The following is a 56699-nucleotide window of genomic DNA, read 5'->3' on the forward strand; positions in this document are numbered from 1 at the left end:
CATTGCGTCGGCGATGGCCTTGAAAATCAGGTCAATCTCCAGCCGCGCGAGGTTGGCACCAATGCAGTAGTGCGTCCCCGTTCCCCCGAAACCCAGGTGCGGGTTGGGGTCCCGGAGAATATTGAACTTCTGCGGCTCCTCGAAGGCCTCTTCATCGAAGTTTGCTGACGCGTAGAACAGCCCGACGCGCTGGCCCTTTTTGATCGACTGCCCGCCGAGCTCGGTGTCCTCAGTAGCCGTGCGCTGAAATGCCGTGACCGGGGTTGCCCACCGAACGATCTCGTCGGGTGTGGTGCGCGGCTGCTGTTCCTTGAAGATCTCCCACTGGTCGGGGTGGTCGATAAACGCCTTCATGCCGTGTGTAATCGCATTGCGAGTCGTCTCATTGCCAGCCACTGCAAGAAGGATGACGAAGAAACCGAACTCTTCGGAGGCGAGCGACTCACCATCAATGTCGGCTGTGACGAGTTTGGTGACAATGTCATCGACCGGGCACTTTCGGCGGTCTTCGGCCATATTCCAGGCGTAGCCCATCAGTTCCGTGGACGCCGCGAGCGGATCGATATCGTATTCGGGGTCGTCGTATCCGATCATCTCGTTGGACCAGTCGAAGATTTTGCGCCGATCTTCTTGTGGAACGCCGAGCAATTCGGCAATTGCCTGTAACGGCAGCTCGCACGCGACCTGCTGAACGAAGTCGCCGCTGCCCTCTTTCTTTGCCTCATGCACGATGCGCGCGGCGCGCTCCGTTAGCGCGTCCTGCAGGCCACTAACTGCGCGCGGGGTGAAGCCCTTCGCAATGATGCGGCGCGCCTTCGTGTGCACCGGCGGGTCCATGTTGATGAGGATGACCCGCTGAGCATCGATCTGATCACGTTCAATATCGCCGTTGAAGCGCATGATTGCCGTGTTCTCAGTCGACGAAAAGATCTCAGGCTTCTTCGAGATGTCCTTGACGTCAGCGAGTTTCGACACTACCCAGTAGCCACCGTCGTCAAATCCGCTCACGCCCGCCGGTTGGGGATTCCACCACACCGGAGCGGACTTTCTCAGCTCAGCGAACTCCTCGATCGGCACACGCTTCGCCCACAGATCAGGGTCGGTGAAGTCGAATCCTTCGGGTATGCGCGGTTCTCCCACATCTGCCTCCTGGTCGTTCGCCCACAGGTATAACACGTTCTACTATTGATAGGCGATACCCTACTCCGCCCGCACTCTAAGATCCATAGCAATTTGCAAGAACCTGTTCTATATTTGGCGAAGCACCACCAAGGAGGCATTTTATGCGACACCCTGTCATCATTGACGCGGTTCGGACACCGATCGGTAAACGCAACGGCTGGCTCTCCGGTCTGCACCCCGCCGAAATCCTCGGCGCCACCCACACCGCACTAATCGAACGAAACCAGCTCGATCCGAGCTCGATCGAGCAGGTCATCGGCGGAACCGTCACCCAGGCAGGCGAACAAGCAGGCAACATCGCGCGCACCGCATGGCTCCATGCGGGGCTTCCCCAAACAACGGGTGCGACGACGATCGACGCCCAATGCGGGTCAGCTCAGCAAGCGGCCCATCTAATCGCAGGCCTGATCGCAACGGGTGCCATCGACACTGGCATCGCGTGCGGCGTCGAATCGATGAGCCGCATCCCCCTCGGCGCTAACCGCGGCGAGGGCATCGGTACCCCGCGTCCCGAGTCCTGGGCGATTGACATGCCAAATCAGTTCGCCGCCGCGGAGCGCATCGCCAAGCGGCGCGGACTCAGTCGCAGCGAGGTCGACGAGTTCGCCGTTGCGTCCCAGAAGAAGGCACTCGCGGCATGGGCGGAAGGCCGATTCGAACGCGAAGTCGTGCCCATCAAAGCTCCGGTCTTGCAAGACGGTGTGGGCACCGGAGAATCCCAGCTCGTGTCCCGAGATCAGGGGCCCCGCGACAGCACGGCGGAAGGGCTTGCCAAGCTCAAGGCAGTACTCGAAGACGGTGTTCACACCGCAGGCAGTTCGTCGCAAATCTCTGACGGCGCCGCCGCGGTTCTCATCATGGAGGAATCACGCGCCCGCGAACTCGGCCTCCAGCCCCGCGCCCGCATTATCGCTCAGGCACTCATCGGCGACGACCCCTACTATCATCTCGACGGCCCCATCGCGGCGACATCGAGGGTGCTGGCCAAGAGCGGAATGTCGATCAAGGACCTCGACCTATTCGAAGTGAATGAAGCCTTCGCGTCAGTAGTCATGTCCTGGCAGCAAGTGCATCAGCCGGATCCCGCGAAGGTGAACGTCAACGGCGGCGCGATCGCTCTCGGCCATCCAGTCGGCAGCACCGGCGCTCGCCTAATCACTACGGCACTGCACGAGCTCGAACGCCGCGACGCCAGCACTGCCCTCATCGCGATGTGCTGCGGCGGAGCGATGGCGACAGGTTCGATCATCGAGAGGATCTGAATTAGTTCGCTGCCACACGTGCCGGGAAACGCACACGTCTTGCCGATGAACGACGGTCGTTTCTCGGCACATGTCACGGCAAGAAGCGGTCAATTCGTCGCAGCACGGACCCGGCGGCCGGGTGTTCGTGCCACCCGCGGGAAAGCACTGCGTCGCGAGCGGACCGCGTGGCCGCACGGACGAGAGAACCTGGGGTCGGGAACACACGCTGACGGTCTGCTAGTTCCTTCGCACGCCGATACAAGTGCCGAGCACAGTCCGGGCACACTCCGGCCTCCGAGTGTGTGCCGAGGCGAAGGAAGTGATCTTCGTCTACGTCTCGTCCACAGCACCAGCACTGTGCGGCACTTTCTGGTTCCGGCGTCATGGGGACAATCATCCTCGCGTGCTTCGTGCGTGGGGCTGAAATCCTCCCGCTGAGCGGGCTATGACCTGGATCACCAACCCATTGCTCGATAGCTTCAGAACACTTACCAACCCCGCAGTCAGGAGCAGATCGATGGGCAGGCTCGCAGGCAAGAATGCAGTAGTCACAGGCGGTGCACGCGGTATTGGCGCTGCTATCGCACGCATGTTGATCGATGAGGGGGCATCAGTCGCAATCGCGGACCTCCTTAGTGACGAAGGCGAGCACCTCGCAAGCACGCTCGGACCGCGAGCGCGCTATGTCAAATGCGATGTCACCTCGTCAGAGTCGTGGGACGAAGCACTGGCCTCGGCCGAGGATGCGTTCGGACCGGTCAATGTACTGGTCAATAACGCTGGCGTGGTTCAGCGCGAGCGGATCGAGAACCTTAGTGAATCCGATTACCGGCGCGTGATCGACGTAAACCAGGTGGCGGTGTTTCTCGGCATGCGTGCGGTTTTGCCCTCGATGCGCCGGGCAAAGGGTGGATCGATTGTGAACATCTCATCGATTGAGGGCATTGTCGCGGCGCCCGAGATCATCGCGTATGTCGCGTCAAAGTGGGCAGTACGCGGCATGACGAAAGCGGCGGCGCAAGAGTTTGGAGCGGACGGCATCCGCGTGAACTCGGTGCATCCCGGAGTTGTGGAAACACCTATGACGATCGGAAAGCCCGGCATCGACATGATGGTGCAGGGACTCCCCGTGCCGCGCATGGGCCGCCCCGAGGAGATTTCAAGCCTGGTGACGTTCCTCGCGAGCGATGAGTCAGGCTACTGCACGGGAACCGAGTTCGTCGCCGACGGCGGCTACACATCTCGCTGACTCCCTCCCGCGCGACCGGGGTCTGAGGACAACCCCAATATCCCTGCGCCGGGTATCCCTGCGCCGGGTATCGGGCGGGACACCAGACTGCTTCTGGGTCCGCGCCCGCCTCCGGTCCCCTGGGCTACACGTGGGAGCCACCGTCCACCCTCAACTCGACGCCTGTGAGGAAAGCGCCATCATCGGATGCGGCGTACGCGATGCTGCCTGCGATCGCGGCCGGATCACCGAATCCGAGCTGTGGCTGGATCCGTCCATAGAACGACGAATCGACGTCCTCCGGGAACGTCACGCCCGTCATCAGCGGGGTGACCACTCCGCCAGGTGAGATCGCAACGACGCGCACACCGTCTTGCGCCACTTCGGCTGCGAGGCTCAGCGAGAACGCCAGCACGGCTCCTTTGGTGGCAGCGTAGGCGGTCATGTAGGGGTGCGCGTGCGTCGCTGATGTCGACGCGATGTTGACGACGACACCGCGCGATTTCCGCAGGTGTGGCATAGTTTCGCGACAGAAGAGGAACGTGCCCATCACGTTCACGCTAATGAGTTGCTGGAAATCACTCACCGAAAGGCCGTCGAGCGGAGTGGTCTTGTGAATGCCCGCGATGTTGGCCAGGATATCGATGCCGCCTAGCGTCTCGGCTGCATCGCTGACGATCGACCGGACTGTGGCCTCGTCTGACACGTCGCCAGCGCGAGTGATGATCTGACCGGCGCCTGCCTCGATGACCGCTGTTTCGACCTCGCGAAGCCCCTCCGCATTCCGGTCAACCGCGTAGACGGCAGCCCCTTCCGCCGCCAGCCGTAGCACGGCCGCCCGCCCGATTCCGGTGGCTGCTCCTGTTACAAGAGCTGTTTTCCCCTTGAAACGCATCATAATTCATACCTTTCTCGATTTGATACAGAAGTGTCTACACTGATGACAATGACGAGAATCGACCCCTCGACGCGCACTCGGCACGCGATCCTTCAGGCCGCGGCATCAGCGCTGCGCAAACACGAGCGTGCCGGTATGGCTGATATCGCTGACGAGGGCGGGTTCGGACGGGCGACGCTGTACCGGTATTTCGCCAGTCGCGAAGAGCTTCTCGTCGAGCTGAGCCGGTTCGCCGCGCAGACGTCACTCGAAGCGCTTGACGAAGCCCGAATCGACTCAATTCCAGTTCCTGACGCATTGAGTCGCGCGACCCGCGCATTGCTCACCGTGGGCCGTGAACTCTGGACCGTCAGCACCCACCGCAAGGAACTCTGGCCGGAAGAGGAGAAGATCGGCGACCTCATGCGTGATCTCGTCGCCCGTGGCCAGCACGAGGGCATACTGCGTGGAGATCTGCCAGCCCACCAGTTATCCGTTCTGTTCGGGTCACTGATTATCGGCGCGCTCACCCTGGACCCGCTGCGCCAGCTAGGGGTCGAGGATGCTGCCGATGCCATCATGACTGTCTTCATGGATGGCGCCCGTGTTCGGTAGGAGCGGCTAACGCAGCGTGCGTGTCGCTATTCCTCATAACTGACCTTGACGCTGTCACTCAAGCGCGTTGCCTGGCAGGCCAGCACCCAGCCTTGCGCGATATCCGCGGGGTCCAGAACATCGGTATCAGGCTGCGCCACTTCCCCTTCGATCACACGGCAGGCGCACGCCCCGCACGACCCTTCCCGGCAGGAAAACGGTGCGTCAGCTCCCGCGGAAATCAGTGCATCAAGCATGCGGGCATCACGTGGCCACGGCGCCTCGAGAACATCGCCGTCGATCTCTGCGAGCAGACTCCCCGCATCATCGCCGCCAGTCGCGGTGACGACCGGACCTGGTTGCGCGAATGGATCGCCTGCGAGCGACACGAACTTCTCGAAATGCACCAGAGAGCCCGGCATGCCGAGCCGCTCACACACTTCGCGAGCCGTAGCCATGAAACCTGCCGGTCCGCACACGAACGCTTCATGATTCTTGTAGGGCGCGAGCACGCTGCTCACTACGGATTTGGTGGGTAGATCCTGGACCGTTTCGAGCCAGTGCAACACGGTGAACCGGTCTGGATGGAGCTTTGCGAGTTCCGCGAGTTCGCGGTGGAAGATGACGGACCGTTCGTCACGGTTGGCGTAGAACAGTAATACTGAACGCTCATGGGCGAGAGCAGATTTCGCAATGGAGATGACCGGAGTGATGCCACTGCCCGCGGCCATCAGCAGGAGGTCGTTGTGGAAGCCTCGCGGGGTGAACACCCCCGAAGGCGCGAGGACCCGGATGGTGTCTCCCGGCTGGATTTTGTCACACAGCCAGTTCGAACCGTAACCGTCCACTACGCGTTTGATTGTTACCTTCAATTGCGGATCCGTGTGCGGGGAACTCGCCAGCGAGTACGAACGTGCGGCACCGCCGGGCAGTTCGATCGTCAAGAACTGTCCCGGCCGGTACGGCACTTGTTCCGGCGACGCGTCAAACACGAGTGAACACGCATCGGCTGTTTCGGCGATGACGTCCCGCACTCGCAGCTCGAGGACATTAGGAGTATTAGGCACATTAGGCACTGTCACTGACCTCCATCGCATCCACCTCCAGGTCGCCTCGCGCCACCGCGGCCTCGATGGAGTCACGCAATGCGCCGCAATGCCGGATGAGCGCGCACTGAGTGCCGCTGGCGAGATGGGGCGCGAACTCGTAGCAGGACGCGACAGCCTGGGCCGTCCACTGGACCGTGGTGTGCGGAAGACTGTTCTTCCGCACGCGCACGGTGCTTCCGCACCGCGCACACTGGACTGGGCACATGGGCGCGCTCAGCGGCGTAGTCATTCGCGAACCCTTATCCGCGCAACGATGCCGGAACAACGGAGAAAGACACGCCATTGGCGACGTTCGCAGCGACTTCCTGCTTCCACACCTCGACTGCTCGGGAGGTGTCGATCTCGAACTCGAAACGATCGGTCATATCAGGAGTGACGTCTTCAGCGTCGACATAGAACTGTTCGTACCAGCGGCGCAGCTGATAGACGGGTCCGTCCTGATCGCAGAGGAGTGGGTTGTCGATCGGGGCTTTGTTCTTCCAGATCTCGACGTCCTGCTGGAAACCCAGACCCACCGCGTCGGCTACTTGTGCGGCCATCGCATCGGATTCCTCGTCGCTCATGCCCGGGAATTTCTTGACGATCGCGCCCCACTGCAGCATGAAGCTGTTGCTGCTGATCGGGTAATGACAGTTGATGAGGACGGTCTCGCTGGTCACGCCAGCGGCCGTGTTCGACAGGTAATCGATCATGTAGGAGGGTCCGTAATACGCCGCGTCGGAACGCTGCTGGATCTGCTCGGTGGATCCGGGAACGAATCCGAGTTCGGCGTCTGCCCGCGTCGTACCGTTCAGGTACTGGGTGGCGACATGACCTTCGAACACGTTCTTGAAATACTCAGGCAGCGCGTAATGCACGTAGAAGAAGTGCGCCATATCCACGACGTTGTCGACGATTTCGCGGCAGTGTGAACCTTCAACGCGCAAGCTGTTCCACGTCCAGTTGCTCCACTCGCTGCTGAACGCACCCTCAATGCGCGGAATGGTCACCTCGGGTGGCGGTGGCTGGCCTTGCGGATCATTCCATACGAAAAGCTGCTTGTTCTCTTCGAGCGTGATCCACGCTCGCGTGCGTGCACCGCGGGGCACTCGTTTGGCGTAAGGAATACCCGCGCACTTGCCGTCGCCACCCCATCGCCAATCGTGGAAGGGGCATGCGACGGCATTTCCTTTCACCGCGCCTCGCGTGAGGTCACCCCCCATATGGGGGCAGTAAGCGTTGAGAACGTTGAGCTTCCCGTCTTCCCCCTGGAAGACGACGAGCTTGGTGCCGAAAGCCTCAATGGCATGTGGCTGACCGTCTTTGAAGGTCTCGGCGAGGCCGACGCAATGCCACCCGCGGGCGAATCTGGTGGGCGGCGCGGCAGCTTCGATGGTACGGAAAGGGCTAATCACTGCGTTCCTCCTTGGGCAGCGGCGGGGCCAGTATGAACTGATGCGGAGCAGAAGTGACCACCGAAGAAAAGCAGCGGTGCACCGTCTCGGTAGTCGTGCAGGCCCTGAGCTTCGCCGACAACGATGTGGTGATCTCCGCCTGGATACACGCCGCTGATGCGGCAATCGATCGTGACGAGGGAACCTGCGAGATGGGCTGTCCCGAAGCTGGATTCGTTCCACGCGACACGGCGGAATTTGTCTCGTGAGCCAGGGGCAGCGAGCGCCCGGCACACGTCTTGCTGATCCGCAGCGAGGATGTTGACCGCGAAGCGGCCTGTGGGTGCGATCCGTGCCCAGCTTGTGGACGTATCGGCCACGCAGAACAACACCAGCGGCGGGTCAAGTGACAGCGACGAAAACGACTGGCAGGTGAAGCCGACTGGCCCCGCGTCATCGATCGAGGTGATGACGGTGAGGCCTGAAGCGAACCGGCCGAGCACTCTGCGGAATTCCGTGGCCGAGGTGGGGCTCAGCGTGCTCATCGATGGCCCCAGTAGGCGTCTTCGGTAATCTCCTTGGCTGTCCACGTCGCGTCATCGACGAGGATCGAATCGGTGCCGTACTCGACCTGGAAGCCTCCCGGTGTTGCGGCGTAGAAGGACACCATTTTGTCGTTGGTGTGGCGGCCGAGTGACTGCATGATCGTGATGTCGCGCTCATGGAAGCGATCGAGTGCACGCCCCACGTCGTCGAGGGTTTCGAGTTCCACCATGAAGTGGAAGATCGCGGCCGGGCACGGCGCTTCACAGAGTCCGAGGCTGTGGTGCCGTGGGTTGCATCCGAGGAACCGTACCCAGTTCATCGCACCTTCTTCGCCCCCGATCGCCGCAGCGGGGAATCGCAGCGAATCGCGGTGCCGGAAGCCGAGTACCTCGGTGTAGAACTCGAAGGAAGCGTCGATGTCTGACGCGGAGAGCACAATGTGGCCTAGCCCCAGATTTCCGGTGACGAAACGCTCCGCATGGGGTGTGACGACGGGGCTGTGGTTCAGTGCTGGCCCGTAATAGATCTCGAGGTGGTTGCCATTGGGGTCGTCGACGTGCACGAGCCGCTCAACGCGACGGCTGGCGGCTTCGTCTGCAGAGCCTGGCTTGACGGCGTGCCCCGCTGCTTCTAGCCGCGCAACTGTCTCCTCTAGGGCCCGCTGGTTCGGCACTTCCCAGCCTGCGGCCAGGAGCTTATCGGCGTCACCCGGGATGAACTCGAATCGCGCTGCCTGCTCATCCATCCTGAAGTACAGGTGGTCGCGCGCGGGGCCGGATGTCTCTTCAAGACCGAGGATGCCGGTACCGAAGCTGCGCCATTCGCCGAGCTTGGCAGTTTCGAACCTCAGGTAGCCGAGTGAATGGATCATTCTTCCTCCAGGTGTTCAGTGGTGTGGTTGTCGAAGCTGAGTCCGCCGTTGCTGAGAACAGCGCGCGCGTAGCGGGCAAGCGTCTCCGTGCCTCCCGCCGGGAAGAGTGCGCGTGCTGCCTGAACGTCGCGCCACTGGCGCGCCAGGGGGCCGGTGGTATCTGGCGGATCCGTAGCAGCTGCTCCAGCACTCTCGACGAGCGCAGATGTGGCAGCCGCGGCTCGCTCGACGGCGAGGTGGTGGTCGCGGTGGGTTCGGAGCAGGAGTTCTGCCGGGATCTCTTCCCGCGCGATCGTGTGGGCGACCATGTCGCAGATGTTTCGTGTCAACAGCAGCCAGGCTGCGTCGACATCGCTGGCGGCGGCAGCGACACGAGCTAGCTGGTACGCGCCCGGGGCCGTCGTGGTGAGGTTTATGTACTCGGCTAACGCACCTTCTGCCATTCCGATAACAGCGGCCGTGAACGCCGCTTCGATGACAGCGTCCGCTGGCAACCTGTACAGCGCCACTGGTGACGGTGGGAACGTGTCTGGTTCGCTGTCCGGCGCGGTGCCGAGTGGACGTACCCGGTGAGCAGCGACGGCGACCTCGTGCGCGACCACATCGCGGGTCATTGCTCCTCGCAGACCCAGGAGCGGCTCGGCTGTTTCCACCGTGTATTCACCTGCAGCGATGAGGACGTCTGCATCCTCGCCGCTGGCGAGTGTCCCCCGCACGACAAGCCAGTTCGCATGCTCGCAGCCTGGAACGCGCTTCCAGCGCCCGTTAACGGTGTACTTACCCGACGAGGCCGTGATCGCGCCGGAGGGACTAACGCTCGACGACATCGTCGTGTCGAACGCTTCTCCCCACACTTCCGTTTGTGCTTTGTGCGGAAATATCGCCACACGCCACGGCGTGACCGCGAGGGCCGCTGTGATGAGTCCGGTGGAGCCGCATGCTCGCGCGACTTCTTTGATCGCGGTGCAAAACGTCACCAGTTCGCCTTCGGTGCCGCCGAACTCATGGGGCCGCAACAGTGCGAGCAGACCTGTCTGACTGAGTTCTTTGACCGTGACGCCCGACACCGCCAAGTCCTTCTCAGCGTGCTCCGCACGTTCCCTGAGATCGGGAATGAGGTCACGCACCGCGTCGAGCACGTGTTCAGACATACGCAGCCTCTCTAGCGAGCACGAATCAGTTCCGTCGAGATGTGAGACAACGTTGTCTCATGTGGGCTACACTACGTACGTAACCCAGATCACACACGCCGATATCCCGCTGTCCGGGACAAAGGAGCGGCCACATGCCTGTCCCTGCTGTCGCAACTGAGCCCGAACTCGAGCCATCCATGCTTGCTCGTGCCGCGCGCATCCTCTACGCGTTCGGCAGCGGTGCACCCGAACTCTCCCTCGCGGACCTCGTACGCAAGACCGGGCTGCCAAGGTCGTCGGTTCACCGGATTCTCAACCAGCTCGTCGCGCTCCGCGCGCTCGAGCGTTCAGGAAACGACTACCGCCTCGGTATCGGCATTCTGGAGCTTGGCGGTCTTGCCGCCCACCACAATCGGCTCCACGAGTGTGCGCTCCCGCAGTTGCACGCTGTGCACGCGCGAACCGGACTCGCTGCGCACCTTTCGATTCTCGACGGTCACGAAATCTTCTACATCGACAAGGTCGGTGTTCTGCCACCGGGAATAGATCCGTCGCACGCCGGGGGCAGGCAACCCGCATATTGCACCGCCTCCGGCAAAGCGATCGTGGCGTTCTCTGCGCCACATCTCGCCGAGCAGGTGATCGCCACTGGCACTCCCCCAAGGACCAGCGCCACCCTCGACGCAGAACAGCTCCGCCGTGAACTCGGCCAGGTACGCGAACAGGGAGTCGCTCATGACCGCGGGGAGAATTACCGGAACATTCACTGCATCGCCGCTCCCGTTCGGGACAACTCGGGATTTGCCGTCGCCGCCGTGTCGATCACTGGGCCGCGCGACCGGATCAATCAACGGCCACTCGTGACGCTGCTGCTTACTGCAGCGCAGCGTATCGGGCGGGCGTTTGCGTCGGGGCGGCGCCACCATGCATCCTGTGTAACCTAGCAAGCGTTAGGTTGACAGGAGGATCATGACAGAAGCAGTGATTGTTGCAGCGGCACGCTCACCCATCGGCAGGGCGCATAAAGGGTCACTACGCGCATGTCGCGCAGACGATCTCGCGGCTACCGTCGTCCGCGCCGCACTCGGTCAGGTTCCCGAACTCGACCCCGTGGAAATTGACGACCTCCTCGCAGGGTGCGCACAGCCAGCTGGTGAACAGGGCTACGGGCTTGGGCGGCTGATCGCGCTCGGCCTGGATCTCGATGGGCTCCCAGGTACGACAGTCCAGCGCTACTGCGCCTCGAGTCTTCAGAGCACCCGCATGGCGGCACACGCAATCCGGGCCGGCGAAGGTGACGTGTTCATCTCAGCGGGAGTGGAAGTAGTGTCGGGATACGCCCGGGGAAAAGCTGACGGGATGCCAGACACCCGCAACCCCAGGTACGCTGCTGCGATTCAGCGCACGCAGGCCGTCACCGAGCGCGCGCTCGAATGGAAAGACCCGCGCATCGACGGCGACCTGCCCGACCCTTACGTCGCGATGGGCCTGACGGCCGAATTCGTCGCCGCCCAGCGCGGCGTGTCCCGGCGTGCGCAGGACGAGTTCGCAGCGCTCAGCCAGAACCGCGCCGAAGCAGCGGCTGCCGCAGGGGTTTTCGCAACCGAAATAGTCCCCATCACCACACCTGAGGGATCGGTCGTGGAGACAGACGATTCGCCTCGCTCCGGTGTGACCGCCGAAGGCCTGGCGGCACTTAAGCCGGTTTTCCATCCAGACGGAACCGTCACCGCCGGGAACTGCTGTCCCCTCAATGACGGCGCGGCGGCACTTGTCGTGATGTCGGACCGCAGAGCATCAGAACTCGGGATCGCGCCACTTGCCCGCATCGTCTCCACCGGTGTCTCTGCTCTCTCCCCCGAGATCATGGGTTTAGGCCCCGTCGAGGCATCACGGCAGGCGCTGCGCCGCACGGGAATGAGCATCGACGACATCGACCTGATCGAGATGAACGAAGCATTCGCCGCACAGGTTCTGCCGAGTTGCGACGACCTCGGCGCTGACCTCGAAAAGGTGAATGTCTACGGCGGCGCGATTGCTCTCGGCCACCCATTCGGCATGACTGGTGCCCGCATGACGGTGACGCTGCTCAACGCCCTCCGTCGCCGAGACGAGACGCTTGGCCTCGTCACGATGTGCGCAGCCGGTGGGCAGGGCATGGCGATGATCGTCGAGCGCGTGAACTGATTTTCTCACTCTTCCGATGAGCGGGATAAGCCATAGCTAGCGTGACCTGCCGCACCGTAGCGTCCGAGATGTGACGGAGCTAATAGACCGCGTAACCTATGACGCGACCCTGCGTGAACTCCCCACGGAGCAAGGGGTTCTCCGCTATCACGAGGCGGGCGACCCCCACCTGCCCCCGCTCTTGCTCCTGCATGGGTCCGGGCCAGGTGTGAGCGGGTGGCGAAACTTCGGCAGCAACCTCGCGAGCTTCGCGCCCCACTTTCGTTGCCTGGTATTGGAACTCCCTGGCTTCGGGGTGAGCGATACCACCGATGAGCACCCCATGGTGGGCGCCCTCGGTGCCGTCATCCGCTTCCTGGACGGTGTGGGTCTCGAACAGGTCGACGTCATCGGTAACTCGATGGGCGGCATCATCGCTAGCCAGCTTGCCGTGGTACAGCCGCAACGGGTACGAAAGCTAGTAACGATCGGCGGCATCGGGCGCAACCTGTTCAGCCCCGGGCCAAGTGAGGGCATCAATCTGCTGGTCGAGTTCACCGAAAAGCCCACTCGCGAAAGGCTTGTCGAGTGGCTGACCTCGATGGTGTACAACCGGAGCCTCATCACCGATGACCTAATCGAGCAGCGGTGGCACCAGGCGACCGAACCCGCGACGCTCACCAGCGCGCGACAGATGTACGGACGTGCGGCACTCAACGCGATGGTCGAGACCATGAACGCGTCGGACGCTCCGCCACCATGGGCGATGCTCCACAAAATTACGGCCGAAACGCTCATCACGTGGGGGCGCGACGACCGTGTCAGCCCCCTCGACATGGCGATAGTGCCGATGCGCACAATTCCGAACGCCGAACTTCACGTGTTCCCGGACTGCGGACACTGGGTGATGATCGAACAGAAAACCGCCTGGGAATCCGTCGTTCTGGCTTTTCTCACCCGCAATGAGGAGCGACCATGACCCATGACAGCACACCCGCTTTCGATCACGAATATGACTTCGTCGTGATCGGTTCCGGCGGCGGCGGGATGGCGGCGGCGCTTGCCGCCACCCACGAAGGAGCGTCGACCGTCGTCCTCGAGAAGGCCTCCTCGTTCGGTGGCTCGACGGGTCTGTCCGGCGGCGCCGTGTGGATCCCGAACAATCCGGAGCTCCGACGCCGGGGCCACAACGACTCACGCGACTCGATTCTGCGCTACCTGGAACTCCTGACCGAGGGCGAGGTACCGCGGGAGCGGCTCGAAGCGTACGTCGATCACGGCCCCGACGCGATGGAATTGCTCGAAGGCAGCCCGTGGCTCGAGTTCCTCTGGGTGAAGGGGTATTCCGACTATCACCCCGAGTTCGAGGGCGGGCGCCCGCTTGGCCGTTCCGTCGAGGTACCGCCGTTTGATACACGCAAACTTGGCGCGCTCGAGAAGGATCTCGGACCGAACTTGCTGGTCGGACCGATGGGGCTGTGGATCACGTCGAAGGACTACCACCATATGGCGATGGTCACCCGAACATGGAAGGGCCGCAGCATGATCGCGGTATCGATGTGGCGAGTATTCAGCAACCTCTTCCGTCGGCGGCACATGGCAACAGGCGGCCGGGCTCTAGTCGCTCGGATGCGCCTGGCGCTCCAGGACGCGGGCATCCCCCTCTGGCTCGACACCCCCATGACTGGGCTCATCCAGGGCGATGCTGGACGCGTGATCGGTGTAACCATCGAACGGCACGGGAAACCGCTGCGCATCGGCGCGCGGCGCGGCGTGCTCCTTGCGACGGGAGGGTTCGAGCACAACACCGAAATGCGCGAGACCTACCTGCCCGAGGGCGGCCAAGTGAACCATAGCCTCGGCGCCCCCTCGAATACCGGTGACGGAATCAACGCAGGCATCGAACTAGGTGCTGCGATCGACTTCATGGATGACGCATGGTGGATGCCTTCCGTCGAACGCCCCGGCGGCAGCACGATTCCGCTTGTTTCCGAACGAGCCATACCCCGCCAGCTAATCGTGTCTAGCGACGGCAACCGATTCACCAACGAAGCCGCGCCCTACGTGAACTTCGTGCACGACCAACTCGAAGGCAAGCACCTTCCCGCGTGGTGCATCATGGATGCTCGCACACGCGCGAGGTACCCCTTCGCGCAGATCATGCCCGGGGGCAAGATACCTCAGGCGTTCTATGACGCGGGCATCGTGCACCGCGCCGCCACGATCAGCGAACTCGCTGACAAGATCGGGGTAAACGCCGACGGCCTCAACACCTCCGTCACCCGCTTCAATACCTTCGCCGCCCAAGGTAAAGACGCAGACTTCTCCCGTGGTGAAAGTGCATACGAGCACTATTACGGTGATCCCACGCTGAAGAACCCTAACCTCGATCCAGTCACTAAGGCGCCGTTCTACGCGTTCCGGATCGAGGCCGGTGACCTCGGCACCAAGGGCGGACTCGTGTGCGACGAGCACGCACGTGTGCTGCGCGAGGACGGAACCCTCATCAATGGGCTATACGCGACCGGCAACACGTCAGCCGCTGTGATGGGCCGCGAATACGCCGGCCCCGGCGCCACCATCGGGCCCTCGATCGTCTTCGGCTACCTCGCCGCGCGGCACGCATGCGGCCAGCACGGAATCCGCCCCACTACTGAATACGCCCACTCACCCGGGCATAAAAACGAGGTGTGACATGTCTACTAATCCCGTCCTCGAGTTCGTCGACCAGCATGCTGACGAATTCGCGGCAACCGCAGCCCACAGCGAAAAGCTCGGAAAACTCGATGACAGCGCCACCCGGCTGCTGCGTGAATCCGGCGTCATGCGAATGCTCGCCCCTAAGCAGTACAGCGGAGCAGAAGCCCACCCTGTCGAGTTCGCCGAGACGGTCATGCGGCTCGCAAGTCTCGACGGCTCACTTGGCTGGGTTGCTGGCATCGTGGGTGTTCATCCCTGGGAACTCGCGATGGCCGACAAGCGCGTCCAGAACGAGGTGTGGGGTGAGGACCACAACGTGTGGCTCGCTTCCCCGTACGCACCGATGGGCATTCTGCGTCCCGTCGACGGCGGCTACATTTTCAACGGTCACTGGCAATTCTCCTCCGGTACCGACCACTGCGACTGGATCTTCCTCGGTGCGTGGCTGGGGGATGAATCCGGCGAGAAGCTGCCCAGCATGGAGATGATCCATGTGCTGCTCCCCCGCAGCGATTACGAGATCGTCGAGAATTCGTGGGATGTCGTCGGTCTCCGCGGGACTGGCAGCAAAGACATCATCGTCAAAGACGCGTTCATCCCCGACTATCGCGTCATCGAGTTCAACCGGCTCATGGACGGCAGTCAGGTGCGTGACGCAGGGCTCGAAAACCCAACGTTCCACGTGCCGTACACCACGATCTTCCCGCTGGGTATCAGTGCCGCGGTGATCGGCATCTGTGAGGGCGCACTTGCGCATCACCTTGACTATCAGCGTGATCGCGTCCAGATCGTCGGCACTGCCGTTCGTGACGACCCGTATGTGCTGTCGACGATCGGCGGAGCGGCAGCGGAGATCCATGCTTCGCGGGTGACACTGCTGGACAACGTATCCCGGATCTACGACAAGGTCGATGCGGGTGAGGAAATCACTTTCGCCGACCGCGCGCAAAGCCGCCGCACACAAGTGTCAGCCGCATGGCGGGCGGTGCGGGCGATGGATGAGATCGTCGCACGTTCCGGTGGAAACGGGTTGCGGATGGCGCATCCGCTGCAGCGGTTCTGGCGGGACGGCCACATGGGCCTCGCCCACGCGATCCACGTGCCCGGCTCAGTCCTCCACGCTTCCGCCCTTGCCTCGCTGGACATCGTGCCGCCGCCCGGCCCACTCACCTCGATGATCTGACCGCCATGCTTCTTCTCTCCCAGCGCGGCGAGGCAGCCGCACAATTAGAAGCCGCGGAATCACAGAGCCGCCCAATCGCACCTCTCACCGATTCGTTCCCCGGTATCGGGGTTGACGACGCATACGAGATCCAACTGGTGAATATCCGTCGTAAGCTCGCCGCGGGTGATCAGATTCGTGGGCATAAGGTGGGTCTGTCATCGGTGGTCATGCAGCAGATGATGGGCGTCGATGAACCCGACTACGGTCATCTACTCAGCTCGATGGAACTCGACGAGAACGTGCCCGTAGACCTCAGCCAGTACTGCTATCCCCGGGTGGAAGTCGAAATCGGGTTCGTGCTCGGCGCGGACCTTCCAGGGGAAGAGTGCACCGAGTACGACGTCCTCGCCGCCACCGAACGGGTGGTACCGGCGCTCGAGCTCATCGACAGCCGCATCCGTGACTGGCGGATCACCATCGCGGACACGATCGCCGACAACGCTTCCTCAGCCGGCTACGCCATCGGGGAAGGCGCCCCGGTGGACGGGATCGACCTCACCATGATCGACGCCAGCCTTTTCCGGGGTGACGAAGTGGTCGCCGCGGGCAGGTCGGACGCGGTCCTCGGGAACCCCGCCACATCGGTCGCGTGGCTCGCCCGCAAGGTAGCTCCGTACGGAGTCCGGCTGCGTGCGGGACACCTCGTACTGCCGGGGTCATGCACACGTGCAATCGACGTCCACCCAGGTGCTCGCTTTACGGCGAAGTTCTCCGAACTCGGCGCCGTATCACTCTCTTTCGTCTAAGGAAATCCGATGGTTACAGCGGCAATCGTCGGCCCCGGAAATATCGGGACCGACCTGCTTTACAAACTTCTGCGCAATGATGTCATAACCCCGCGATACATGGTGGGCGTCGACTCGGAAAGCCCCGGCCTCAAGCGGGCCGCGAAGGCCGGACTGGACGTGAGTCATGAAGGGATCGACTGGCTGCTGAACCAGCCGGAACAACCTGATCTCGTCTTCGAGGCGACAACCGCGTACGTGCACCGTGCAGCGGCCCCGAAGTACGCCGAACTGGGCATCCGCGCGATCGATCTCACGCCCGCAGCGGTCGGTCCGGCCGTCATCCCCTCGGTGAATCTGGAAGAGCATCTGGACGCTCCGAACGTCAACCTCATCACCTGTGGCGGGCAGGCCACCATTCCGATCGTGGCCGCGGTGTCGCGCGTCGTGCCCGTTGACTACGCAGAGATCGTCGCCTCAGTGGCATCGCTTTCAGCTGGTCCTGGCACGCGCGCCAACATTGACGAGTTCACGAAAACGACAGCTCGCGGGCTGGAAACGATCGGCGGGGCGAAGCGCGGCAAGGCAATCATCATCCTCAACCCCGCTGAGCCTCCAGTGCTCATGCGAGACACCGTCTTCTGCTCGATTCCTCCCGACGCAGACCAGCAGCAGATCGGCGAGTCGATTGTGAACATGGTCGCCGAGGTCGCGCAGTACGTGCCCGGCTACCGGCTCCGCACCGAGCCCCAGTTCGATGCCCCTACAGCGATCAGCGGCGGAATGGCCCGCGTCGCAGTCTTTCTCGAAGTCGAAGGGGCAGGAGACTTTCTGCCGTCCTACGCGGGAAACCTCGACATCATGACCGCAGCGGCAGCTCAGCTCGGGGAAGTCTTCGCGCGCCGGAAGGAGGCGAACCGACATGTCTAGTCGGTCAATCCGGATCACTGACTCGTCACTGCGCGACGGCTCCCACGCCAAGCGACATCAATTCTCGGTCAATGACGTCCGGAAAATTGTCCACGCCCTTGACCAATCGGGCGTACCAGTCATCGAGGTCGCGCACGGTGATGGCCTCGGCGGATCGTCGTTCAACTACGGCTTCTCAGCCACGCCGGAACTCGACCTCATTCGCACCGCGGTTGAGACTGCGGAGCGCGCGAAGATCGCGTTCCTGATGCTGCCGGGCGTCGGCACGAAGGATGACATCAAAGCTGCGTACGACAACGGCGCGGCCATTTGCCGGATTGCGACGCACTGCACCGAGGCTGACACGTCGGTGCAGCATTTCGGCGCGGCCCGTGAACTGGGGCTCGAAACTGTTGGCTTCTTGATGATGTCGCACACTCAGCCACCGGAGAAGCTCGCGGGCCAGGCTCGCACCATGGCTGACGCGGGGTGCCAGTGCGTGTACGTCGTCGACTCAGCGGGCGCGCTCATCCTCGAGCAGACCAGCGACCGTGTCGCGGCCCTTGTTGCCGAACTGGGTGCCGATGCGCAGGTGGGATTTCACGGTCACGAGAACCTCGGTCTCGGCGTTGCGAACAGCATCGCTGCGGTCCGGGCTGGCGCGGCGCAGATCGACGGGTCGGTTCGCCGGTTCGGCGCGGGCGCTGGGAACACGCCACTCGAGGCATTCGCCGCAGTCTGCGAAAAACTCGGAATACTCACCGGCATTGATGTTTTCGCGATCGCTGATGCCGCGGAAGACATCGTCCTCCCCATCATGGACGAGGAATGCCGACTCGGCCGGATGGAACTGATGATGGGGTACGCCGGTGTGTACTCGAGCTTCCTGAAGCACGCGGATTCGCTTGCCGATCGTTATGGGGTTTCCGGGTCGGAGATTCTCGTCGAGGCGGGCAGAAGGGCGCTTATCGGCGGCGCGGAGGACCAGCTCATCGAGATCGCCGTGGGGCTGAGTGAGCAGCGCAGTTCCGCAGGCCCAGCAGCGATGAAGGGCTAGCCATGAACACCCCCGACATTCAGAATGCGGTCAACAGCATCGCGGCCGGCCATGCAGTAGTAGTGCTCGACAGTGAAAGCGTCAGCGACACGGGCTTTCTCGTGTTCGCTGCGGAACTCGCGACCACTTCTGCGGTTGCGTTCGCAGTACGCCACTCCCCCGGGTACCTGCGGGTCGCGCTGAACGGGGACACGTGCGATCGTCTCGGGCTGCCCCCAGTCTGCCAGTCGGCTTCAAAAACGCAGGCACCTCAGTACGCTGTCAGCGTCGACGCGGCCCACGGGGTCGGCACGGGTATTTCCGCGGCCGATCGAGCCACCACAATCCGGATGCTGGCCTCTCCGGCGACACAACCAGACGATCTCACTCGGCCTGGGCACGTGGTAGTCGAACGCGCACATGGCGGCGGCGTGCTCGCTCGGTGTGGACCTGCGGAAGCAGCCGCTGACCTCGCCCGGCTGGCCGGTCTACAGCCCTGTGGCGTCATCACAGAGCTTGTCAGCACAGCAGATCCCCACCAGCTTGCGAATTCAGTGGAGGCGCGCAGCTTTGCGGCTGAGCACGGCCTCCGCACGGTGTCGATTGCGGACGTCGCAGCGTGGCGGCGGGACCGTGAAACATGGTTGGAACGAGTCACTTCCGCACGGCTTCCGACGGAGTGCGGTGAGTTCCGGGCCATTGGATACCGCAGCATCACGGACGGCTCAGAGCACATCGCACTTGTATGCGGGGACACCCCGTTCGGTGCTGGCGAAGTACTCGTCTACGTTCACCGCGAATGCGCCGCAGGCGACATCTTCGGTTCACTCGAATGCGACTGCAGGTCTCGATTGCACGACGCGATGAGCATTATTGCGGGCCACGGCCGCGGCGTTGTGCTCTACCTGCGCTCGGGTGGCGAAGCATCCGACGCCGTGACAGCGCAGATTCTCACCGACCTCGGTGTGCAGACGCTCGAAACAGTCGACACGTTTCCGCAACGCGTGCGCGAAACAGCTTGACCCCCACGGAGGTAACAGTGCTTGATCACGAAATACAGACCGTCCTCGACTCCCTGAACACTCATTTCCCCCGGGTCGAGGAGATGACGGCACAGCAAGCCCGCGCGGCCGTCGCGGCTCGGCGGGTGCCAGTCACCAACTTTGACGCGGTAGAGCGGTCTGAGGACTTCCAGATTCCTGGCGACGGCGGGCCCATTCCGGTGCGGCTCTATGTGCCTCATAGTGCCGAAGGGCACCAGCTGCCTGTCGTGGTCTTTCTGCACGGCGGCGGGTTCGTGTTCTGTGATATCGACAGCCACGACGGTTTCTGCCGCGAGCTGTCCCGTGGCACGAACGCGATCGTCCTGTCAGTCGGATACCGGCGCGCGCCGGAACACAAGGCCCCCACAGCTGCCGAAGATGCGTGGACCGCTCTGATGTGGGCGTCCGAGAACGCGGACCGGATCGGTGGCGACCGGGAGCGCATCCTCGTGGCTGGTGATAGCGCGGGCGGGAACCTTGCTGCTGTCGCGTGCATGATCGCCACCGAGCGTGGCGGCCCACATGTTGCGGGGCAAATTCTGCTGTATCCGGTGATCGATCCGTCGTGCAGCACGTCGAGCTTTGAACGTTTCGGGACGGGGTTCTTCAACACCGCCGAAGCGATGCGGTGGTACTGGCAGCAGTATCTGCCTGACTGGTCGCTTCCCATTCCGGAACACCACGTCGCACCGCTGCGCGCGCCAGACCACTCGGAGTTGCCGCCCGCCATCGTCGTCACCGCCGGTCTGGATCCGCTTAGCGATGAGGGCATCTACTACGCCGAAATGCTTTCCACAGCAGGAGTTCTCGTCATTCACCGGCGTTATCCAGACCTGTTCCACGGTTTCGCCACGATTCTCTCGCTGCGCGCCGCGGATTCGGCTCGGGAGCTGCTGTGGCGTGACATCGCAGCGCTAATCAGCCAAGCCCACCTTGTTAGGAAGTGATGACCATGCGTAAGCACCGAGACGGTGTATACGACGTTCTCGTCGTGGGAGCCGGTGTTGCGGGCCTTTACGCCATTCACACTGCCCGCCAGACACAACTCAACGTCGTGTGCCTCGAGGCCGGTGATGGTGTTGGCGGGACGTGGTACTACAACCGGTATCCAGGCTGCCGCTGCGATGTCGAAAGCATCGACTACTCGTACTCGTTCGATGAGGAGCTGCAGCGCGAGTGGCGGTGGAGCGAGCGTTACGCGACCCAGCCCGAGATCCTGTCCTACCTCAACCATGTCGCACAGCGGTTTGATCTCCTCCCCCACATTCGTTTTGGTGAGCGAGTCGAGCAGGCACGGTTCGATGAACATCGCTCAGCCTGGATCGTTCAGGCTTCGTCGGGGAGGGAGTATCGGGCCCGAAACATCATCTTCGCAACCGGGTCCCTGTCCACGCCGAATATCCCGGCGATTCCTGGCGCGGAACATTTCACGGGCGACGTGTACCGCACCGCACAGTGGCCCGACAGCACTCCTTCGTTCGCGGGTAAACGTGTCGCTGTGATCGGTACAGGATCCTCAGGGATTCAGGCCATTCCAGTTGTCGCTCGTGAAGCCAAATCACTCACCGTTTTTCAGCGCACCGCCAATTACAGCGTGCCCGCGTTCAACCGTACGCTCACCAACGACGACTACGAACGCATCGTCCGCGAGTATCCGGAGCGGCGCCGCACCTCCCGCATGAGCGGCGGCGGATCGCCACACCAGGCGCACCCGCACAACGCCACCGACGTCACCGCTGAGGAACGTCGTGCCGCGTTCGAGGCGACGTGGCGTACTGGTGGTGTCCTTTTCAGCAAAACGTTTCCGGACCAGAACATCGATCACACCGCGAACAAGTACGCGCGCGAATTCTTTGAGGAGAAGATCCGCGATATCGTCCGCGACCCACGAACTCGCGATGATCTTATTCCTTCCGACCATCCGATCGGTGCGAAACGCATTTGCACAGATTCGGGGTATTACGAGACGTTCAATCGCGACAACGTCACACTCGTCAACCTGCGGCATGAGCCGATCGAGGCCATCACTGCTCGTGGAATCCTCACCAGTGCGGCGCAATACGAGTTCGACGTCATCATCTACGCGACGGGTTTCGACGCGCTGACCGGAACGCTGCAGCGCATCGATATCCAGGGTGCCGCCGGAATGCGCCTGGGCGACGTGTGGCGGAACGGGCCGCTGACGTACCTCGGGATGCAGATCCCAGGCTTTCCCAACATGTTCATCGTCAACGGGCCAGGCTCGCCAGCGGTGCTCGCCAACATGATTCTGACCTCCGAGCAGCAGGTCAGCTGGATCATCGACCTCATTGCCCATTGCTCAGTTATCGGTGTGCAGCAGGCGGAACCGCGGCGGGATGCGGCAGAGAAATGGACCGAACACGTCACCGAACTCGCCAACGGCACGCTTTTGCCGCTCGCGAACTCGTGGTACGTCGGCGCGAACATCCCAGGTAAGCCGCGCACCTTCATGCTGTACTGCGGCGGTCTCGGCACCTACACAACCATCTGCGACGACGTAAAAGCCGCGGGCTATGAAGGCCTCGTTATGACCTCAAGGAGCCAGCAGTGGGCAAGCTAGCAGGCAGGGTCGCGGTCATCAGTGGTGCCGCCCGCGGCCAGGGCGCTGCCGAGGCCCGGCTCTTCACCGCCGAAGGCGCCCGCGTGGTTGTTGCCGACGTCCGCCGAGATGAGGGATGCGAACTCGCGCAGGAACTCGGCCCCAGCAGCCGCTTCACCTATCTTGACGTTGCGCAGGAGGACTCGTGGGAGTCAGCGGTCAAGTACGCGCTCCAGGAGTTCGGCAACCTCGACATACTCGTCAACAACGCGGCGGTGTACTACCCCACACCCCTGCTGAATTCGGGCAGCCAGACAGACGCTTTCATGCGGGCAGCCGAGATCAACCAGTTAGGGGTTTTCCTCGGGATCCGCGCAGCCGCACCCCACATGAAGACCGGCGGATCGATCGTCAACATCGCATCAACCGCCGGCATCAAGGCACTGCCCGGCTACTCCGCGTACGTTGCCTCAAAATACGCGGTTCGCGGCCTTTCTAGAACCGCGAGTCTTGAACTCGCGCCAGCCCGCATCCGGGTGAACTGCGTGCTCCCCGGGATGGTCGACACTCCCATGATCACTGATCGGCTCGCCGACCCAGGCGTCCAGAAGGTGATGAACGACCTGCCCGCTGGCCGTCCCGCGAGCGCTGACGAGATCGCCCGCGCTGTCCTCTTCTTCGCGTCTGATGACTCCTCGTACTGCACCGGCTCGGAGCTGGTCTGTGACGGCGGCCTGACAACCGGAACCATCCCCCGATAAACCAAATCTTCACCAATGGAAGGAATGTCGATGAACACCAACTCACCACAGCGCGCAGTTATTGCTGCCGCGCTCGCTAGCTCACTCGCGATTGTCACTGGGATAGGGACAGCTCAGGCGGCTAACCCGCACGAGGATGTCAGGATCACGTTTGTCCGTCATGGCGAGTCGTATGGAAACACATCGCAGGTGATCAATACCTCCATACCCGGCCCGGTGCTGACAGAAGTGGGACACCAGCAGGCAAAGGAGATCGCCGCCGAGGTCGCCGGCCGGGATGTTGACGCGGTTTATGCCTCAGTGATGCCTCGCGCTCAGCAGACGGCCCAGTACCTTGCCGATGAACTCTCCCAAACCGTCCAGGTCATCCCTGGCGTCGAAGAGATTCAATTCGGTCTTGACGGCATGACGCATGACCAGGCTGGTCAAACGTTGTTCACCGTGATGGGCAGCTGGCTCGACGGGAACCTGAACGAATGCTTTGACGCGCCTGGCGAATGCGGCACGGAGTTCCAGTCCCGATTCAATGATGCGCTGGCAGCAATCCACAAGAGCCGCAACAAGAACAGCGTCGTCTACGCACACTCCGCTTCAGTGATGATCGGCACCTTACTGAACGACCCCAGCCACGATCTTGACATCTGGGGTGAGGACACCCTCCGTAATACCGGGATTGTGACGCTCGAAGGCTCCCCACGGAATGGCTGGTCAATCGTTGAATGGAACGGTGAGCCGCTGCCGGCCGAGTAACCATCCTCATCCGGTCTCCCTGCGCCGTTTGGTGACGATTACACCCGGAATGCGGGTGTAATCGTCACGAACCTTTGGAGCCCGATCCGGGGTAGAGACGCGTGGGGTGATCGAAGCTCCTCCTGCAAGTTCTTTGAGGACGACACCGTCTGGCCCACCTCGCAGCGACAACCGCGCTTCGAAGTTCGGGTTGTCGCGCATAGGCGAGCGGATAGAAATCGGCCAACGACGCCAGCGCGACGAGCAGTCCCTATGTTGTCGAGCCCTCCAGCACACACCTAGTTCGCGTGAAAATCGTCGGCATGCACTTGTTGCAGTGGATGCACAATGATGGCGTCGTTGGTTCGTCCTTCAGCCTGTTGATCAGATCCGGTTCCCGCAGCAGTGCCCGCGCCATCGCGACGAATTCGAAGCCCTCCGCCATCGCAGTGTCCATTGACGCCCGGTCGGTGATCCCACCGAGCAGGACAAGTGGCATCGTCACTGCGGACCGGATCTGTCTGGCCTGCTCGAGTAGGTATAGGTCGTGGTAGGGGTAAGTCTTGAGGAACGCGCGACCGCCGAGCCGGATTCCGAACCGGACCGGCTGCGGCATCGCGGCCGCGAACTCCGCTATCGGCGCGTCACCCTTGAACAGGTACATGGGATTGAGCAGCGAACTGCCTGCCGTCAGCTCAAGCGCGTCAAGGTGACCGTCGACATCGAGCCACTTCGCGACCTGGATCGCCTCATCCAGCCAAAATCCTCCGGGGACACCGTCATTCATGCTCAGCTTGGCGAGTACCGCGATGGAGTCGCCCACCGCGACCCGCACCGCTTCAGCTATTTCCCGCGACAGTCGCGCGCGATTCGCCAGGCTGCCGCCGTATTCGTCACGCCGCCGATTCAGTCGGCGGCTCAGGAAGGAACTGACGAAATAGTTGTGACCGAAATGGAGCTCTACCGCATCGAATCCCGCTTCCACCGCGATACGCGCTGCCTGGGCGTGCGCTGCGATGATTCCGCGAATATCCCCGATCCCGGCAGATCGCACTGGTCGCATGCTGAGCGGGCTGAACATCTGCGACGGAGCCAGCGCACGCAGACGCGTTGACTTCTCGTTCGCCACGGGGCCCGCGTGCCCGATCTGCGCCGAGATCGCCGCACCTTCGGCGTGCACCGCTTCGGTAAGCAGGCGCAGCCCCGGGAGGGCTTCGGGCCGCATCCACAACTGTTCGCGCTGAGTGCGGCCCTCCGGTGCTACCGCGCAGTACGCGAGCGTTGTCATACCGACGCCACCGGCGGCGACGGCGCGATGGAAGTCAATGAGATCGTCTGTCACCAGAGCATCAGGAGTTCGGCCCTCGAACGTCGCAGCTTTGATCACGCGGTTGCGGAGCCTGACAGGCCCGAGCTGTGCTGGCGCGAACACGTCGTTCATGGACCTACGCCCCGTACACGGGCTCAGGTTCGATCGCGTTCGAGAGCAGTTCTTTGACGACGGGACCGAGTTCGGCGGGCGCCCACCGCTCCCCTTTGTCCCGCGCGGGGCCGTGTCGCCAGCCCTGTGCTATCGACACTTTCCCGCCTTCGACTTCGAAGACCCGCCCTGTGACGTCTGACGATTCGCTACTGCCGAGCCACACCACCAGTGGAGAGATGTTCTCGGGCGCCATGGCGTCGAATCCATCGCCTGGTCTCGCCATCATGTCGGCGAACGCCTGCTCCGTCATGCGGGTCCTTGCTGCGGGCGCGATCGCGTTGACGGTCACGCCGTAGCGCGCGAACTCCGCTGCGGCAACGAGCGTGAGACTCGCGATACCGGCCTTGGCCGCGGAGTAGTTCCCCTGCCCGATGCTGCCAAGCAGCCCCGCGCCGGAACTGGTGTTGATGATTCGCGCGTCGCGCTCGCGGCCCGCTTTGGATTCGCTGCGCCAATATGACGCGGCGTGCCGCATTGGCGCGAAATGACCTTTCAGATGGACGCGCATCACGGCGTCCCATTCGTCTTCGGCGAGGTTGACGAGCATCCGGTCGCGGAGGAAGCCCGCATTGTTCACGAGGACGTCGAGACTTCCGAACGTATCGATGGCGGTGTCTATAAGCCGCTGTGCACCTTCCCAATCCGCAATGTCATCGGTGTTGGCGACGGCTTTTCCACCAGCAGCAGTGATCTCATCAACGACCTGTTGCGCAGGTGCCGAGGACGGGTCTGACCCATCGGCGGCGACGCCGATGTCATTGACGACGACGCTCGCGCCCTCCGCTGCAAAGGACAGGGCGTGAGCCCGCCCGATACCGCGTCCCGCGCCTGTCACGATGACGATGCGCCCGTCGGCGATGCCGCTCATTGATCTCCTCCGTGGTGTGTGTTGTTTGCGGTGGCTGCGGCCAGAAACGCAGGGCGTTCCCCTCCTCCGTGGACTTCGAGTGCCGCGCCGGTGACGTAGGACGCAAGCGGAGAGGCGAGGAACGCGGCGGACATGCCGATCTCCTCAGGTGCGGCGAGACGTCCAAGGGGGACGGTGGCTCCAACCGCGGCGATCCCGTTCTCGTTGCCGTAGTGCAGGGCAGAGAGTTCTGTGTGCACCATCCCCACCCTCACCGCGTTGACCCGTACTTTCGGCGCCCACTCGACCGCAAGACTGCGGGTGAGGTTCTCGAGGCCCGCTTTCGCGGCACCGTATGCGGCGGTGCCTGGTGATGGCCGTGTGCCGCTGACGCTGCAGATGTTGACGATCGAACCGCCATTCTCTTGCTTCTGCATGTAGGCATTCGCGTGTTGTGAAACAGAGAGTGGGGCAAGCAGATTGAGACTCACCACCTTCTCGTGGAACCGCGGTGACGCATCGGCCGCCAGAGCGAAGGGCGCGCCACCGGCGTTGTTGACCACCACATCGATCGTCCCGTGGCGATCCACGAGGCCGCGCATTAATACCTCGACGGAAGCATCGTCGCGCACATCGCATGGAAAGAACTCGGCGTTTCGCCCAGCAGCATGGACGGGAACTTCTGGTTCGTTGCGTGCGCAGCACACGACGGTCGCACCAAGCCGCAGAAACGCCCTGGTGATGCCAGCCCCAACGCCGCGCACTCCTCCCGTTACGAGGACGACGGCGCCCTCAAGCCCGAAGGACGGTGCGGTCATAGCAACCTCCAACTCTCATCTACCGGTCTCACCGGCACCCTGCTAACCTACCAAGCAAGTGTTAGGTTTGCTAGCGGAGGTATTTATGACATCAGCCGTCGGTTCAATCAATTCCGGGAAGCACATCCGGGCGGTGACGATGAACGCACCACCCGTCAACGCCCTGACAGTGCAGGGATGGTTCGACGTCGCGAACGCGATCACCGCCGCAGGCAACGACCCTGACTGCCACGTCGTGATCCTTCGTGCAGAAGGGCGCGGATTCAACGCTGGAGTCGACATCAAAGAGATCGAGCGGAGCGAAGGATACGCAGCACTGATCGGTGCCAACCAAGGCTGCGCCGCCGCATTTTCCGCTGTCTACGACTGCAGGGTTCCAGTGATCGCGGCCGTGAATGGCTACTGCCTTGGCGGTGGAATCGGGCTCGTCGGCAATGCCGATATCGTCATCGCTTCTGACGACGCCACATTCGGCCTGCCAGAGGTCGATCGGGGCGCACTCGGGGCTGCCACGCATCTAGCCCGGCTCGTGCCCCAGCATCTGATGCGCGCCCTCTACTACACCGCTAGCACCATCACCGCGCAGCAACTCCTGCACCACGGGTCCGTGTACCGCGTCGTCCCGCGTGAGAATCTCGACGAAGCAGCACTCGAAGTCGCCCGTGCGATTGCCGAGAAAGATACGCGCGTCATCCGCAAAGCCAAGGAGGCGATCAACGGGATCGATCCGCAGCCCGTCCATCGCAGTTACCGCTACGAACAAGGCTTCACATTTGAACTGAATCTCGCGGGTGTGTCCGACGGCGCACGTCAAGATTTCCTCGCGCGAACGAAGGGTGCTAATGGCTGACAAACGCATGACTCCGGACGAAATCGCCGGTGTACTCGAAGACGGCATGACCATCGGAATCGGAGGCTGGGGTTCTCGGCGCAAGCCCATGGCCCTTGTGCGCGCAATTCTGCGATCTGACGTAAAGGACCTCACGGTGGTTTCCTACGGCGGTCCTGACGTGGGTTTACTTGCTGCGGCCGGGAAGATCAGAAAGCTCGTGTTCGGGTTTGTCACTCTCGACTCGGTCCCGCTAGACCCCCATTTCTGCCAGGCACGGCAGGACGGACTCTTGAGCGTGACCGAGTACGACGAAGGAATGTTCGCTGCCGGCTTGTCGGCAGCGGCGAAGCGACTGCCGTTCCTGCCGATTCGCGCCGGTTTGGGATCGAGCGTCGTCACCACCAATCCGGACCTCAGAACCGTCCGCTCCCCGTACAGCGACGAAGAACTTATCGCCATGCCGGCGCTGCGACTCGACGCCGCGCTCATCCATATGAACCGCGCCGACATGCGCGGAAACGCGCAATACCTCGGCCCAGACCCGTACTTCGACGATGACTTCGCGCTTGCCGCGGACAGATGCTTCGTGTCAGCCGAAAAGGTCATCCCGACAGAGGAACTCACGCGGGGAAAACCGGTCCAGACCCTCTTGCTGAACCGCGGTGCAGTGACCGGTGTCGTCGAGGCGCCGAACGGTGCGCATTTCACGTCGTGCTACCCGGACTACGGGCGTGACGAGGCATTCCAGCGCCTCTACGCCGAGAGCGCGAAGACAGCCGATGCATGGCGTAGCTTCCACGACCGATTCCTCGCCGGTGACGAAGCGAACTACCAGGCTGAGGTTGCGAAACTGAGGGAGGAAGCCGCATGAGTGACGCCACCCGCGCAGAGATCGCTGTCGTCGCGTGCGCGGAACTTTTCCGCGGCGACGGCGAAATCGTAGCCAGCCCAATGGGAGTGGTACCGCAACTTGGGGCGAAGCTCGCCCGCCAGACCTTCGAACCCGATCTGCTGCTGTCCGACGGTGAGGCATTTTTACTCACGCCGCAATCGGACATCGCGGCTGACGAGAACGTTATCGAAGGCTGGCAGCCGTTCAAGAAAATGCTCGACGTCATCGTCCCGCACGGCACACGCCATGTAGTGATGGGTGCGAGTCAGATTGATCGCTTCGGGAACCAGAACATCTCCGCGATTGGCGACCACTCACGACCCACGCGGCAACTGCTCGGTGTGCGCGGCGCGCCCGGTAACACGGTGAATCACCGGACGAGCTACTGGGTTCCCCGGCATTCACCACGAGTATTCGTAGACACGGTGGATGTCGTGTCCGGCGTCGGCTATGACAACGCGCAAAAAGCTGGGCCCGCCGCGTCGAAGTTCCATGACGTCCACCGCGTCGTCACCAACCTCGGGGTCTTCGACTTCGCTACACCCGACCGTTCCATGCGCATCGTGTCACTCCACCCAGGCGTCACCCTGCAAGAAGTCACCGAAAACACGGCATTCGCGCTGGATACTTCAGACTTCACCGAAACCCGTGAACCGACGATCGAAGAATTGCGCCTCATCCGTGACGTCCTCGATCCGAAATGCCTGCGTGACAAAGAGGTTCGGCCATGACCCTGAATACGGCCCTCACCGACCTGGTGGGTGTCCGCCATCCGATAGTGCAGACCGGCATGGGCTGGGTGGCGGGACCCCGGCTCGTCACCGCCACCGCACAGGCCGGGGCGCTCGGCATCCTCGCGTCAGCAACGATGACGTACGACGAACTCGCACAAGCAATTCGTGAAACCAAAAGTCGCACCGACGCACCGTTCGGGGTGAACCTGCGTGCCGACGCGGAGGACGCGCAACAGCGGGTCGATCTGCTCATCCGCGAGGGGGTGCGCGTCGCATCGTTCGCGCTCGCCCCCAATAAGGACATGATCGGGAAACTCCAAGACGCAGGCATCGTCGTCATTCCGTCCGTCGGAGCTGCGCGCCACGCGGACAAGGTCGCAAGCTGGGGCGCGGACGCGGTGCTCGTTCAGGGCGGAGAAGGCGGCGGTCACACGGGCGGCGTCGCCACCACGCTCCTGCTGCCTTCCGTACTCGACGCTGTCGACATCCCCGTCATCGCAGCTGGCGGGTTCTTCGACGGCCGCGGACTCGCCGCCGCACTTGCATACGGTGCGGCGGGAATCGGAATGGGCACGCGTTTTCTGCTGACGCAGGAGAGCACCGTGCCTGAGGAGGTTAAGCGCGAGTATCTCGCCCGCGGCCTCAACGACACAGTCGTGACCCGGAGAGTCGATGGCATGCCGCACCGCGTGCTCCGCACGACCCTCGTCAATCATCTCGAACAATCCGGTCCTGTCCGCGGCCTCGCGCACGCCGCACGCAACACGAAGCGGTTCCAGAAACTCACCGGCGTCTCCTGGCGTGGACTTGTCCGCGAAGGACTAGCCACAAAACGCGGCAACGACATGACCTGGTCGCAGCTCATGATGGCAGCGAATACGCCGATGCTGCTGCGCGCGGGCCTCGTCGAGGGCAATACCGAGGCAGGTGTCCTCGCCTCAGGCCAGGTCGTCGGCATGCTCGAAGACTTGCCCACGGTCGCCGACCTCGTCGACCGCATCATTACCGACGCTGAAATCCGGCTCGCGGAACTCAGCAAACTCACGGAAGGATGAATAATGGCTACACCTGATCAGATCCGCGAGGTCGTCGCACGATATGCGAAGCGACTCACCGCGGGTTCCGCGTCCGACATCGCCGATCTCTACACTGCCGACGCAGTCGTCGAAGACCCGGTGGGCACGCCACCGCATGAAGGCCGCGACGCGATCGAGAAGTTCTACGCCACGGTGTGCCAAGCAGACCTCACCGCCGAACATCAGGGTGTGCGCGTCGCCGGAGACAGCGCAGCGTTCGGGCTGACGGTGGTCGCAAAGGCCGGTGATCAGACCATCACTGTCAATCCCATCGATGTCATGACGTTCGACAGCGATGGCAAAATCACCAGCATGCGGGCCTACTGGTCGCAGGACGACATGACGGTGGAGTGACGTCAGATTCCCCGTCTCGGTGTTGTAGCATTCCTGCGTCAATTTCGGGCATTCACCGCACCTCGTTGCAGCAGTTCGCTAGCGTATCCACATTCGCCCAACTCGCCGGGTCCGGAACAGATGTGGAGAACGACATGGGGAAGCCGCGAATGATCCGTACCGATCGACGGCGAAGGGCCTCGCTGCGCCGCAGTGCCGCAGGCCTCGGCGGCGCATGCATTCTCACTGCCGCAGTACTGGTATTTCCCGCCACCGCCACCGCGCAGTTGCCCACCGAGTGCACGCAGATAGACGATGAGGTGACGTGCGTATACGACGCTGCTGGGCCGCACGTCTTTCTGATTCCCGCTGGGGTAGACACACTGGAACTCACAGCCATCGGCGGGCACGGAGGCAGCGGTGCTGACGCGGGAGGAGTCGCTGGAGGAGCCGGCGGCTTGGCCGGGACCGCCACGAACACGCTGAGCGGCCTATCGGGAACACTTTTCCTGTTCGTCGGCAGTAACGGCGTGGACGGCGCGACCGTTTCGCCAGGTGCAGGTGGACAGAACGGCGGCGGCAACGGAGGGTCCGGCGGTGGTGGCGGGGGCGGAGCATCCGATGTACGCACCAACGCTGCCGATCTGAACTCTCGGCTCATCGTCGCGGCCGGTGGCGGCGGTGGGGGCGCAAGCGGCGGCGCAGGCTCCTCACCGGGCGGCGACGCTGGCAACGGCGGTGGCAGTGCATCCGGTGAGGGCGGCGGAGCCGGAACCGGCTCTGCAGGCGGCGATGGTGGCTTGGGAGTTCCTTCCCCTGCTCGCGATGGTGAAGGTGGCGCTCTAGGTATCGGCGGCACGGGTGGGCCAGGATCCGGCCCCGCGGGCGGCGGTGGCGGCGGCGGTTTGCACGGCGGCGGGGGTGGTGGCGGCTCAAACGTTCCTGGCGGAGGCGGCGGAGGCGGCGGAGGCTCTTCCCTCGGTGATTCCACCGGGATCGCTCAAAGTACCGACACGCCCAGCGTGACCATCGTCTACACCGCACCAGAAGACCCCGGCTGCCAGGGATCCCTCTGCATCGACTTCAGCAGCCTGATCGGACTCAGCTAGCGCCGCGGAGCACCCGTTGATTCACCGATCACGAGATCAGTATCGACCAGCACCGATGGCCTGACCGATTTCCGGGCCATCAGGTCCAGCGTCATCCTGGCCGCTACCCGCGCCTGCTCAGTGACACGCTGATCGATCGTGGTGATTCCGAATAGCTTCGCGACCGGGTGCCCGTCAAAGCTTGCCAGGGACATTTCGTGCGGCACCTGGATACCGCTCCGCTGAAGCTCACGGAGCGCCCCCAGCGCCATTTCATCGGAATAGGCGACGACAGCGGTGGGCGGCTCGGCGAACTTAAGGAGTCGGCTCATGCCTTCGCAGCCGGCCTCTATTCCATAGGGAAGCCGAACCACGTAATCCCGCCGAGCCTCCAGGCCCGCGGCGGCGAGGCTCTCCGTGTAGCCCTGTAGGCGTTCCGCTACCGAAGACCAGTACAACGAGGCCGGGTCGTCGACCGTGATCATGGCGATCCGCTCATGTCCAAGTTCGAGTAAGTGGTCGACGGCCTTCCGCGCGGCGGCGCGGTCGTCGATCTTCACGTAGGGGTAGGGCTGAATCTGACCGCCAGCTACGACGACGTGCACGTTGAGATCCGCGAGCCTCTCTGCTTCGCGTTCATCCAGCGGCAGCGCGATCAGCAGGACCGCGTCGACCTTTCGACGGGCGGGCAGTTCGGTGAAGAACTGGGCCCGCAACTCCGGGTGCTCAACCTGGTAAATGAGGACATCGATGGCCTCCGCCCGCAATTCGCTCTCGATCGTTTCGAGCATTGATGCGTGGAACCAGCGGGTAAGCCGCGAGACTAAGACCGCCACCCGCTGTGTGGTTCCGCGGGCGAGGCCGGATGCCTCGGGTGAGACGACATAGGAGAGGCGCTCCGCTTCGCGGCGTACTCGCGCCCGAGTAGCAGCGCCGACCCCCGGCGCGTTGCTGAGCACCCGCGACACCGTCGCAAGTGAGACGCCGGCTGCCCGGGCCACATCGGCCATCGTCACCTCATGAGACTTTGGCATCAGTTTCTCTCCATCCACCCTTGACAGCGACTGCGGTGTCCCGGATATAGTAACGCAAACGTTTTCCGCAAACGCTTACGTGGTTTAGGACACATACAAATATCAGATCTGGCGAGAGCCGTCCGGCCTGAAGCCGGAGTACCTAGTTGCCCCCGAGTAGCCCAGTGCCCCGTTCACCAGTCCCCCTCGGTGCTCGCGCCTTCTCTCACCGGACTCGCATGTGAAAGTGCGTTCAACGTTTAGGAGCAAGTTATGGAACCTCGGTTCCACAGAGTGCGCTCGCATAGGTGGAAGCAAGTCACGGCGGCGGCAGCGGCCGGGGCGCTAGCTGTAGGTTTAGCGTCGTGCGCATCGGATGACACAGTGGTTGTCAACGTGTACGGCGGTACTGCTGCGGTGGGGTTTGACCGGATCATTGCTGCGTGTAATGAGGCTGCTGAGGGCCGGTACCGGATTCAGGGGAATCTCCTGCCCGCGGATGCGGATAGTCAGCGTGAGCAGTTCGTGCGCCGGCTGGCGTCGCGGGATTCGGGTATGGATCTGCTGGGGATGGATGTGACGTGGACGGCGGAGTTCGCGGAAGCGGGGTGGATCCGTGAGCTGACACCGGAGCAGGCGGAACTCGCTACTGCCGACATTCTGCAGCCGCCGATCGACACCGCGACCTGGCAGGACGTGCTGTACGGCATCCCGAAACACACGAACGTGCAGCTTCTCTGGTACCGGCCGTCGCTGACCCCGGAACCGCCGCAGACGTGGGATGAGATGCTGGAGATGGCGTCTGACCTGCGGGACCGCGGCGAGATTTACGAGATCGGGTTCACCGGTGCACGGTATGAGGGTCTGGTCGTGGGGTTCAACACGCTGCTGAACTCGTTCGGCGGCGATCTGGTCAACGAGGACAGCACCGAAGCCACCATCGACGAGAACACTGTGCAAGCGCTTGAGCTTCTCCAGCGATATGCCCGCTCTGGGCTCGCGAGTGCGTCACTGTCCAACGCGCAGGAGCCCGAGGTGTTCGCTGAGTTCCAGCAGGGCCGGTCAGCGTTCAGTCTGAACTGGCCGTACGTGCTCAGTGCGATGCGCTCGGCAGCGGAAACGGATGCGCAGAGCCGCGCTGTCTATGAGGACATGGCGTTCGCGACATACCCCGAAGTGGTGCCCGGCGAAACCCCCAGCGTCACGCTCGGCGGGATGAATTACGCGATCAGTACGTATAGCGAGCATCCGGATGAAGCCTTCGACGCCGCGATGTGCCTGCGTAATCCGGAGCATCAGTTGTGGGCCGCGCTAGATGCGGGTGATGTTCCCTCGAACATCACCGTGTATGACGATCCTGAGTTCCAGGAAGCGTATCCGATGTATGAGATTTTGCTTGAGCAGCTTGAGGTTGCGGTCCCGCGGCCGAAAACACCGTTCTATCAGAACATTTCCACGATCGTGTCGTCCGCGTTGTCACCACCGGCGGCGATTGACCCTGAGGCGACAGCTGACGAGCTGCGCGATCGCATTCAGGACACCCTGGAAGGAAGGGGCATCCTGCCATGACCACGAGTTCAGCTGGCCCGGCCGCGCTCGGCGCGGACACCGGCACCGATATGGGCACCGCGATCGCGAAACAGCGCCACAGCGAAGGCAAACGCGCCGAACGGCGCCTCGGCCTGCTGCTGTGCGCCCCCGCGATCATCGTGATGCTCGCCGTGGCGGCGTACCCGCTGATCTACGCGGTGTGGCTGTCGTTTTTCCGGTCGGACCTGCGCACCCCGGATGATCAGGAATTCATCGGGCTCGGTAACTACATCACCGTGCTGTCGAGCCCGATCTGGTGGAACGCGTTCGGTGTCACGATGTTCATCACCGTGATCGGCACGTTCTTCCAGCTCGTTTTGGGCATGCTCCTCGCGATCGTGATGCACCGCACCATCGTCGGCCGCGGCCTGGTCCGCACCTCCGCGCTGGTGCCCTACGCGATCGTGACCGTGGTGGCCGCGTTCTCCTGGCGCTTCGCCTGGACCCAGAACCTGGGCTGGCTGGCCGGGGACTCCGCACCCTTAACCGAACGGTGGTCCTCCCTGTGGATCATCGTCCTGTCCGAGGTGTGGAAAACCGTCCCGTTCATGGCGCTGCTGTTAATGGCCGGGCTCGCGCTAGTCCCCGAAGACCTGCTTAAAGCCGCGTCCATGGACGGCGCGAACGCCTGGCAGCGGTTCTGGCGGGTCACCGTCCCGATCATCAAACCCGCCATCCTGGTCGCGCTGCTGTTCCGCACCCTGGACTCGTTCCGCATCTTCGACAACATCTTCGTGCTCACCGCCGGCGCGAACGACACCGCCTCGGTGTCGATCCTCGCGTACAACAACCTCATACGCGGGCTCAACCTCGGCATCGGGTCCACCATGTCCGTGCTGATCTTTATCAGCATCGCGATAATCGCGTTCATATACATCAAGCTCTTCGGGGCCGCGGCACCAGGGGCAGGAGACGATCGCAGATGAGCTACCAGAAAGAAACCACCCAGCGCAAAGCCATGTGGACAGGCGTGAACATCCTCGTCCTGCTGTATGCGTTCATCCCCGTCATCTGGATCGTATCGCTGTCACTCAAAGACGCCGGCACCCTCAACGACGGCAACTTCCTGCCCCGCTCCCCGTCGGCGGAGTCCTACCAGCAGATCTTCACCGACTACGAATTCATCCGCGCCCTGATCAACTCCATCGGCATCTGCCTGATCTCCACCTTCATCGCGCTGGTGTTCGGCACCATGGCCGCCTACGCCATCGCCCGGCTCGACTTCCCCGGCAAAAAAACCATCATCGCCGTGTCCCTGCTCATCGCCATGTTCCCCCAGATCGCGCTCGTCACCCCCCTGTTCCAGATCCAGACCGCGATCGGCACCTTCGACACCTGGCTCGGCCTGATCATCCCGTATGTCACCTTCGCGCTCCCACTCGCGATCTACACCCTGTCCGCGTTCTTCCGCGAAATCCCCTGGGAACTCGAAAAAGCCGCCAAAATGGACGGCGCCACCCCCTACCAGGCATTCCGGAAAGTCATCACCCCCCTCGCCATGCCCGGCGTCTTCACCACCGCGATCCTCGTGTTCATCGCCTGCTGGAACGACTTCCTCTTCGCGATCTCCTTCACCACCACCAGCGCCTCACGCACCGTGCCCGCCGCACTGTCCTACTTCACCGGCGCCACCACCTTCGAACGCCCCACCGCCGCCATCGCCGCCGCCGCGGTCATCATCACCATCCCCATCGTCATCTTCGTCCTCTTCTTCCAGCGCCGCATCGTCGCTGGCCTGACCTCCGGCGCCGTCAAAGGCTAACCCCGCCCCCAAAGCCAAACCCCGGCACCCACAACGCGAAGGAGCCCCCAGTGGCCGAGATCGTCCTGGACCACGTCATCAAGCGCTACCCCGACGGGGCACTCGCCGTCGACGACTTCAACCTCCACATCGCCGACGGCGAATTCATCATCCTCGTCGGCCCCTCCGGCTGCGGAAAATCCACCACCCTCAACATGGTCGCCGGACTCGAAGACATCACCGAAGGCGAACTCCGCATCGACGGCACCGTCGTCAACGACAAAGCACCCAAAGACCGCGACATCGCCATGGTCTTCCAGTCCTACGCCCTCTACCCCCACATGACCGTCGCCGAAAACATCGCCTTCCCCCTCGTCCTCGCCGGCACCGACAAAACCACCATCAAACAAAAAGTCGACGACGTCGCCACCATGCTCGAACTCACCCAGCACCTCGACCGCAAACCCTCAAACCTCTCCGGCGGCCAGCGCCAGCGCGTCGCCATGGGCCGCGCCATCGTCCGCAAACCCAAAGCCTTCCTCATGGACGAACCACTCTCCAACCTCGACGCGAAACTCCGCGTCCAAATGCGCACCCAAGTCGCCCAAATCCAGAAAACCCTCGGCACCACCACCCTCTACGTCACCCACGACCAAACCGAAGCCATGACCCTCGGCGACCGCGTCGTCGTCATGCGCGGCGGCATCGTCCAGCAAGTCGGCTCCCCCACCCAGCTCTACCACCACCCCGCCAACCTCTTCGTCGCCGGATTCATCGGCAGCCCCTCCATGAACTTCCTCCCCGCCACCATCGAAAACAACACCCTCACAAGCAACCTCGGCACCATCGAAATGCCCGACCGCATCCGCCGCACCCTCGAAACCACCGGCACCGACCGCAACGTCATCATCGGCGCCCGCCCCGAACACTTCGAAGACGCCACCCTCACCGGCAACACCCCCGGCCACACATTCCCCGTCACCATCGACCTCGTCGAATCCATGGGCTCCGACATCTACGCCTACTTCCGAGTCCACGGCCAAAGCGCCCACTCCCGCGACCTCGACGACCTCGCCCGCGACATGGGCCAAGACATGGAACTCGGCACCCAAATCACCGCCCGCCTCGACGCCGCATCACAAGTCCAAACCGGCCACCCCGCACAACTCTGGCTCAACCCCGAAAAAATCCACATCTTCGACACAGACACAGGCAAAAACCTCACCGAACAATAACCCCAGCCCCCGCACCAACACCCCCCAACTGTCCGCCCACCTCTCAGCGACACCACTCACTGCTGTCGCTCAAAGACGGGCAAACAACAAACTGCATTGGCCGGAGCCCCCTCAGGTGAGCAACGAACAGCTACACCCGCTCAATAATCGTGACGTTCGCGGTACCGCCGCCCTCGCACATGGTCTGGAGTCCGTAGCGGCCACCGCGACGCTCGAGTTCATGTAGCAATGTCGTGAAGAGTTTCGCGCCTGTCGCACCGATGGGGTGGCCAAGCGCGATTCCACCACCGTTGACGTTGACACGTGCTGGGTCCGCGCCTAGTTCATCGCTCCAGGCGAGGGCGACGCTGGCGAATGCCTCGTTGACTTCGAACAGATCTATGTCGTCGATGCTCAATCCGGCTTTTCGCAATGCGACTTGTGTCGCCGGAATAGGCCCGGTGAGCATCCAGACAGGGTCAGCCGCACGCACCGAGATGTGGTGGATTCGCGCTCGCGCGCGCAGGCCGTGCTTCGCTGCGTAGTCTTCGGAAACAACAAGCGTGGCCGCAGCACCGTCACAGATCTGGCTGGCCACTGCGGCCGTCAGCCGGGATCCGTCACCGAGGGGCTTGAGCGAAGCCATTCTCTCTAGAGTCGTTCCGCGACGCGGACATTCATCTACTGTGCAGTCGCCGAGCGGAGCGAGCTCAGCATCGAACCGGCCGGAATCAATCGCGTCGAGGGCGCGCTGGTGGCTCGCAAGCGCGAACTCTTCCATCCGTTCGCGGGTGATGTCCCAATGCCGGGCAATCATGTCCGCGCTCTCAAACTGGGAAACGGCACCCGAGCCGTACCGCTCAACCCAGCCTTTGGAGCCGGTGAACGGATCATCGAAGCCATATTCCCGCCCGGCGAGCATCGCCGCACTGATCGGGATCTGACTCATGTTCTGCACGCCCGAAGCGATCACGGCGTCAGCGGTACCGGACATCACTGCCTGCGCCGCGAAGTGAATGGCCTGCTGACTGGAGCCACACTGCCGATCCACAGTTACACCCGGAACATGCTCGGGCAGACCTGCCGCCAGCCATGACGTTCGGGCAACGTTGCCCGCCTGAGAGCCGATCGTGTCGGTGCATCCCATGATGACGTCGTCGACCGTTTCGGGGTCGATACCCGAGCGCGCCACAAGCGAGGACAGGATGTGGGCACCGAGGTCGGCGGAATGTACTGCGCTGAGTTCTCCTCCGCGCTTCCCAACAGGGGTGCGTACGGCGTCAACGATGAGCGCTTCGGGCATAAGAATCTCCTTGATGTAGCAGGCTATTTTCGGGATATTCCGTCGAGCACGATCCCGAGGTAACGCTCCGCGATTTCGCTCGCTGCGAGACCGCGTTCCGGGTGATACCAGCCGACCGCGACCCACACGGAATCGCGAATGAAGCGGTATGTGATTTCCACGTCGAGGTCCTCGCGGAAAACCTCCGCGGAAACTCCTTCAGCAAGCAGTGACATCAAGATGTCGCGGTACTGCTTGTTGCGCTCGATGAGATAACTGAAGCGTTCGAACTGCTGCAGGTATTTGGATTCGTGCTGGTAGATCGCGACTGCGTCACGATGATTGTGAATTGCTTCGAACGAGGTGGCGATGACGGCCGCGAGCTTCTCCCGCGGGCCCAGATCCATTGCCATGATGGCGTCGTACTCGGTGAAAAGTTCATCCTGGAATGTCCGGATGATCTCGTCCACCATCGTCTCTTTCGAATCGAAGTGGTGGTACAGGCTGCCGGACAGGATGCCCGCAGCCTCGGCGATATCTCGAACCGTGGTCGCCTGGAAGCCTCTCTCTGCGAAGAGATGACAAGCGAGAGTCAATAATTCACCCCGGCGTCCGGTACCGAGTTTGGTCGAAGCGGGCATCTTTCACCTCACGGATGTTGGCTGCTTACGGAAATAACCTCACCCGTAAGGTATGACGAATAGTCGCTTGCGAGGAAAACGATGACGTTGGCGACTTCCCAGGGTTCTGCCGCGCGGCCGGACACTTCTCGCTTCTCCAGATCGCGAAGCAACTCCTCGGAGGTCACTTTTGCGAGGAACGGATGAGCTGCAAGGCTCGGGGCGACCGCGTTGACACGGATGCCATGTTCTGCGACATCGACTGCCGCGCATCGAGTCAGAGCCATCACGCCTGCCTTCGACGCAGCGTAGTGCGCCTGGTCCGCTTGGGCGCGCCAGCCAATAACCGACGCGTTGTTGACCACCACTCCCCCATTACCTTGTGCGATGAATTGGCGAAGCGCCGCGCGTGTTGCGCGGAATGTCCCGGTGAGAGACACGTCGATGACACGCGACCACTCGTCATCTGTCATATCGACGATGGACTTCGAACCGCCGAGACCTGCGTTGTTGACCACAACGTCGATACGGCCGAAATGGCTGGCGGCACCATCGATCAGCCCCTGTACATCAGACTCCGAGGTCACGTCGCATATTTCTGCGTGCACACGGCCGGGATAGGCTGCGTCGAGTTCGGCTGCTTTCTCTTTGAGACGGCGCTCGTGCCAGTCCGAGACGACGACGTTCGCGCCCTCTTCGAGACAGCGCAGAGCGACGGCGGAACCGATGCCGGTACCGGCTGCCGCGGTGACGACGACGACCTTGCCGGCGAGCAGGTCACGACCGGATGGCGGGCTGGGGAGCGGAATCATTGACGCACCTCACGGGGTAGCTGGAGCACACGTTCAGCGATGATGTTGCGCTGGATTTCGTTAGAGCCGCCATAAATGGTGTCGGCGCGGGTGAAGAGGCAGAGGCGCTGCCAGTCATCGAGATCGTAGCCGTCGCCCACGGTGAGGCTTGCGGCGCCGCGCACCGTCAAGGCGAGATCACCGAGGTCACGGTGCCAATTCGCCCAGAGCAGCTTCGAGGCTGCTGCAGTACCTGCGTCGACCTTGCCGAGTGAGCGCAGAGCGTACGCGCGTATCACGTCAAGCCGCACGCACGCACGCGCAAGCGCGTCACGCACCGCGGCGTTGTCGTAAGCGCCGCTCACCTTCGCTTCGCCGATGACTGCGTCAAGCTCACGGCGGAACCCGATCTGCTTGCCGAGTGTGGCGATTCCGCGCTCGAACGCGAGCGTCCCCATCGCGATGCGCCAGCCGTCGCCGGGCTCACCAACGATGCAATCCACGGCCGTGCGCGCACCGTCGAAGAAGACTTCGTTGAATTCCGACGTACCGGTGAGCTGGTTGATGGGCCGCACTTCGATTCCAGGTTGGTTCATGGGTACGAGTAAGTACGACAGCCCGTGATGGCGCTTGGAGCCCGGCTCAGTACGAGCGAGGACGAAGCACCAGTCCGCGACGTGTGCCAGCGAGGTCCACACTTTCTGTCCAGTGATGACCCACTCGTCCCCGTCACGCTTGGCGGTTGTGCTGACGGACGCGAGATCAGACCCCGCGCCCGGCTCCGAGTACCCCTGGCACCATAGTTCGGTGACGTTCCGGATCCCGGGCAGGAACCGCCGTTGCTGTTCCTCCGTGCCGAACTCAATGAGTGTGGGGCCGAGCAGTTCCTGACCTACGTGACTGACGGTTGCAGGTGCACCGGCGCGAGCGTATTCCTCGTAAAAAATCACTTGCTGGGTGAGGCTCGCACCTAGTCCGCCGTGTTTTTTGGGCCAGCCGATACAGGTGAAGCTCGCGGCCGCGAGGTGGCGCTCCCACTCGACACGTTCGGCGAAGGCTTCATGTTCCCGTCCTGGACCGCCCCGTCCACGCAGGTGGGCGAATCGTCCGTCCAGGTTGTCATCGAGCCAGGCTCGGACTCGTGACCTGAACTCCGGATCCGATTCCATGGACTTACCGGCCCCTTCCTGTGCTACTTGTCGGGCTTACTGGCGAAACTTTTTGATTGCCCGTAGGCTACTCTACCAAGCACTTGCTAGGGAGGTAAAAAGTGAGTCCGTTCGGCCACCGGGGATCGATTCCCGCGGCACTGCGCGCGACGGCGGAACAGCACCCCAACCGGGACGCGATCATCGACGGAGAAACTCGGCTGACGTACCGTGAACTCCTCGAACGGGTGCAGCACTGCGCCGGATTTTTCATCGCGCGGGACATCCGCCCGGGCGATCGCATCGCGGTGTGGTCACCGAACACCCATCACTGGCTCGTGGCCGCGCTCGGAGCACTCACGGCGGGGGCCACGCTCGTGCCGATTAACACTCGCTTCACCGGCGGTGAAGCACTCGACATCCTCGCGCGGACCCACGCTTCCGCCCTGATCGTCGCGGGCCCGTTCCTCGGCACGGACCGGCTCACGCAGCTGCGTGACACCGCTGGAAACCTCGAGGAGACACTGCCCGCCTTACGCACGATCGTCCGGATACCAGTTGACGGACCTATCGGCGCCGACCCCAGCGCACTGAACTGGGACGACATGACCGATAGCGGCGTCACCCCCGCAATCATCGATCAGCGAGCGTCCAGCGTCGCCGCGGATGACGTGTGCGACATCCTCTTCACCTCAGGCACGACAGGGCGCAGCAAAGGCGCGATGAGTTCGCACGCGCAATCGCTTGGTGTTGCTGCCGCGTGGGCAGATATCGGCCGCGTGACTCACGACGACCGTTACCTCATCGTCAATCCGTTCTTCCACAGCTTCGGCTACAAGGCCGGAATCCTCGTCTGCATCCTGACTGGCGCCGCTATGTACCCGCAGGCGACGTTCGACGTGGATCGTGCACTTGAAATTATTGAGCGCGAACGGATTACGGTACTCCCCGGAGCTCCAACGATTTACCAGATGATGCTCGAACATCCCCGCCGCGACGGCCACGACCTCAGCAGTCTGCGCCTCGCGGTCACCGGAGCCGCCACCGTGCCGGTCACGCTGGTCGAGCGGATGCGAAACGACCTCGGATTCGGCGTCGTCCTCACCGCGTACGGTCTCACCGAAGCGGTGGTCGCGACGATGTGCCGCCCAGATGACCACCCCGAAACCGTCGCCACAACCTGTGGCCGCGCTGCCGCATCGTTTGAGGTTCGAGTCGTCCAGGACGGGACGGACTGCGCACCTGGCGAACAGGGCGAAGTGCTGCTCCGCGGACCGAACGTCATGCTCGGCTACTTGGACGATCCCGACTCCACGGAAGCCGCCATCGATGCGGAAGGCTGGCTGCACACCGGTGACGCCGGAACCCTCTCCGGCGAGGGTTATCTGAAAATTACCGATCGCATCAAAGACATGTACGTCAGCGGTGGTTTCAACGTCTACCCCGCTGAGGTCGAACAGTGTCTCGCACGGCTGCCAGGCGTGGCAGAATCGGCCGTCATCGGTGTCCCTGATGAGCGCCTCGGTGAAGTGGGGCGCGCGTATGTGCGCGTCGAACACGGCCACACTCTCAGCGCGGATCAGGTCATCACCTACGCCAAAAAGCACCTCGCGAACTACAAAGTCCCGCGACAGGTGCATTTCATCGACGCGCTGCCCCGTAACCCTGCAGGCAAGGTCCTCAAACGGGACCTGCGCGAATCAGCACTCCAGGAGGTTTCATGACACCCACATCCGACCATGAGGTCGTCCTGTATGAGCGCCGGGGGCCCGTCGCACTCGTCACGATGAATCGTCCAGAATTCAGCAACGCGCAGAACTCGGCGATGACGTACGCGCTGGATGCGGCTTTCGCTCGCGCTGTCGAGGATGCCGAGGTGAAAGTGATTGTGCTTGCGGGCGCAGGGAAACACTTCTCGGCCGGGCATGACATCGGATCGCCCGGCCGAGACGTCAACGTACACTACGACAACAAGGCGGTGATGTGGTGGGACCACGTTGACCGCGAGGGAGGTGATCAGCGCTTCGCGCGCGAGAGCGAGGTGTACCTGGGGATGTGCCGCCGCTGGCGGGAAATCCCCAAGCCGACCATCGCGAGCGTGCAGGGCGCGTGCATCGCCGGTGCGCTGATGCTGGCGTGGGTGTGCGACATGATCGTTGCCGCCGAGGATGCGTTCTTCGCTGACCCCGTTGTGCGGATGGGCATTCCGGGCGTCGAGTATTTCGCCCACCCGTGGGTTCTCGGGCCCCGGGCAGCCAAGGAGGTGCTCTTCACGGGTGAACGGTTCGGAGCCGCGCAGGCGAAGGAATGGGGCATGGTCAATCGGGTAGTTCCGCGCGATGCTCTGGAAAGCGAAACCCTCGCCCTGGCTGGGAAAATCGCGGAAATGCCAGCTTTTGGCCTCGCGCTGACCAAGAAGGCCGTCAACCAGGCTGAGGACTTGATGGGGCTGCGTAGCGGCATGGATTCTGTGTTCGGCCTGCACCACTTCGCGCACGCGCACAACGCCGAAGTATCCGGCGGCGATTCCCTGGGTGGGCAGGACGCGAAATCGATGGCCGCACAAGCCAAGAAGGGCTGAACTGGTGGATCTCGATCTTGACGCTGCGACCATCGCCTTCCGCGACGAGGTGCGCGCCTGGCTGCGGGACAACGTCGACCACGCGCCGCGCGAATCCTACGACACTGCGACGGGTTTCGAACAGCACTGCGCCTGGGAGCGGCGGCTCGCTGATGCGCGGCTTTCCGTCGTGTCCTGGCCGTTCGAGTTCGGTGGCCGCGACGCATCACTGCTGCAATGGGTGATCTTCGAAGAAGAGTATTTCGCGGCGGGTGCGCCACCACGGGTCAGCGCGAACGGCATCAACATGCTGGGACCGACCCTATTCTCACACGGCACGGACGAGCAGCGTCGACGCGTCTTGCCTCGCATGGCCTCCGGTGAGCAGATCTGGGCACAAGCCTGGTCAGAACCAGAGGCCGGAAGCGACATCGCCGCGCTGCGCAGTACCGCTACGCGGACCGACGGAGGCTGGCTGCTCAACGGCCAGAAGACCTGGAGTTCACGCGCCGCCTTCGCGGACGCCGCGTTCGGGCTATTCCGTTCCGATCGCGACAGTGAACGCCATAAAGGGCTGATTTACGTGATGTTCGACCTGCACGCGGACGGGGTGCAACTGCGCCCCATCCGGCAGCTTGACGGCGAAACAGGATTCGCGGAAATCTTCCTCGACAACGTGTTCGTCCCCGACACTGATGTCATCGGTGAGCCCGGCGCCGGATGGCGCGTTGCTATGACAACCGCCAACAACGAGCGCGGCCTGTCGCTTCGCAGCCCCGGGCGGTTTCTGAAAGCCGCCGACCGGCTCGTCGAATTGTGGCGTGACCCCGCGAACACAGCTGACCTTGCGGACACCGCACTCTCGGCCCGCGTCGCCGATGCGTGGATCAGCGCGCGGGCTTACCAGCTCTACACTTTCGGCACCGTCAGCCGCCTCGAGCGAGGCGCCGAGCTCGGACCGGAGTCGAGCGTCAACAAGCTTTTCTGGTCGGCCCTGGACATCGACCTGCACGAGACCGCGCTCGACATCCTCGGTTCAGCCGCGGAGCTCCACAGTGGCTGGCTGGACGGTTACCTATTCGCCCTCGCCGGGCCGATCTACGGCGGAACTGACCAGATCCAGCGCAACATCGTCGCCGAACGACTACTTGGCCTGCCCAGGGGTAATCAATGAACTTCACACTTTCCACCGAGCACCGCGACTTCGCGGCCAGCATTGGTCACCTACTGGAAACGTCAGACGTGCCCGGCGCCATCAGATCCTGGTCGGGCGGTGAGCACGGACCTGGACTCAAGCTGTGGCAAGAGCTGGCGAACCTTGGGGTCTCCGCGCTCGTCATCCCCGAGAAACACGATGGGGCCGGCGCGGACGCGGTAGACCTCACAGTCGCGTTCGAGGTTCTCGGCTACCACGCTGTCCCCGGCCCGATAGTCGAATCGTTCGCGGCCGTCCCCATGCTGCTGCGCTCCGAAGAAACCCTCGCCGAACGGTGGCTTCCGGCGCTCGCTCGCGGAGAGAGCGTCGCGACCCTTGCGATGCCGCCCCATACGCCTTTCGCACTCGACGCCGACATTGCTGACGTTCGCCTCATCGCCGACGGTGCCACCCTGGCAGAGTTCGTGCCCGGAGTTCTGGAGCGTTCCGTCGACGAGGCGCGAAGGCTTTTCCGCCTCGAGCCGCAGCGTCAGCTCGCCAGGCTTGCTACCGACGGCGCGTGCGCCGCTTTCGATGCTGCCGTCCTCGCATCGGCCGCGCAGTTGCTTGGCCTCGGGCAGCGCATCCTGGACGACACGGTCGCCTACGCGAAACAACGCCGTCAGTACGGGAAGCCGATCGGGCAGTACCAGGCGATCAAACACATGCTCGCGGATGTTGCGACTGCGCTCGAGTTGGCCCGTCCGCTCGTCCACGGCGCCGCGGTAGCTGTCGCATCCGGCGCAGCCACCCAGGCACGCGACGTCTCTGCGGCACGTGTCGCCACCGCTAAAGCGGCGTACCTAGGGGCGCGTACGGGACTGCAAGTGCACGGCGCGATCGGCTACACCGCAGAGCACGACCTGGGACAGTGCTTCACCAAAGTCCGTGCGCTGCAAACAACGTGGGGAACACAAGCTTTCCACCGCGATCGGGTGCTGTGCGCCGTGATGTCAGGAGCAGCAGCATGACAGTGGCAGCACCGCACGTACAGCACGAACACGCCGAACTCGGACGTACCATCCGTAGCGTCCTCGCACGGAAGTCGAGCTTCGAGAAGACGCGCGCAGCGGCCGCATCCGCGCTCGGCTACGACAGCGAGCTGTGGTCGACTCTGTGCGTCCAGGTAGGGGTTGCTGCGCTGGCGATACCTGAGGAACACGGCGGCCTCGGAGCAGGCATCCGGGAGCTGCAGATAGTGGCCGAAGAACTCGGTCGCGGACTCACACCCACCCCATTTTTTGGCAGCGCGGTAATGGCTGCCCGGGCACTCGTGCACTGCGGCGACGCCGACGCGAAACGTCGGCTGCTCCCCCAGATAGCGGAGGGCACGGCAACGGCAGCGCTGGCCTGGACTGGTGCCGATGGTCAATGGCGAACCGGCAGCGTCGCTTTCACGGCCGAACTCTGCGGCGACGGTATGTATCGCCTCTCGGGGACTGCCGCGTACGTACTAGAGGGTCACAGCGCAGATTGGGTGCTCGCGGTCGCTCACCTCGAGGGCGATCGCGCGCAGCTAGGGCTCTTCGAAGTCGATCCCCGCGAGGCCGGGGTCGTGCGTACCGCGACCCCCACAATGGACCAGACACTTCGGCTCGCCACTGTTTCCCTTACGCACGCAGCCGCGAAACGTATCGGCACAGCCGACTTCGCTCCGGCACTTTCGCGGCTGCGCGACGAGGTATATGCGGTGCTTGCGGCGGAGCAAATTGGCGCAGCAGATCAGGCACTCGCCGATACCGTCTCCTACTCGAAAGAGCGGGTTCAGTTCGGGCGGCCTATCGGCAGCTTCCAGGCGCTCAAGCACCGGATGGCGGACCTGTACGTCCTCGTGGAATCCGCCCGGGCTGCATGCTACGAAGCAGGGGATGCGCTCGACAAACACGAGCCAGGCAGCACGCGTGCAGCCCTCATCGCCCGGATGGCGTGCACAGAGACGCTGGCGGCTGTAGCAGCGGAGATGATCCAGATGCACGGCGGTATCGCGATCACGTGGGAGCACAATGCCCACCTGTATTTCAAACGCGCTCATTCAAGTGGCCAGCTTTTCGGGCAGCCTCAACATCACATCGCTGAACTGCTCCCTGAGTAGTGGGACGCGCCTGCGCGCACTAGATAGAACTGGTTCTCATTTGTTCAGGACAAATACACTGCAGCTATTGCGACGCAACAAGAACGTGTTCTACCGTTGGGGTATTGCTGCGGCAGCATAAGGAGCCAGGCGAACATCGGGGAACACGCATGCGCGAGCACACGGGACAGAACCGGCTTCACGGAAAGGTCATCGCGATCACCGGCGGTGCGCGCGGAATCGGGGCGGCCACCGCAGCAGCTCTTGCCGAGGCTGGTGCACAAGTCGTCATTGGTGACGTAGACCGGGCAGCTGCCGAGGAAACGGCCGCAGCGATTGGTAAGGCGGTAACAGCCCTCACCCTGGACGTCGCTGACATCGACAGTTTCTCCAGCTTCCTTGACGACGCGCAAACGCGCCACGGGTCGCTCGATGTCCTGATCAACAATGCAGGCATCATGCCCCTCAGCCGCGCCGAAGAAGAACCCAGCGCAACGACCGCACAGATCCTGGCGGTGAATTTGCAGGGCGTCATTCACGGCTGCAAACAGGCGGTCATCCGGATGAAGCCACGCCGCAGCGGGCACATCGTCAACGTCGCCTCGATCGCAGGGAAAGTTCCGTTCCCCGGCGCGGCCACCTATGCGGCAAGCAAAGCCGGCGTGCTGGCGTACTCCGATGCGCTGCGGGCCGAGCTTCGCGGAACGGGTATCGAGGTGTCGTGCGTGCTGCCGGGGATCGTAAACACCGAACTCGCCACCGGAATCGCCGTTCGGGGATTCGAACCGATAGCGCCGGAAGAAGTGGCGCGCGCACTCGTCGATGTGCTCGAGCACCCGCGCTTCGAGGTCTTCGTTCCCCGCCAAGCTGGATTCGTGCTGAAGGCGACATCCGTTGGCGGACGCCGTCTGTCGGAGTGGCTCCAGCATGCCCTGCGGGCGGACACGCCCATGCTCGAGGCGATCGGCACGCCGGAGCGTTCGCACTACGAGAAACGGGCCCGCCAGCTAAGAACCAGCCCCCAGACGCTTCAGCAGAAGGAAGAGAAGTGACCGGGACAGCCAATAAAGCCAGCCTCACCGCGCCTTACACGATCGAATTCCCCTTCGAGCGCACCGTCGGCCCAAAGACCGGGACGTTCCTCGGCGGACTGCGGGAAGCGCGGCTGTTTGGCGCTCGCACACCGTCCGGCATCCTGTTCCCGCCGCTGGAGTTCGACCCCGCGACCGGCGCAGAAACCGGTGAGCTCGTTGAACTCCAACCCGTCGGTACCGTGACCGCGTGGACCTGGGTTCACTCACGGCCAGGTGACTCGGGTGACCCGGGTGACTTACTGCCGCACGACTTTGCGTGGGCCTTGATCGCGATCGACGGCAGTGTGGGTTCACTGTTCCACGCGATCGATACGGGGGCCGACATCACCCGCATGCGCGCCGGTATGCGGGTCCGCGCCCGGTGGCGGCCCGACCGTGTGGGCACGATCCGCGATATCGAATGTTTCGAGGATCTGTCATGACGGCCTCGCTCCCGGAACCAGTCAGCCTCATGCCCAGCCCGTTTCGTATGGAATACACCTATGTCGCTGGTGAAGGCCGTTCACTATTCCTCAGAGGACTAGCCTCCAAACGATTCCTGGCTCGACAGTGCCCGTCCTGCGCGCAAACGTATCTTCCCCCTCCGGAATTCTGTTCCCGCTGCCTGACTCGGCTTGGAGCACCGTACGAGCTCGACGGGCGGGGAGAGATTTCAACCTTTTGCATCATCAGCTTCCCTTTTCCCGGACAGGCGTACGAACCGCCGTACGTCGTCGCGCACATCAGTGTCCATGGCACCGGAACCCGCCTGATGCACCTGATCCGGGAAGTATCTGCGAACGATGTACAGATCGGGATGGAAGTTGAACCGGTGTGGGTGCCGGACAACGAACTTGCGCCCTCGCTCGCCAGCATCCGCTACTTCCGCCCGGTGACGGATAGCTCGGAGGTTTCTCGCTGATGCGTGACGTCGCAGTGGTCTCATTCGCGCAGTCGCCGTGCCTGCCGGCCAACCGGCACGACGACATGGCGGAGATCCTGCTTCCCGTCGTACAGAAAGCGCTGAGCACCGCAGGCGTCGACCGCGACAGGATCGACTTCTTCGCCTCGGGCAGCCACGACTTCTTCGAAGGACGCACGTTCTCCTACATTGAGTCGCTCGATGCGGTGGGTGCCTGGCCGCCCGTGTCGGAGTCGCACGTCGAGATGGACGCGGCATGGGCATTCGCCGAAGCCTGGTCCTGGCTGCAGCTCGGTGAGGGCGACATTGCGCTGGTGTACGGCATCGGGCGCGGCTCGCTTGCCGCCGACCTCGACCAGGTGATGCCGTCGCAGCTTGACCCCTACCTACTGACACCGCTTCGGCCACACCGTGACGCGCTTGCGGGACTGCAGGCAGCGGCTCTGCTCGACGCCGGCCTCATTACCGAACGCGCAATGGCCGAAACGGTGCAGCGCTGCCTGTCCGACGCCACAACGAACGCTGCCGCGTGCAAGGCCGGGCACCACACCGTCGAAGAACTTTTAGCGGCGCCCTACGTAGCCACACCGTTGCGCACACACGACGTGGCACCAACGGGTGATGCCGCGGCAGCGGTTGTGCTCGCTGCAGGCAACACCGCACGGCAGCTGGCTGACAGGCCAGCGTGGGTGCGAGGCGTAGATCACCGGATCGAAACCCACTACCCCGGCGTACGTAACCTCACCGAGTCGGTCTCAGCACAGACGGCTGCGGCACGTGCCGCCGAACTCGCAGGCTTCACCGCGATGGACGTTGATGTCGCGGAACTGCACACCGAATACAGCTACCAAGAACCTCTGCTGGAAAACGCGCTGAAACTTAAAAATGCACACATCAATCTGTCGGGCGGACCACTTGCGGGGCGCCCCACCACCGCAACCGGACTCATCCGGATCGGTGAGGTTGCGCGGCGCATCCTCGACGGACGGGCGGACCGGGGCCTGGCCCACGCGACCAATGGCCCGATGCTGCAACACAATCTCGTCTGCCTTATGGAGGGTGCGTGAATAGCCGTCTCGCTGTCGTGGGAATCGGGCAGGGCAAGCAGGCCAAGCGTCGCGACGTGACCATTGGCGCGCTTGTACGGGAGGCGGTCACCGCGGCGATGGCTGATGCAGAGCTAGATTTCGCCGACATCGATGCGGTTGTGCTCAGCAAAACACCCGACCTGTTCGACGGCGTGATGAACCCCGAGCTCTACCTTGCGGATGCGATGGGCGCGGTCGGCCTCCCCGTGACGCGGGTATTCACCGGCGGCAGCGTCGGCGGGCACGCCGCCATTTACGGCGCGCACCTCGTCGCAGCCGGACTTGCCAAACGGGTTCTCGTGGTTGCCTATTCGAAGGAATCCGAAGGAAACTTCACCTGGGCACTTTCGCGGCCGCTACCGTTCAGCGCGCAGCTCGGCGCGGGCGCAGGAGGGCACTTTGCCCCCGTAATCAGGGAGTACATCCGGCGCTCGGGCGCCCCTGAACACATCGGCTGGAAGGTGGCGGTCAACCACCGGCTCAACGGGATCCGCAATCCATACGCCCATGTGCACCGCCCGGACATCACCATCGACGAAGTTCGCAACTCACCAATGCTGTGGGATCCGATCCGGTATCTGGAGTCGTGCCCGTCGTCGGACGGTGCCTGCGCGATAGTCGTCACGTCCGACGAACACCGGCCGGATACAGCCCGGCCGCCCGCGTGGATTCACGGAATGGCCTGGCGCACCGAAACAGGCCACTTCGCCGGCCGCGACGAAGTCAATCCGCAAGCCGGCAATGACTGTGCCACAGAAGTTTTCCGGCAAGCCGGAGTTACCGAACCGGCGCGCGAAATCGATGTTGCCGAACTGTACATTCCGTACAGCTGGTACGAGCCAATCTGGCTCGAGAACACCGGGCTAGCCGAGGTCGGCCAAGGCTGGCGCCTCGTCGATGACGACCGCACCGCATTCGGAGGTGAACTGCCTGTCAATCCGTCGGGTGGGGTGCTGTGCGGCAACCCCACTGGCGCGACCGGATTGCTGCGGTTCGCCGAAGCCGCCCTGCAGGTGCGCGGTCAGGCCGGTGCACATCAGGTTGATAGAGCGCGCTGGGCCCTTGGCCACGCGATGGGAGGAGCGTCGCAGTTCCATGCCATGTGGGTCGTCGGCGCCGACAAACCAGGAGAAACGCAATGAGTGAACGCGCTTTCGTCGCCGGAGCCGGGATGACGAAATTCGATAAGCCCGGAGCCCGCCCGGTTACGTACCCGGAACTAGTTGCCGAAGCAGTCAGCGGGGCCCTCGCGGATGCGGGCCTCAGCTACACACAGGTACAGCGAGCGGCGGTGGGATACGTTTTCCAGCCCTCCGCAGCAGGGCAGCGTGCACTCTACGACGTGGGACTCACCGGAATTCCGGTCATCAACGTCAACAACAACTGCGCAACCGGATCGACCGCTTTGATGCTCGCAAGCGAATGGGTGCGCAGCGGTCTCGCGGACGTCACGCTTGCGGTTGGCTTTGAGCAAATGACCAAATCCGCTATGCAAGGCAACACTGGCGCGGCAGTCACCACCGTCGACCACCACCTTGCGGTCCTGAAGCGCACACGCGGCTGGAGTGACGCCCCCATGACTGCGCAGTTCTTCGGCCACGCGGCCACCGAACATATGCAGCGATTCGGCACCACAGTGGAGCAGTTGGCGGCCGTAGCAGTCAAGAATCACGAACACTCTGTGCGCAACCCGCTCGCTCAGTTTCAGAACCGGTACACCCTCCAGGAGGTGCTAAATGACAAACCTGTGTTCGGCCCGCTGACGAGGTCGCAATGCTCGCCGATCTCCGACGGCGCCGCCGCCGTCGTGGTTGTGAGCGAGCGATTCGCCCGGGCGCACCAGCTGCAGGGCCGGGCGGTCGAAATCGTCGCGCAGACGCTCGTGACCGACACACCTGCAAGCTTCGGCTCGGAGTCGATGATCGACGTTGTCGGCGCCCCGATGACCCGCGCCGCGGTGGCACAGGTACTCGACGCAAGCGCTGTCACGATCGATGACATCGACGTCATCGAACTGCATGACTGCTTCTCGATCAACGAGATCATCACCTACGAGGCGATGGGGTTGTGCGCCGAAGGTGACGGCGGGAAATTCGCCGAGTCAGGGGCCACGACATTCGGCGGCCGATGGGTGGTCAATCCCTCGGGCGGCCTCATCTCGAAAGGCCACCCACTCGGGGCTACCGGTCTCGCGCAGTGCACCGAACTGACGTGGCAGCTGCGCGGCGAGGCGGGTGCGCGCCAGGTTCCGGGCGCGCGCTTGGCCCTCGCACACAATCTGGGGCTCGGCGGGGCGTGCGCAGTCACGATGTACCGCGCGCCCAGCGTCACTACAGAGGAAGGAAAAGCCCATGCCCGCTGAGACGATGCGCCAGCCTGTTCACCTCGGTCACGTCCTCATCCAGGCGCTCGGACGGCATCGTGACAAGCCGGTACTCGAACTCGGCGAAACTACTCTGACTGGCCAGGAGACCGCTGCCCGGATCAGCCAGTACGTCCAGGCGTTCAACGCGCTGGGCATGGGGACCGGCGCGCCGGCTGCGCTGCTCTCACTCAACCGGCCCGAAGTCCTGCTGACCATCGGGGCTGGCCAGATTCTCGGATCCCGGCGCACATCCCTACACCCCCTCGGCTCCCTAGACGACCACGCATTCGTCCTCTCAGACGCCGGCATCACGCACCTGATAATCGACCCGGTCCCAATGTTTGTGCAGCGCGCGCTCGAGCTGCTCGATGCAGTGCCGACCCTCAGCCAGATAGTCACCTTCGGCCCCGTGCCCGGCGAGCTGAAACACACCGGCGCACGCGATCTCACAGAGTGCGCCGCCGCGTACACGTCACTGCCGCTCGAGGCAGCCGACCTTCCCCCGGACCACATCGTCTCCATCACCTACACCGGAGGTACCACCGGCAAACCGAAGGGCGTGATCGGGACGGCCCAGTCCATCCTGACGATGACGCAAATCCAGCTGGCCGAATGGGAATGGCCCGACGCGCCCCGATTCCTCATCTGCACGCCCTTGTCACATGCTGGCGCGGCCTTTTTCGCTCCCACTCTCATCAAAGGCGGATCGCTGGTGGTCCTGCCCAAGTTCGACCCAGCCGAGGTGCTTCGCACCATCGAGGAAGAACGCATCACCGCCACCATGCTTGTGCCGACGATGCTGTACGCCCTGCTCGACCACCCCGACTCGCACAAGCGCGACCTTTCATCGCTAGAGACGGTCTACTACGGCGCCGCGGCGATCAATCCGGTCCGTCTGCGTGCCGCGATCGACCGGTTCGGACCGATTTTCGCGCAGTACTACGGCCAGTCCGAAGCCCCGATGGCGATCACCTATCTCGCCAAGGATGAGCATGACGAGACTCGGCTGACGTCGTGCGGGCGTCCTTCGGCATTCCTGAAGACCGCGTTGCTCGATGCGGATGGACGTCCTGTTCCGCCCGGATCACCTGGCGAAATCTGCGTTGCCGGTCCCCTCCTGGCCGCGGGCTACCTGAATCGGCCTGAGGCCACGGCAGAAACATTCCGTGAGGGGTGGCTGCATACCGGTGATGTGGCTAAGGCTGATGAGGAAGGCTTCTGGTACATCGTCGACCGGATCAAAGACATGATCGTCACCGGAGGGTTCAACGTATTCCCCCGTGAAGTCGAGGACGTCATCGCGACTCATCCGGCCGTCGCGCAGGTCGCTGTCGTCGGCGTTCCGGACGAGAAATGGGGGGAAGCCGTCACCGCAGTTGTGGTGCTTCACAACCACGGCGCTGGCGTGCCCGATTCACAGGAGAGCGTCATCACGGAGATCAAAGCCGCCGTGCGGGAGCGCAAAGGTCCCGTTCATGAACCCAAGCACGTCCTGCTCACTGACTCGCTGCCCGTAACACCGCTCGGCAAACCCGATAAGAAGGCACTGCGCTCGCGTTTTCAGGGCGCCAGGTAGCGCCCGCAGCCCAGCGCCAGGAAGGACCGATACTGTGCGATTCACCTACGCCGAAGCCATGACCAACCCTGATTACTACATTCCGCTCGCACAGGCCGCTGAAGCGGCCGGATACACGAGCATTACGGTGGCAGACAGCCTCGCGTACCCGCGGGTCTCCGATTCCAAATATCCGTACACGCCGGACGGAAGCCGGGAGTTCCTTGAGGACAAGGCGTTCATTGAACCATTTGTTCTGATCGCAGCGATGGGCGCGGTAACCAGCACACTACGATTTGTTCCCTTCGTGCTGAAACTGCCAGTGCGGCCACCCGTCCTCGTCGCGAAGCAGGCGACGTCACTCGCGTACATGACTGGGAATCGTCTGTCGCTCGGAGTCGGGCTTTCCCCGTGGTCTGAAGATTTCGATTTGCTGGGTGTGCCCTTCGCGAAGCGCGGCAAACGAATGGATGAGTGCATCGATATCGTTCGCGGACTGTCGCATGGTGGCTATTTCGAGTATCACGGCGAGTTTTACGATGTTCAGGAAATCAAAATGACGCCCGTGCCAACTGAGCCAATGCCAATTCTCGTCGGCGGACACAGTGACGCGGCACTGCGACGGGCCGTCACCCGCTGCGACGGCTGGATGCACGCGGGCGGCGATGCCGACGAACTCGATCACATGCTGAAGAAGCTCGATGAGATCCGCGAGCGAGAAGGCAAGCAGGGCCCGTTCGAGATCCACGCCATTTCACTCGACGCCTACACCGTCGACGGTATCAAGCGCCTTGAGGACAAAGGCGTCACCGACGTTATCGTCGGGTTCCGCATCCCCTACATCACTGGCCCAGACACCGAGCCGCTCCAGAAGAAAATCGACAACCTGAACAGATATGCGGACTCAGTGATCGCGAAGGTGGGATAGCGTGAATCCCGTCTGGTATCCATGACTTCATGCTGCTGCGACAATTGGAGTACCTCACGGCTCTGGCGCGCGTGAGCCATTTCGGTCATGCAGCAGAAGCGTGCCACGTCACGCAGCCAGCTTTGTCGGCGGGTATACGCAAACTTGAAGCCGAACTTGGGGTGCAGATCGTTCAGCGCGGGCAGCGGTTCGAGGGTTTCACTCGCGAGGGTGAAGAAGTTCTGCGCTGGGCGCGCCGCATGCTCGCCGAACGGGACGCCCTTAGCCAGACGATTTCAGGTATGCGCGCTGGCCTGTCCGGTGTTCTGCGCATTGGAGCGATCCCCACCGCTTTGAGCGTCGCGTCGCTGCTCACCGCACCGATGCGTGAGCAGCACCCGAACGTACAGTTTTCGCTCCAGTCAATGTCATCGAGAGAAATCGTGAGTGGTCTCAGTGACTTCGACATCGACGTGGGGATGACCTACATCGATGGTGAGCCACTCGGCAAGGTCCGCATCGTCCCCCTGTACCGGGAGCGATACCTTTTCCTCACGCCTCACGACGGTGAGTTCGGAGATCGAGATTCCCTCAGCTGGGCCGAAGCAGCATCGGAGCAGCTGTGCCTGTTGATGCCGGTCATGCAGAATCGGCGCATCCTCGACGGCTTCTTCGCGGAGGCTGGCGCTGAGGCGAGCCCCATTGTCGAAACTGACACAATCTCGGCAATCTATGCGCACGTTGCTGCGATGCGCCTCTCCAGTGTGATCCCCCACGCATGGCTCCATGGCTTCGGCGTGCCGGACGGAACCCGGGCCATCCCGCTGCCGCAGCCGCAGCGATCATTCCGGGTGGGGCTCGTGCTCGCCGGTGGCGGGCCAGAGTCACTACTCGCCCGCGCACTCGTCGGCACTACGCAACTAGCTGACGTGCCAAGCGCACTCGACCTGGCCGTCGAACAGTCGATCAGTTGACCAACGGCAGATGCAGACGTTCAGCGCCTGAGTACACGTTCATCGAGTTTCCTCGCAGGAATCCAACCAGCGTTAGCCCGCTCTCCACGGCGAGGTCAACAGCAAGCGACGAAGGCGCTGAGACCGCTGCGAGCATCGGGATGCCAGCCATGACTGCTTTCTGCACGAGCTCGAACGACGCCCGCCCGCTCACCATGAGAATCGTTCCGCGCAACGGGAGCAGATTTGCCGTCAGGGCGTGCCCGACAACTTTGTCTACCGCGTTATGCCGACCGACATCCTCACGTAGACACAAAAGTTCGCCACTCGCCGTGAAGAGACCCGCAGCATGCAGGCCCCCCGTTTTGTCGAATACCTTCTGCGCTGCCCGCAGTCGCTCTGGCAACGCAACCAGCGTCTCAGGCGCGATCGTCAGCCGGTCTTCCGCGACCGACCACGCAGCCGTTGTTCGCACCGCGTCCAGACTGGCTTTGCCA

The 56699-nt window shown here is 63.0% G+C and carries 58 protein-coding genes (2 of these 58 only partly in view); 40 read left to right on the forward strand and 18 right to left on the reverse strand.

Annotated features, from left to right (window positions below; genetic code table 11):
* Positions 1-1140, reverse strand: the 5' portion of a protein-coding gene (locus tag FHU29_RS18100) for a cytochrome P450 (RefSeq protein WP_064439443.1). It extends 87 nt beyond the left edge of the window; only the first 1140 of its 1227 coding nucleotides appear in the window; the start codon lies at positions 1138-1140; the stop codon falls past the left edge of the window.
* Between the two features lie 143 nt (positions 1141-1283).
* Here FHU29_RS18100 and FHU29_RS18105 point away from each other — a divergent pair, with 143 nt between their 5' ends.
* The gene (locus FHU29_RS18105; protein WP_064439444.1) at positions 1284-2444 is read left to right on the forward strand and encodes a steroid 3-ketoacyl-CoA thiolase; all 1161 of its coding nucleotides are present in this window, start codon (positions 1284-1286) and stop codon (positions 2442-2444) included.
* Positions 2445-2943: 499 nt separating this feature from the next.
* A complete protein-coding gene (locus FHU29_RS18110) occupies positions 2944-3675 on the forward strand; it encodes an SDR family NAD(P)-dependent oxidoreductase (RefSeq protein ID WP_064439445.1) in 732 nt (243 codons plus the stop codon).
* A 124-nt stretch (positions 3676-3799) separates the two neighbouring features.
* Here the strand turns inward: FHU29_RS18110 and FHU29_RS18115 are convergent, their stop codons facing one another.
* Entirely contained in the window at positions 3800-4552 is a 753-nt protein-coding gene (locus tag FHU29_RS18115) for an SDR family NAD(P)-dependent oxidoreductase (protein ID WP_064439446.1), read from the reverse strand.
* A 48-nt stretch (positions 4553-4600) separates the two neighbouring features.
* Between FHU29_RS18115 and FHU29_RS18120 the strand changes: the two genes are divergently transcribed.
* On the forward strand, positions 4601-5146 hold the full coding sequence (locus tag FHU29_RS18120) for a TetR/AcrR family transcriptional regulator (RefSeq protein ID WP_064439447.1): 546 nt from the start codon (positions 4601-4603) through the stop codon (positions 5144-5146).
* Between the two features lie 26 nt (positions 5147-5172).
* Here FHU29_RS18120 and FHU29_RS18125 read toward each other — a convergent pair whose 3' ends face one another.
* From FHU29_RS18125 to FHU29_RS18150, 6 genes are read right to left on the reverse strand one after another with little or no spacing between them, the layout of a single operon-like run.
* The gene (locus FHU29_RS18125) at positions 5173-6222 is read right to left on the reverse strand and encodes a ferredoxin--NADP reductase (protein ID WP_064439448.1); all 1050 of its coding nucleotides are present in this window, start codon (positions 6220-6222) and stop codon (positions 5173-5175) included.
* Positions 6194-6463: a hypothetical protein gene (locus FHU29_RS18130; RefSeq protein WP_064439449.1), complete on the reverse strand. Its 270-nt coding sequence runs from the start codon at positions 6461-6463 to the stop codon at positions 6194-6196. The genes FHU29_RS18125 and FHU29_RS18130 overlap by 29 nt, the downstream gene beginning before the upstream one ends.
* Positions 6464-6473: 10 nt before the next feature.
* Positions 6474-7628 carry a 3-ketosteroid-9-alpha-monooxygenase, oxygenase component gene (locus FHU29_RS18135; RefSeq protein WP_198156512.1) on the reverse strand — a complete coding sequence of 385 codons (1155 nt, stop codon included), beginning with the start codon at positions 7626-7628 and terminating at the stop codon, positions 6474-6476.
* Positions 7625-8152, reverse strand: a complete 528-nt coding sequence (locus tag FHU29_RS18140; protein WP_064439450.1) for a flavin reductase family protein — start codon at positions 8150-8152, stop codon at positions 7625-7627. Before FHU29_RS18140 ends, FHU29_RS18135 begins: the two co-directional genes overlap by 4 nt.
* Positions 8149-9024 (reverse strand): VOC family protein, encoded by an 876-nt coding sequence (locus FHU29_RS18145; protein WP_064439451.1) that lies wholly within the window; start codon positions 9022-9024, stop codon positions 8149-8151. Before FHU29_RS18145 ends, FHU29_RS18140 begins: the two co-directional genes overlap by 4 nt.
* Positions 9021-10175, reverse strand: coding sequence for an acyl-CoA dehydrogenase family protein (locus FHU29_RS18150; protein WP_064439452.1), 1155 nt, complete (start codon positions 10173-10175; stop codon positions 9021-9023). The genes FHU29_RS18145 and FHU29_RS18150 overlap by 4 nt, the downstream gene beginning before the upstream one ends.
* A gap of 134 nt (positions 10176-10309) precedes the next feature.
* Between FHU29_RS18150 and FHU29_RS18155 the strand changes: the two genes are divergently transcribed.
* The 13 genes from FHU29_RS18155 to FHU29_RS18215 all read left to right on the forward strand — a co-directional run bounded on the left by FHU29_RS18155 (position 10310) and on the right by FHU29_RS18215 (position 24032).
* A complete protein-coding gene (locus FHU29_RS18155; protein WP_064439453.1) occupies positions 10310-11101 on the forward strand; it encodes an IclR family transcriptional regulator in 792 nt (263 codons plus the stop codon).
* Positions 11102-11126: 25 nt separating this feature from the next.
* On the forward strand, positions 11127-12344 hold the full coding sequence (locus FHU29_RS18160; RefSeq protein WP_064439454.1) for an acetyl-CoA C-acetyltransferase: 1218 nt from the start codon (positions 11127-11129) through the stop codon (positions 12342-12344).
* Between the two features lie 70 nt (positions 12345-12414).
* Entirely contained in the window at positions 12415-13302 is an 888-nt protein-coding gene (locus tag FHU29_RS18165) for an alpha/beta fold hydrolase (RefSeq protein ID WP_232322901.1), read from the forward strand.
* Positions 13299-15017 (forward strand): FAD-binding protein, encoded by a 1719-nt coding sequence (locus FHU29_RS18170; RefSeq protein ID WP_064439455.1) that lies wholly within the window; start codon positions 13299-13301, stop codon positions 15015-15017. Before FHU29_RS18165 ends, FHU29_RS18170 begins: the two co-directional genes overlap by 4 nt.
* A gap of 1 nt (position 15018) precedes the next feature.
* Positions 15019-16206 carry an acyl-CoA dehydrogenase family protein gene (locus FHU29_RS18175; RefSeq protein ID WP_064439456.1) on the forward strand — a complete coding sequence of 396 codons (1188 nt, stop codon included), beginning with the start codon at positions 15019-15021 and terminating at the stop codon, positions 16204-16206.
* A gap of 5 nt (positions 16207-16211) precedes the next feature.
* Entirely contained in the window at positions 16212-16994 is a 783-nt protein-coding gene (locus tag FHU29_RS18180; RefSeq protein ID WP_064439457.1) for a 2-keto-4-pentenoate hydratase, read from the forward strand.
* 9 nt (positions 16995-17003) lie between these two features.
* Positions 17004-17903 carry an acetaldehyde dehydrogenase (acetylating) gene (locus tag FHU29_RS18185; RefSeq protein ID WP_064439458.1) on the forward strand — a complete coding sequence of 300 codons (900 nt, stop codon included), beginning with the start codon at positions 17004-17006 and terminating at the stop codon, positions 17901-17903.
* Positions 17896-18939 (forward strand): 4-hydroxy-2-oxovalerate aldolase, encoded by a 1044-nt coding sequence (dmpG, locus tag FHU29_RS18190; RefSeq protein WP_064439459.1) that lies wholly within the window; start codon positions 17896-17898, stop codon positions 18937-18939. Before FHU29_RS18185 ends, dmpG begins: the two co-directional genes overlap by 8 nt.
* Before the next feature lie 2 nt (positions 18940-18941).
* A complete protein-coding gene (locus FHU29_RS18195) occupies positions 18942-19940 on the forward strand; it encodes a 3,4-dihydroxy-2-butanone-4-phosphate synthase (RefSeq protein WP_064439460.1) in 999 nt (332 codons plus the stop codon).
* Positions 19941-19957: 17 nt separating this feature from the next.
* Positions 19958-20908 carry an alpha/beta hydrolase gene (locus tag FHU29_RS18200; RefSeq protein WP_064439461.1) on the forward strand — a complete coding sequence of 317 codons (951 nt, stop codon included), beginning with the start codon at positions 19958-19960 and terminating at the stop codon, positions 20906-20908.
* 5 nt (positions 20909-20913) lie between these two features.
* Positions 20914-22542: a flavin-containing monooxygenase gene (locus FHU29_RS18205; protein ID WP_064439539.1), complete on the forward strand. Its 1629-nt coding sequence runs from the start codon at positions 20914-20916 to the stop codon at positions 22540-22542.
* The gene (locus FHU29_RS18210) at positions 22530-23282 is read left to right on the forward strand and encodes an SDR family NAD(P)-dependent oxidoreductase (RefSeq protein WP_064439462.1); all 753 of its coding nucleotides are present in this window, start codon (positions 22530-22532) and stop codon (positions 23280-23282) included. Before FHU29_RS18205 ends, FHU29_RS18210 begins: the two co-directional genes overlap by 13 nt.
* A gap of 30 nt (positions 23283-23312) precedes the next feature.
* On the forward strand, positions 23313-24032 hold the full coding sequence (locus tag FHU29_RS18215) for a histidine phosphatase family protein (RefSeq protein ID WP_064439463.1): 720 nt from the start codon (positions 23313-23315) through the stop codon (positions 24030-24032).
* 6 nt (positions 24033-24038) lie between these two features.
* Here FHU29_RS18215 and FHU29_RS18220 read toward each other — a convergent pair whose 3' ends face one another.
* The 4 genes from FHU29_RS18220 to FHU29_RS18235 are packed head-to-tail and all read right to left on the reverse strand — an operon-like array spanning position 24039 to position 27159.
* Positions 24039-24233 carry a hypothetical protein gene (locus FHU29_RS18220; RefSeq protein WP_157094967.1) on the reverse strand — a complete coding sequence of 65 codons (195 nt, stop codon included), beginning with the start codon at positions 24231-24233 and terminating at the stop codon, positions 24039-24041.
* A 49-nt stretch (positions 24234-24282) separates the two neighbouring features.
* Positions 24283-25452: an NADH:flavin oxidoreductase gene (locus FHU29_RS18225; protein WP_064439464.1), complete on the reverse strand. Its 1170-nt coding sequence runs from the start codon at positions 25450-25452 to the stop codon at positions 24283-24285.
* A gap of 4 nt (positions 25453-25456) precedes the next feature.
* The gene (locus FHU29_RS18230) at positions 25457-26362 is read right to left on the reverse strand and encodes an SDR family oxidoreductase (RefSeq protein WP_064439465.1); all 906 of its coding nucleotides are present in this window, start codon (positions 26360-26362) and stop codon (positions 25457-25459) included.
* The gene (locus tag FHU29_RS18235) at positions 26359-27159 is read right to left on the reverse strand and encodes an SDR family oxidoreductase (protein ID WP_064439466.1); all 801 of its coding nucleotides are present in this window, start codon (positions 27157-27159) and stop codon (positions 26359-26361) included. The genes FHU29_RS18230 and FHU29_RS18235 overlap by 4 nt, the downstream gene beginning before the upstream one ends.
* An 85-nt stretch (positions 27160-27244) precedes the next feature.
* Between FHU29_RS18235 and FHU29_RS18240 the strand changes: the two genes are divergently transcribed.
* The 6 genes from FHU29_RS18240 to FHU29_RS18265 all read left to right on the forward strand — a co-directional run bounded on the left by FHU29_RS18240 (position 27245) and on the right by FHU29_RS18265 (position 32135).
* On the forward strand, positions 27245-28009 hold the full coding sequence (locus FHU29_RS18240; RefSeq protein WP_064439467.1) for an enoyl-CoA hydratase family protein: 765 nt from the start codon (positions 27245-27247) through the stop codon (positions 28007-28009).
* On the forward strand, positions 28002-28862 hold the full coding sequence (locus tag FHU29_RS18245) for a CoA transferase subunit A (protein ID WP_064439468.1): 861 nt from the start codon (positions 28002-28004) through the stop codon (positions 28860-28862). The genes FHU29_RS18240 and FHU29_RS18245 overlap by 8 nt, the downstream gene beginning before the upstream one ends.
* A complete protein-coding gene (locus FHU29_RS18250; RefSeq protein WP_064439469.1) occupies positions 28859-29614 on the forward strand; it encodes a CoA-transferase subunit beta in 756 nt (251 codons plus the stop codon). Before FHU29_RS18245 ends, FHU29_RS18250 begins: the two co-directional genes overlap by 4 nt.
* Entirely contained in the window at positions 29611-30672 is a 1062-nt protein-coding gene (locus tag FHU29_RS18255; RefSeq protein ID WP_183377599.1) for an NAD(P)H-dependent flavin oxidoreductase, read from the forward strand. Before FHU29_RS18250 ends, FHU29_RS18255 begins: the two co-directional genes overlap by 4 nt.
* A gap of 3 nt (positions 30673-30675) precedes the next feature.
* A complete protein-coding gene (locus FHU29_RS18260) occupies positions 30676-31047 on the forward strand; it encodes a nuclear transport factor 2 family protein (protein WP_064439470.1) in 372 nt (123 codons plus the stop codon).
* A 134-nt stretch (positions 31048-31181) separates the two neighbouring features.
* Entirely contained in the window at positions 31182-32135 is a 954-nt protein-coding gene (locus FHU29_RS18265; protein WP_157094968.1) for a glycine-rich protein, read from the forward strand.
* Here the strand turns inward: FHU29_RS18265 and FHU29_RS18270 are convergent.
* Positions 32132-33148 (reverse strand): LacI family DNA-binding transcriptional regulator, encoded by a 1017-nt coding sequence (locus FHU29_RS18270; protein ID WP_083962199.1) that lies wholly within the window; start codon positions 33146-33148, stop codon positions 32132-32134. The genes FHU29_RS18265 and FHU29_RS18270 overlap by 4 nt on opposite strands.
* 252 nt (positions 33149-33400) lie before the next feature.
* Between FHU29_RS18270 and FHU29_RS18275 the strand changes: the two genes are divergently transcribed.
* Genes FHU29_RS18275 through FHU29_RS18290 form a run of 4 tightly spaced genes read left to right on the forward strand, consistent with a single transcriptional unit; the run spans position 33401 to position 37693 of the window.
* A complete protein-coding gene (locus FHU29_RS18275; protein ID WP_183377600.1) occupies positions 33401-34696 on the forward strand; it encodes an ABC transporter substrate-binding protein in 1296 nt (431 codons plus the stop codon).
* A gap of 50 nt (positions 34697-34746) precedes the next feature.
* Entirely contained in the window at positions 34747-35643 is an 897-nt protein-coding gene (locus tag FHU29_RS18280) for a carbohydrate ABC transporter permease (protein ID WP_183377618.1), read from the forward strand.
* Positions 35640-36479 (forward strand): carbohydrate ABC transporter permease, encoded by an 840-nt coding sequence (locus FHU29_RS18285; protein WP_064442698.1) that lies wholly within the window; start codon positions 35640-35642, stop codon positions 36477-36479. Before FHU29_RS18280 ends, FHU29_RS18285 begins: the two co-directional genes overlap by 4 nt.
* Positions 36480-36529: 50 nt before the next feature.
* Positions 36530-37693, forward strand: a complete 1164-nt coding sequence (locus FHU29_RS18290) for a sn-glycerol-3-phosphate ABC transporter ATP-binding protein UgpC (RefSeq protein WP_183377601.1) — start codon at positions 36530-36532, stop codon at positions 37691-37693.
* Between the two features lie 130 nt (positions 37694-37823).
* Here FHU29_RS18290 and FHU29_RS18295 read toward each other — a convergent pair whose 3' ends face one another.
* The 4 genes from FHU29_RS18295 to FHU29_RS18310 are packed head-to-tail and all read right to left on the reverse strand — an operon-like array spanning position 37824 to position 41534.
* Entirely contained in the window at positions 37824-38975 is a 1152-nt protein-coding gene (locus tag FHU29_RS18295) for an acetyl-CoA C-acetyltransferase (RefSeq protein ID WP_064442527.1), read from the reverse strand.
* 23 nt (positions 38976-38998) lie between these two features.
* Positions 38999-39595 carry a TetR/AcrR family transcriptional regulator gene (locus tag FHU29_RS18300; RefSeq protein WP_064442528.1) on the reverse strand — a complete coding sequence of 199 codons (597 nt, stop codon included), beginning with the start codon at positions 39593-39595 and terminating at the stop codon, positions 38999-39001.
* An 8-nt stretch (positions 39596-39603) separates the two neighbouring features.
* Positions 39604-40386, reverse strand: coding sequence for an SDR family oxidoreductase (locus FHU29_RS18305; RefSeq protein WP_064442529.1), 783 nt, complete (start codon positions 40384-40386; stop codon positions 39604-39606).
* On the reverse strand, positions 40383-41534 hold the full coding sequence (locus FHU29_RS18310) for an acyl-CoA dehydrogenase family protein (protein WP_064442530.1): 1152 nt from the start codon (positions 41532-41534) through the stop codon (positions 40383-40385). The genes FHU29_RS18305 and FHU29_RS18310 overlap by 4 nt, the downstream gene beginning before the upstream one ends.
* 101 nt (positions 41535-41635) lie before the next feature.
* Between FHU29_RS18310 and FHU29_RS18315 the strand changes: the two genes are divergently transcribed.
* The 14 genes from FHU29_RS18315 to FHU29_RS18380 all read left to right on the forward strand — a co-directional run bounded on the left by FHU29_RS18315 (position 41636) and on the right by FHU29_RS18380 (position 56223).
* Positions 41636-43237: a FadD3 family acyl-CoA ligase gene (locus FHU29_RS18315; protein ID WP_064442531.1), complete on the forward strand. Its 1602-nt coding sequence runs from the start codon at positions 41636-41638 to the stop codon at positions 43235-43237.
* A complete protein-coding gene (locus FHU29_RS18320) occupies positions 43234-44094 on the forward strand; it encodes an enoyl-CoA hydratase (RefSeq protein WP_064442532.1) in 861 nt (286 codons plus the stop codon). Before FHU29_RS18315 ends, FHU29_RS18320 begins: the two co-directional genes overlap by 4 nt.
* Before the next feature lie 4 nt (positions 44095-44098).
* Positions 44099-45247 carry an acyl-CoA dehydrogenase family protein gene (locus FHU29_RS18325; RefSeq protein WP_064442533.1) on the forward strand — a complete coding sequence of 383 codons (1149 nt, stop codon included), beginning with the start codon at positions 44099-44101 and terminating at the stop codon, positions 45245-45247.
* Positions 45244-46239 (forward strand): acyl-CoA dehydrogenase family protein, encoded by a 996-nt coding sequence (locus FHU29_RS18330; RefSeq protein WP_064442534.1) that lies wholly within the window; start codon positions 45244-45246, stop codon positions 46237-46239. Before FHU29_RS18325 ends, FHU29_RS18330 begins: the two co-directional genes overlap by 4 nt.
* Positions 46236-47360, forward strand: coding sequence for an acyl-CoA dehydrogenase family protein (locus tag FHU29_RS18335; protein ID WP_064442535.1), 1125 nt, complete (start codon positions 46236-46238; stop codon positions 47358-47360). The genes FHU29_RS18330 and FHU29_RS18335 overlap by 4 nt, the downstream gene beginning before the upstream one ends.
* Positions 47361-47509: 149 nt before the next feature.
* Positions 47510-48391: an SDR family NAD(P)-dependent oxidoreductase gene (locus FHU29_RS18340; RefSeq protein WP_064442536.1), complete on the forward strand. Its 882-nt coding sequence runs from the start codon at positions 47510-47512 to the stop codon at positions 48389-48391.
* Entirely contained in the window at positions 48388-48855 is a 468-nt protein-coding gene (locus tag FHU29_RS18345; protein ID WP_064442537.1) for a Zn-ribbon domain-containing OB-fold protein, read from the forward strand. Before FHU29_RS18340 ends, FHU29_RS18345 begins: the two co-directional genes overlap by 4 nt.
* Positions 48852-49334 carry a Zn-ribbon domain-containing OB-fold protein gene (locus tag FHU29_RS18350; protein ID WP_064442538.1) on the forward strand — a complete coding sequence of 161 codons (483 nt, stop codon included), beginning with the start codon at positions 48852-48854 and terminating at the stop codon, positions 49332-49334. Before FHU29_RS18345 ends, FHU29_RS18350 begins: the two co-directional genes overlap by 4 nt.
* Positions 49334-50401 carry a lipid-transfer protein gene (locus tag FHU29_RS18355; protein ID WP_064442539.1) on the forward strand — a complete coding sequence of 356 codons (1068 nt, stop codon included), beginning with the start codon at positions 49334-49336 and terminating at the stop codon, positions 50399-50401. Before FHU29_RS18350 ends, FHU29_RS18355 begins: the two co-directional genes overlap by 1 nt.
* Complete coding sequence (locus FHU29_RS18360; RefSeq protein WP_064442540.1) at positions 50398-51564, forward strand: thiolase domain-containing protein; 1167 nt, start codon at positions 50398-50400, stop codon at positions 51562-51564. The genes FHU29_RS18355 and FHU29_RS18360 overlap by 4 nt, the downstream gene beginning before the upstream one ends.
* Positions 51561-52784 (forward strand): thiolase C-terminal domain-containing protein, encoded by a 1224-nt coding sequence (locus tag FHU29_RS18365; protein WP_064442541.1) that lies wholly within the window; start codon positions 51561-51563, stop codon positions 52782-52784. The genes FHU29_RS18360 and FHU29_RS18365 overlap by 4 nt, the downstream gene beginning before the upstream one ends.
* Positions 52774-54363 (forward strand): fatty-acid--CoA ligase FadD8, encoded by a 1590-nt coding sequence (gene fadD8 / locus FHU29_RS18370; RefSeq protein WP_064442542.1) that lies wholly within the window; start codon positions 52774-52776, stop codon positions 54361-54363. Before FHU29_RS18365 ends, fadD8 begins: the two co-directional genes overlap by 11 nt.
* Positions 54364-54397: 34 nt before the next feature.
* On the forward strand, positions 54398-55270 hold the full coding sequence (locus FHU29_RS18375) for a TIGR03619 family F420-dependent LLM class oxidoreductase (protein WP_064442543.1): 873 nt from the start codon (positions 54398-54400) through the stop codon (positions 55268-55270).
* 29 nt (positions 55271-55299) lie between these two features.
* Entirely contained in the window at positions 55300-56223 is a 924-nt protein-coding gene (locus FHU29_RS18380; RefSeq protein WP_064442544.1) for a LysR family transcriptional regulator, read from the forward strand.
* Here the strand turns inward: FHU29_RS18380 and fdhD are convergent.
* A protein-coding gene (gene fdhD / locus FHU29_RS18385; RefSeq protein ID WP_064442545.1) for a formate dehydrogenase accessory sulfurtransferase FdhD crosses the window boundary here: on the reverse strand, positions 56216-56699 show its 3' portion. It continues 353 nt past the right edge of the window; 484 of the gene's 837 nt are visible here — the last part of the coding sequence; its start codon lies off the right edge, out of view; it ends in the stop codon at positions 56216-56218. The genes FHU29_RS18380 and fdhD overlap by 8 nt on opposite strands.

The sequence above is a fragment of the Hoyosella altamirensis genome, assembly GCF_014191505.1.
Lineage (GTDB): Bacteria > Actinomycetota > Actinomycetes > Mycobacteriales > Mycobacteriaceae > Hoyosella > Hoyosella altamirensis.

Bases quoted from the DNA above. Each gene is read 5' to 3' on its own strand.
- FHU29_RS18105 (WP_064439444.1), top strand. From the start codon at position 1,284: ATGCGACACCCTGTCATCATTGACGCGGTTCGGACACCGATCGGTAAA.
- FHU29_RS18110 (WP_064439445.1), top strand. From the start codon at position 2,944: ATGGGCAGGCTCGCAGGCAAGAATGCAGTAGTCACAGGCGGTGCACGC.
- FHU29_RS18115 (WP_064439446.1), bottom strand. From the start codon at position 4,552: ATGATGCGTTTCAAGGGGAAAACAGCTCTTGTAACAGGAGCAGCCACC.
- FHU29_RS18120 (WP_064439447.1), top strand. From the start codon at position 4,601: ATGACGAGAATCGACCCCTCGACGCGCACTCGGCACGCGATCCTTCAG.
- FHU29_RS18125 (WP_064439448.1), bottom strand. From the start codon at position 6,222: ATGCGATGGAGGTCAGTGACAGTGCCTAATGTGCCTAATACTCCTAAT.
- FHU29_RS18130 (WP_064439449.1), bottom strand. From the start codon at position 6,463: ATGACTACGCCGCTGAGCGCGCCCATGTGCCCAGTCCAGTGTGCGCGG.
- FHU29_RS18140 (WP_064439450.1), bottom strand. From the start codon at position 8,152: ATGAGCACGCTGAGCCCCACCTCGGCCACGGAATTCCGCAGAGTGCTC.
- FHU29_RS18145 (WP_064439451.1), bottom strand. From the start codon at position 9,024: ATGATCCATTCACTCGGCTACCTGAGGTTCGAAACTGCCAAGCTCGGC.
- FHU29_RS18150 (WP_064439452.1), bottom strand. From the start codon at position 10,175: ATGTCTGAACACGTGCTCGACGCGGTGCGTGACCTCATTCCCGATCTC.
- FHU29_RS18155 (WP_064439453.1), top strand. From the start codon at position 10,310: ATGCCTGTCCCTGCTGTCGCAACTGAGCCCGAACTCGAGCCATCCATG.
- FHU29_RS18160 (WP_064439454.1), top strand. From the start codon at position 11,127: ATGACAGAAGCAGTGATTGTTGCAGCGGCACGCTCACCCATCGGCAGG.
- FHU29_RS18170 (WP_064439455.1), top strand. From the start codon at position 13,299: ATGACCCATGACAGCACACCCGCTTTCGATCACGAATATGACTTCGTC.
- FHU29_RS18175 (WP_064439456.1), top strand. From the start codon at position 15,019: ATGTCTACTAATCCCGTCCTCGAGTTCGTCGACCAGCATGCTGACGAA.
- FHU29_RS18180 (WP_064439457.1), top strand. From the start codon at position 16,212: ATGCTTCTTCTCTCCCAGCGCGGCGAGGCAGCCGCACAATTAGAAGCC.
- FHU29_RS18185 (WP_064439458.1), top strand. From the start codon at position 17,004: ATGGTTACAGCGGCAATCGTCGGCCCCGGAAATATCGGGACCGACCTG.
- dmpG (WP_064439459.1), top strand. From the start codon at position 17,896: ATGTCTAGTCGGTCAATCCGGATCACTGACTCGTCACTGCGCGACGGC.
- FHU29_RS18195 (WP_064439460.1), top strand. From the start codon at position 18,942: ATGAACACCCCCGACATTCAGAATGCGGTCAACAGCATCGCGGCCGGC.
- FHU29_RS18205 (WP_064439539.1), top strand. From the start codon at position 20,914: ATGCGTAAGCACCGAGACGGTGTATACGACGTTCTCGTCGTGGGAGCC.
- FHU29_RS18215 (WP_064439463.1), top strand. From the start codon at position 23,313: ATGAACACCAACTCACCACAGCGCGCAGTTATTGCTGCCGCGCTCGCT.
- FHU29_RS18220 (WP_157094967.1), bottom strand. From the start codon at position 24,233: ATGCGCGACAACCCGAACTTCGAAGCGCGGTTGTCGCTGCGAGGTGGG.
- FHU29_RS18225 (WP_064439464.1), bottom strand. From the start codon at position 25,452: ATGAACGACGTGTTCGCGCCAGCACAGCTCGGGCCTGTCAGGCTCCGC.
- FHU29_RS18230 (WP_064439465.1), bottom strand. From the start codon at position 26,362: ATGAGCGGCATCGCCGACGGGCGCATCGTCATCGTGACAGGCGCGGGA.
- FHU29_RS18235 (WP_064439466.1), bottom strand. From the start codon at position 27,159: ATGACCGCACCGTCCTTCGGGCTTGAGGGCGCCGTCGTCCTCGTAACG.
- FHU29_RS18240 (WP_064439467.1), top strand. From the start codon at position 27,245: ATGACATCAGCCGTCGGTTCAATCAATTCCGGGAAGCACATCCGGGCG.
- FHU29_RS18245 (WP_064439468.1), top strand. From the start codon at position 28,002: ATGGCTGACAAACGCATGACTCCGGACGAAATCGCCGGTGTACTCGAA.
- FHU29_RS18250 (WP_064439469.1), top strand. From the start codon at position 28,859: ATGAGTGACGCCACCCGCGCAGAGATCGCTGTCGTCGCGTGCGCGGAA.
- FHU29_RS18255 (WP_183377599.1), top strand. From the start codon at position 29,611: ATGACCCTGAATACGGCCCTCACCGACCTGGTGGGTGTCCGCCATCCG.
- FHU29_RS18260 (WP_064439470.1), top strand. From the start codon at position 30,676: ATGGCTACACCTGATCAGATCCGCGAGGTCGTCGCACGATATGCGAAG.
- FHU29_RS18265 (WP_157094968.1), top strand. From the start codon at position 31,182: ATGGGGAAGCCGCGAATGATCCGTACCGATCGACGGCGAAGGGCCTCG.
- FHU29_RS18270 (WP_083962199.1), bottom strand. From the start codon at position 33,148: ATGCCAAAGTCTCATGAGGTGACGATGGCCGATGTGGCCCGGGCAGCC.
- FHU29_RS18275 (WP_183377600.1), top strand. From the start codon at position 33,401: ATGGAACCTCGGTTCCACAGAGTGCGCTCGCATAGGTGGAAGCAAGTC.
- FHU29_RS18280 (WP_183377618.1), top strand. From the start codon at position 34,747: ATGGGCACCGCGATCGCGAAACAGCGCCACAGCGAAGGCAAACGCGCC.
- FHU29_RS18285 (WP_064442698.1), top strand. From the start codon at position 35,640: ATGAGCTACCAGAAAGAAACCACCCAGCGCAAAGCCATGTGGACAGGC.
- FHU29_RS18295 (WP_064442527.1), bottom strand. From the start codon at position 38,975: ATGCCCGAAGCGCTCATCGTTGACGCCGTACGCACCCCTGTTGGGAAG.
- FHU29_RS18300 (WP_064442528.1), bottom strand. From the start codon at position 39,595: ATGCCCGCTTCGACCAAACTCGGTACCGGACGCCGGGGTGAATTATTG.
- FHU29_RS18305 (WP_064442529.1), bottom strand. From the start codon at position 40,386: ATGATTCCGCTCCCCAGCCCGCCATCCGGTCGTGACCTGCTCGCCGGC.
- FHU29_RS18310 (WP_064442530.1), bottom strand. From the start codon at position 41,534: ATGGAATCGGATCCGGAGTTCAGGTCACGAGTCCGAGCCTGGCTCGAT.
- FHU29_RS18320 (WP_064442532.1), top strand. From the start codon at position 43,234: ATGACACCCACATCCGACCATGAGGTCGTCCTGTATGAGCGCCGGGGG.
- FHU29_RS18330 (WP_064442534.1), top strand. From the start codon at position 45,244: ATGAACTTCACACTTTCCACCGAGCACCGCGACTTCGCGGCCAGCATT.
- FHU29_RS18335 (WP_064442535.1), top strand. From the start codon at position 46,236: ATGACAGTGGCAGCACCGCACGTACAGCACGAACACGCCGAACTCGGA.
- FHU29_RS18340 (WP_064442536.1), top strand. From the start codon at position 47,510: ATGCGCGAGCACACGGGACAGAACCGGCTTCACGGAAAGGTCATCGCG.
- FHU29_RS18350 (WP_064442538.1), top strand. From the start codon at position 48,852: ATGACGGCCTCGCTCCCGGAACCAGTCAGCCTCATGCCCAGCCCGTTT.
- FHU29_RS18355 (WP_064442539.1), top strand. From the start codon at position 49,334: ATGCGTGACGTCGCAGTGGTCTCATTCGCGCAGTCGCCGTGCCTGCCG.
- FHU29_RS18365 (WP_064442541.1), top strand. From the start codon at position 51,561: ATGAGTGAACGCGCTTTCGTCGCCGGAGCCGGGATGACGAAATTCGAT.
- fadD8 (WP_064442542.1), top strand. From the start codon at position 52,774: ATGCCCGCTGAGACGATGCGCCAGCCTGTTCACCTCGGTCACGTCCTC.
- FHU29_RS18380 (WP_064442544.1), top strand. From the start codon at position 55,300: ATGCTGCTGCGACAATTGGAGTACCTCACGGCTCTGGCGCGCGTGAGC.